General features: G+C 38.5%; 35 protein-coding genes. 20 read left to right on the top strand and 15 right to left on the bottom strand.

Going from position 1 to position 48,610, the window contains the following annotated elements:
• The coding region (locus E1140_RS17705) for an FtsX-like permease family protein (RefSeq protein WP_155187101.1) at positions 1-2,306 on the top strand (2,306 nt) is incomplete at its 5' end.
• A 33-nt stretch (positions 2,307-2,339) separates the two neighbouring features.
• On the opposite strand, the gene E1140_RS17700 is transcribed toward E1140_RS17705, so the two are convergent.
• Positions 2,340-3,722, bottom strand: a complete 1,383-nt coding sequence (locus E1140_RS17700) for an LA_2272 family surface repeat-containing protein (RefSeq protein WP_155187098.1) — start codon at positions 3,720-3,722, stop codon at positions 2,340-2,342.
• Between the two features lie 258 nt (positions 3,723-3,980).
• Here E1140_RS17700 and E1140_RS17695 point away from each other — a divergent pair, with 258 nt between their 5' ends.
• The 6 genes from E1140_RS17695 to E1140_RS17670 all read left to right on the top strand — a co-directional run bounded on the left by E1140_RS17695 (position 3,981) and on the right by E1140_RS17670 (position 15,162).
• Positions 3,981-4,322, top strand: a complete 342-nt coding sequence (locus tag E1140_RS17695) for a PadR family transcriptional regulator (protein ID WP_155187095.1) — start codon at positions 3,981-3,983, stop codon at positions 4,320-4,322.
• Positions 4,322-6,949 carry an ABC transporter permease gene (locus tag E1140_RS17690; protein ID WP_155187092.1) on the top strand — a complete coding sequence of 876 codons (2,628 nt, stop codon included), beginning with the start codon at positions 4,322-4,324 and terminating at the stop codon, positions 6,947-6,949. Before E1140_RS17695 ends, E1140_RS17690 begins: the two co-directional genes overlap by 1 nt.
• Positions 6,942-9,545: an ABC transporter permease gene (locus tag E1140_RS17685; protein ID WP_155187089.1), complete on the top strand. Its 2,604-nt coding sequence runs from the start codon at positions 6,942-6,944 to the stop codon at positions 9,543-9,545. Before E1140_RS17690 ends, E1140_RS17685 begins: the two co-directional genes overlap by 8 nt.
• Position 9,546: 1 nt before the next feature.
• The gene (locus tag E1140_RS17680) at positions 9,547-12,159 is read left to right on the top strand and encodes an FtsX-like permease family protein (RefSeq protein WP_155187086.1); all 2,613 of its coding nucleotides are present in this window, start codon (positions 9,547-9,549) and stop codon (positions 12,157-12,159) included.
• A gap of 112 nt (positions 12,160-12,271) precedes the next feature.
• A complete protein-coding gene (locus E1140_RS17675) occupies positions 12,272-12,598 on the top strand; it encodes a PadR family transcriptional regulator (RefSeq protein ID WP_155187083.1) in 327 nt (108 codons plus the stop codon).
• Positions 12,595-15,162, top strand: coding sequence for an ABC transporter permease (locus tag E1140_RS17670; RefSeq protein ID WP_155187080.1), 2,568 nt, complete (start codon positions 12,595-12,597; stop codon positions 15,160-15,162). The genes E1140_RS17675 and E1140_RS17670 overlap by 4 nt, the downstream gene beginning before the upstream one ends.
• Positions 15,163-15,167: 5 nt before the next feature.
• On the opposite strand, the gene E1140_RS17665 is transcribed toward E1140_RS17670, so the two are convergent.
• Positions 15,168-15,686 (bottom strand): hypothetical protein, encoded by a 519-nt coding sequence (locus E1140_RS17665; protein ID WP_155187077.1) that lies wholly within the window; start codon positions 15,684-15,686, stop codon positions 15,168-15,170.
• Positions 15,687-15,828: 142 nt separating this feature from the next.
• On the opposite strand from E1140_RS17665, the gene E1140_RS17660 reads away from it, so the two are divergent.
• Positions 15,829-16,572 (top strand): ZIP family metal transporter, encoded by a 744-nt coding sequence (locus E1140_RS17660; RefSeq protein WP_155187074.1) that lies wholly within the window; start codon positions 15,829-15,831, stop codon positions 16,570-16,572.
• A 550-nt stretch (positions 16,573-17,122) separates the two neighbouring features.
• A complete protein-coding gene (locus tag E1140_RS17655; protein WP_155187071.1) occupies positions 17,123-18,832 on the top strand; it encodes a phytochrome family protein in 1,710 nt (569 codons plus the stop codon).
• A gap of 88 nt (positions 18,833-18,920) precedes the next feature.
• Here E1140_RS17655 and E1140_RS17650 read toward each other — a convergent pair whose 3' ends face one another.
• Complete coding sequence (locus E1140_RS17650) at positions 18,921-19,670, bottom strand: NUDIX hydrolase (protein WP_155187068.1); 750 nt, start codon at positions 19,668-19,670, stop codon at positions 18,921-18,923.
• Positions 19,671-19,745: 75 nt separating this feature from the next.
• Here E1140_RS17650 and E1140_RS17645 point away from each other — a divergent pair, with 75 nt between their 5' ends.
• On the top strand, positions 19,746-22,130 hold the full coding sequence (locus E1140_RS17645) for a beta-glucosidase family protein (RefSeq protein WP_246203009.1): 2,385 nt from the start codon (positions 19,746-19,748) through the stop codon (positions 22,128-22,130).
• A gap of 497 nt (positions 22,131-22,627) precedes the next feature.
• Here the strand turns inward: E1140_RS17645 and E1140_RS17640 are convergent, their stop codons facing one another.
• From E1140_RS17640 to E1140_RS17630, 3 genes are all read right to left on the bottom strand, one after another.
• The gene (locus E1140_RS17640; RefSeq protein WP_155187065.1) at positions 22,628-26,236 is read right to left on the bottom strand and encodes an ABC transporter permease/M1 family aminopeptidase; all 3,609 of its coding nucleotides are present in this window, start codon (positions 26,234-26,236) and stop codon (positions 22,628-22,630) included.
• Complete coding sequence (locus E1140_RS17635; RefSeq protein WP_155187062.1) at positions 26,226-27,122, bottom strand: ABC transporter ATP-binding protein; 897 nt, start codon at positions 27,120-27,122, stop codon at positions 26,226-26,228. Before E1140_RS17635 ends, E1140_RS17640 begins: the two co-directional genes overlap by 11 nt.
• Before the next feature lie 164 nt (positions 27,123-27,286).
• Positions 27,287-28,246, bottom strand: coding sequence for a c-type cytochrome (locus E1140_RS17630; protein WP_155187059.1), 960 nt, complete (start codon positions 28,244-28,246; stop codon positions 27,287-27,289).
• 186 nt (positions 28,247-28,432) lie between these two features.
• Between E1140_RS17630 and acs the strand changes: the two genes are divergently transcribed.
• A complete protein-coding gene (acs, locus tag E1140_RS17625) occupies positions 28,433-30,331 on the top strand; it encodes an acetate--CoA ligase (RefSeq protein ID WP_155187057.1) in 1,899 nt (632 codons plus the stop codon).
• Between the two features lie 109 nt (positions 30,332-30,440).
• Here acs and E1140_RS17620 read toward each other — a convergent pair whose 3' ends face one another.
• Entirely contained in the window at positions 30,441-30,908 is a 468-nt protein-coding gene (locus tag E1140_RS17620) for a hypothetical protein (protein ID WP_155187054.1), read from the bottom strand.
• Between the two features lie 120 nt (positions 30,909-31,028).
• Positions 31,029-31,487, bottom strand: a complete 459-nt coding sequence (locus tag E1140_RS17615) for a hypothetical protein (RefSeq protein WP_221412717.1) — start codon at positions 31,485-31,487, stop codon at positions 31,029-31,031.
• Positions 31,488-31,596: 109 nt separating this feature from the next.
• Here E1140_RS17615 and E1140_RS17610 point away from each other — a divergent pair, with 109 nt between their 5' ends.
• On the top strand, positions 31,597-34,797 hold the full coding sequence (locus E1140_RS17610) for a ligand-binding sensor domain-containing protein (protein ID WP_155187051.1): 3,201 nt from the start codon (positions 31,597-31,599) through the stop codon (positions 34,795-34,797).
• Here the strand turns inward: E1140_RS17610 and E1140_RS17605 are convergent, their stop codons facing one another.
• Both E1140_RS17605 and E1140_RS17600 read right to left on the bottom strand, forming a co-directional pair.
• On the bottom strand, positions 34,798-35,919 hold the full coding sequence (locus E1140_RS17605) for an Lcl domain-containing protein (protein ID WP_185153658.1): 1,122 nt from the start codon (positions 35,917-35,919) through the stop codon (positions 34,798-34,800). It lies immediately after the preceding gene.
• Positions 35,912-36,415: a T9SS type A sorting domain-containing protein gene (locus tag E1140_RS17600; protein ID WP_155187045.1), complete on the bottom strand. Its 504-nt coding sequence runs from the start codon at positions 36,413-36,415 to the stop codon at positions 35,912-35,914. The genes E1140_RS17605 and E1140_RS17600 overlap by 8 nt, the downstream gene beginning before the upstream one ends.
• 191 nt (positions 36,416-36,606) lie before the next feature.
• On the opposite strand from E1140_RS17600, the gene E1140_RS17595 reads away from it, so the two are divergent.
• Positions 36,607-38,217, top strand: a complete 1,611-nt coding sequence (locus E1140_RS17595; protein WP_155187042.1) for a tetratricopeptide repeat protein — start codon at positions 36,607-36,609, stop codon at positions 38,215-38,217.
• A gap of 77 nt (positions 38,218-38,294) precedes the next feature.
• Here E1140_RS17595 and E1140_RS17590 read toward each other — a convergent pair whose 3' ends face one another.
• Positions 38,295-40,523: an NADP-dependent isocitrate dehydrogenase gene (locus E1140_RS17590; RefSeq protein ID WP_343034267.1), complete on the bottom strand. Its 2,229-nt coding sequence runs from the start codon at positions 40,521-40,523 to the stop codon at positions 38,295-38,297.
• A 192-nt stretch (positions 40,524-40,715) separates the two neighbouring features.
• Here E1140_RS17590 and E1140_RS17585 point away from each other — a divergent pair, with 192 nt between their 5' ends.
• The 7 genes from E1140_RS17585 to E1140_RS17555 all read left to right on the top strand — a co-directional run bounded on the left by E1140_RS17585 (position 40,716) and on the right by E1140_RS17555 (position 45,289).
• Positions 40,716-41,285 (top strand): CAP domain-containing protein, encoded by a 570-nt coding sequence (locus E1140_RS17585; RefSeq protein ID WP_155187036.1) that lies wholly within the window; start codon positions 40,716-40,718, stop codon positions 41,283-41,285.
• 216 nt (positions 41,286-41,501) lie between these two features.
• The gene (locus E1140_RS17580; protein ID WP_155187033.1) at positions 41,502-41,867 is read left to right on the top strand and encodes a response regulator; all 366 of its coding nucleotides are present in this window, start codon (positions 41,502-41,504) and stop codon (positions 41,865-41,867) included.
• Between the two features lie 16 nt (positions 41,868-41,883).
• Positions 41,884-42,753 carry a sensor histidine kinase gene (locus E1140_RS17575; RefSeq protein WP_155187030.1) on the top strand — a complete coding sequence of 290 codons (870 nt, stop codon included), beginning with the start codon at positions 41,884-41,886 and terminating at the stop codon, positions 42,751-42,753.
• Between the two features lie 139 nt (positions 42,754-42,892).
• Complete coding sequence (locus E1140_RS17570) at positions 42,893-43,243, top strand: chemotaxis protein CheD (RefSeq protein WP_221412716.1); 351 nt, start codon at positions 42,893-42,895, stop codon at positions 43,241-43,243.
• Positions 43,244-43,273: 30 nt separating this feature from the next.
• Complete coding sequence (locus E1140_RS17565) at positions 43,274-43,846, top strand: hypothetical protein (RefSeq protein ID WP_155187024.1); 573 nt, start codon at positions 43,274-43,276, stop codon at positions 43,844-43,846.
• A 53-nt stretch (positions 43,847-43,899) separates the two neighbouring features.
• A complete protein-coding gene (locus tag E1140_RS22110) occupies positions 43,900-44,049 on the top strand; it encodes a PspC domain-containing protein (RefSeq protein ID WP_155187021.1) in 150 nt (49 codons plus the stop codon).
• Between the two features lie 502 nt (positions 44,050-44,551).
• A complete protein-coding gene (locus E1140_RS17555) occupies positions 44,552-45,289 on the top strand; it encodes a hypothetical protein (protein ID WP_155187018.1) in 738 nt (245 codons plus the stop codon).
• A 13-nt stretch (positions 45,290-45,302) separates the two neighbouring features.
• Here the strand turns inward: E1140_RS17555 and panB are convergent, their stop codons facing one another.
• The 4 genes from panB to E1140_RS17535 form a co-directional block, all read right to left on the bottom strand.
• Entirely contained in the window at positions 45,303-46,121 is an 819-nt protein-coding gene (panB, locus tag E1140_RS17550) for a 3-methyl-2-oxobutanoate hydroxymethyltransferase (protein WP_155187015.1), read from the bottom strand.
• Positions 46,122-46,123: 2 nt separating this feature from the next.
• On the bottom strand, positions 46,124-47,650 hold the full coding sequence (locus E1140_RS17545) for a PAS domain-containing sensor histidine kinase (RefSeq protein WP_155187012.1): 1,527 nt from the start codon (positions 47,648-47,650) through the stop codon (positions 46,124-46,126).
• A 62-nt stretch (positions 47,651-47,712) separates the two neighbouring features.
• The gene (locus tag E1140_RS17540) at positions 47,713-48,216 is read right to left on the bottom strand and encodes a phosphoribosyltransferase family protein (protein ID WP_155187009.1); all 504 of its coding nucleotides are present in this window, start codon (positions 48,214-48,216) and stop codon (positions 47,713-47,715) included.
• Between the two features lie 2 nt (positions 48,217-48,218).
• Positions 48,219-48,610, bottom strand: a 392-nt coding sequence (locus tag E1140_RS17535) for an Lrp/AsnC family transcriptional regulator (RefSeq protein ID WP_155187006.1), incomplete at its 5' end; no start/stop codon positions are given.

Genomic DNA, 48,610 nt, shown 5'->3' with positions numbered 1-48,610 from the left:
CATTTTTAGTATGCCTGTTCTCCTTCCAATACATAAGTTTCGAGCTTAGTTATGACGCCTATCATAAAAATACGGATGCTATCTACAGATTAGTGACCGATGTAAAAACCTCAACAGGCACAAAGCTAGAAAGCTCAGCCATACCTGCTGCTCCAGAATTAGCCAAGCAGTTCCCTGAAATTCAGAATTACACACGTGTATTTTTAGATTACCTGTTGGTGCAGAGTAGTGTTGATAATTATCAAGAAGAAAATATAGCCTATGTCGAACAAAGCGTCTTTGATGTATTTTCATTTCCTCTTATTGAAGGTAATCCAGAGACCGTTTTTAAGGCCCCTTTTAATGCAGTTCTTTCAGAAACTGCAGCACTGAAATATTTCGGCACTTTAGATTGTATTGGAAAGGAATTAAAACTTGATGGAACCACCTCATCTTTTGTAACAGGTATAATGAAGGACATCCCAGAGAATTCGCATTTTAAGGTGGATATCTTCTTATCGTTATCTTCTCTTATTGAAGTTTGGAACCCAGGCAGAGCCACTAACTGGACTGCCTTTGGGTGCTACTCCTACTTACTAGTTAATGAAAACAGTGATGTAGCGGCATTAAATAAAAAAATCGGCCAATTTATTGACCAGAAAATCCAGCGCGGAGAGGCGTCTTACTCTACGGAATTAGAGCCCCTCGCAGACCTTTATCTATTTGCGAATGCCAGAGGAAGCAGAACAGGATCATCATTACATGGCAATGTTGACAACATCTATATTTTTGGCATTATCGCACTACTAGTTCTATTTATTGCAGTATTTAATTTCATTAATATTTCTAATGCCCTTTACATTAAGCGTGCTAAAGAAATAAGCATGAAAAAGATCTTGGGCGTAAGCCAAACACAGCAGAAATTTCAATACCTGCTTGACTCAACTTCATTCTCTTTGTTCGCATGTCTTATCGCCATTTCATTCTTTATTCTTTTTACTCCCACCATCAATCAGCTGGCAAACAAACCAATTATTGGTAATCCATTTGACCATTACAGTTTATATATGCTTGTATTTGGTTTAGCATTCTTCGTTGGAATATTAAGTGGCGTTTTCCCAGCATTTGAACTTACCAATTTAAAATACGATCGTCTACTAAAAGGAAATATAAAACTCGGTTCAAAGGGTTTGATCTTGAAAAATGGGTTAGTTGTAGTTCAGTTTGCAATATCAATTATCATGATTATTTCTGCCATCGTGGTCACCAAACAATTGAACTATCTACAGACAAAAGAATTGGGCTATAGCAAAAGCCAAAAGCTGATTATTGACTTCCATTTTGATGAATCAATAAAAAGAAATGAAAAGACCATTAAAGAGAAATTAAAGTCACTTCCCGGCATTATGAGTGCCAGCATTTCTTCAAGCGTTCCTGGAAGATCGGGCAGAAAATCAATGACAGAATTGCCCACAAAAAATAGGCAGGTGGAAGAACTTTACACTGATTCCTATTATGTTGATTATGATTTTATCAATCAATATGACATTAAGATAATAGCTGGCCGTGGGTTTGAAGAAGATCGGCCTTCCGACTACAGGCAAAGTATGATCCTTAATGAATCAGCAGTAAAAACCCTTGGTTATAGTAATCCAGAAGAAGTCATTGGCCTTCCTTTTCTGCAAGCTGGCAGATGGAAGGGTGAAGTGATTGGGGTGGTAAAAGATTTTCATTTCAATTCATTGCATGAAAAAATAACGCCTTTAACCATGAGTATTGCACGAGGGTACTTCACCTTTTTAATTCTGGAAGTCAACACTGACAATATCCAAAATACCATTGCTCAAATAGAAGATATGTGGAAGGAGATTCTTCCTGAACTGCCAATGAGCTACACTTTTGAAGATCAAACTTATGAGGAGCTGTACCGCTCTGAAAAGCAGTTAGGAGACTTAACATTCTATTTTGCTCTAATTGCCATTTCATTATCTCTAATCGGTCTTTTAGGACTAGCTACGCTTACCAGCAAGGATAGAATTAAAGAAATGGGAATCAGGAAAGTTTTAGGGGCCTCTCCACTTCAATTGATGATCTTGCTTTCAAGAAAGCTAATGTCTTTATCATTAATTGGGCTGATTATTGGGCTCCCAATAGCTATAATATCTTCGAACAAATGGCTTTCTAATTTTGCCTACAGGTTTGAATTTAGCTGGTGGATGATTGCTCCTGTTATAATGATAGTCTTAGTTCTCACTATTTTAACCATTGGCAGCCAGGTTTATAAGGCATCGACTGTAAACCCTACAGAATCACTCAAAAGTGAATGAATCAATCATCAAGCTGACATTGATTATTGACTATCATACCTGAATACCAATGGTATAACCAAGCCAGCTCATATATTTCAAATTGCTGCTGTCATTTTCATATAAAACCATTATTGGGGAGAGCTTATATGTGGTATCCTTATAAAAATAGGTATTGATTCTAGCAGTAACATATAAGTAAAATGAAGCTAAAAATTTGACTCTTCTACCATATGTAGCTTGCAGTGAAGTTAATTCACTCAAATTAGTATCAATCTGATCTGTCCAGTTGATATGTTGATTACCCATTCCCCAGGCAAGGAAATAAGCTCCATTTTGCGGGCCACTTTTCATCGGAACGGGGGTATAATTTCTATACAATAGTTTTTCAAACCTCCAGCCCATTGCCCAATAACCATGTTCTTTTTGTCGCTCTGTTGGGTTGTAGCTTACAATTAAACTATTTTGATTGAACCTTTGGAAATCATCATTTAAAGGCAGTTGGTATTGGGTGTCTGAGCAATTGGCACAATTACCGGTAGACCTTTCCAGATTATACTGAAACTGGTCATTGTAGCTAAATCTGGTAAATGATCCTGTTGATCCAAAATTAAGTATGCCTATAGGCGTTCCACTTTTCGAAGCTCGTTTTGCTGGTCTGGTACTGAAAAAATTGATCAAGCCAATTTGTGTACCAGACATTTCTTTTGCTTTATTGATCAACCCTATTTGTGTTCCTGCCATGGTTCTGGAACTATTAAATAGCCCTATCTGCATAGATCTGGCACTGGTTTTTGGGTTGGTATTTTTACCCATCATCCTCCTGCTGGAATTGAACATGCCCAACTGAATACCAGTCATCGGCCCTCTGGTAATATTGCCAAGTAACGACAATTGAATACCTGCCACTGACCGACTGGCCACATTATAAATACCTGCAAGCTGAACACCTCTAAAATCCTCATTAACAACATTACCAAATCCTGCCCACTGAGTTCCGTACATGGCACCATAGGCTATATTCAGTCCTCCTGAGATTTGAGCACCAAATACATTGCCCCTAACCAAATTAATAAGTCCTGAAAGCTGTATGCCATGCATCAAGGGTTCATTCAACTCCTCCTTCATGACCTCTCGTTCATCTGATATTTTAAGATTAACAAATGTATTGGTTCCAACAACATTGGCAATGCCTGCAATCTGAATACCCGTACTGAAGGATAATGTAGCACTCGAAATACCAGATATCTCAAAATGCTTCACTCCGGCCGATGTCCCTGAAAAAATATTGAAGGAAAATTTATTGAAATACCATGCGGGATGGATACCGTTGGTACTTACACCAGAGACTAAAGAAAGCTGAAGGGCACTTTTCCGATAGCGTTTTCTAACCTGACCGTGAGATACGGTTGCTATCGTAATAAATAAAACAAACAAAATGAGAAGTTTGGGAAGGCTGATTGATTGCAAAGACCTGACGTTATATAGTTTTAAGATGTAATAGCGCCAACTACTGCCAGTGAACGACTAAAGCTAATCAATTGGTATATTTTTTCTTAAACATTTTTTCAAAACCCTCTGAATAATAGTGGCTTACAATTTATTTAAGGCCCAACCGTTTTAATTTGTTACTAATAAGTAGAACAAATAAATACTTGTTCCGTACATTAGTTATACAATTTAGAAACTAATATCATGATTGAGACAAAACTTGGTGATTTCGAAGAAGTTATTTTACTATTGGTAGGCATATTAGGCACAGAAGCCTATGCCTTTAAAATAGCAGAAGAGTTCGAAACTCAAACAGAAAGATCGGTATCCATAGGCGCAGTACATTCCACCCTTACCAGGCTTGGTGACAAAGGCTTCTTGGAATCTAAAATGGGGGATGCCAGTGCTGAGCGTGGTGGCCGCAGAAAAAGAATCTATGAGATAACGGCCTCAGGGAAACGAGCCTTAGAAAACTCCCGTGATTTTAAGGTTTCATTATGGAACCAGTTCCCAGCTTTTGCTAATAAACTCAACTTTAATATTTAATGCACTCACCACCATCATTCGCTCAAAAACTACTGGAGTGGCTCATTAAAGATGAGCTAGCTGAAGAGGTATTGGGTGATCTGGATGAAAAGTATTACTACTCATTAAAAAATAAATCAGCCACGCGAGCGAAACTCAATTATTGGCATCAGGTCTTCAACTACCTAAGGCCTTTCGCTCTTAAAAACTATAGGTCAAACTCAAAATCTACAACGATGTACAAGCACAATCTCAAAATTGCCTACCGCCATCTATTAAAAAACAGAGGCTACTCATTTATCAATATTTTCAGCCTCACGGTTGGCATAGCAGCATGCATGGCTATCTATCTTTTTATAATGGATGAAACCAGTTTCGATAGCATGCATTCTAAAAAAGACCACATTTACCGACTGGATGAAATACAAAATTTCACTGGTACAAAAGAGCAAAAGGTAGCACTGTCAATGCCTGGCATGGGGCCAAATATGCTTTCAGATTTTCCTGAAGTAATCAATTATACACGCTTTCATCAAAGGGGTAAGAGACTATTATCTAATGACGAAATCAGCCATACAGTTGAGAAAACTTTCAATGTGGATTCTACATTTCTCAAAATATTTGACTTCCCTTTAGTTTCAGGAGACAGAGAAACTGCACTTAACGAGCCAAACACAGTTTTGCTTACAGAAGAAACTGCTTTAAAATTCTTTGATAACCTCGAGGAAGCTCAGGGCAGCTCTATTAAGATGGGCGATAACCTCTTAAAAATTACCGGCATACTTGAAGATGTACCAGAGACTTCGCACATGCAGTTTAATGTACTCTTTTCTATGACAACTGTTACCAGTGAGAATCCTGATTTTAATGATCAATGGGGTAGTAACTTCTTGAATACCTATTTGCTTCTTGAAGATAATGTGAATGCTGATGCATTAGAAGCAAAGTTAGACGACTTTCTTGTCCGCCATATGGGAGAGAATAGTGAAGACCGTGAAGTTCTAGACTATTATCAGCTTTTTCTACAGCCCTTAGCAGAGGTTCATCTCAACTCATCAGACATAGAGCATGATTACAATAACTACAGAAAATTCAATGGCCAGTATATAGATACTTTTGCCATGGTTGGAATATTTATTCTAATAATAGCGAGTATCAATTTCATGAATCTTTCTACTGCCCGGGCCTCCCAAAGATGGAAAGAAGTCGGGGTTAGAAAAGCTGTGGGTGCTCAAAAAATTCAATTGTTCAATCAGTTCATCTTAGAATCAATCTTGCTAGCACTACTAGCTTTAGTATTAGCCTTTGCCATTAATATTCTGGCTATTCCTTGGCTAAATGACGCCATCAACAGAAAACTGACTATGTGGTTTTTCATAGATCAGCCTCAATATTTGGCTATTATCTTCAGCATTACACTTGGTGTTGGCTTATTAACTGGACTTTACCCCTCATTGTATTTAACTGCCTTCAAAGCCATCAATATTTTGAAAGGAAACAAGCAAAGCGGTAACAAATCCGTTTTTAGAAGTGCCCTTGTAGTGTTACAATTTGGTCTAGCCTTAGCCATGATAGTGAGTACATTGATTGTGCTCAATCAGCTAAATTATATGAAAAATAAGGATGTTGGTTTCGACAAGGATCAGATTGTACTCATAGGTATGAATGGGGAAGTCAATGAAAAATTTGAACTGATAAAAAGTGAGCTTCTTGACCTGACTTCAATAGCAGGGGTAACAGCTTCAGGCCAACGATTGGGTAATAATTTTCATCAGTGGGGATTTAAGGTAAAGACCGATACCGGGGTTTTTCAAATGACACCTTCCAATGTTTTTGTAGAATATGACTACCTGGATGTTTATAATATTAAAGTAAAAGAGGGTCGTTCCTTTTCAAAGGAGTATTCTACTGATGAAGGAATGGCATACATTATCAATGAAAAATTGGTAAAGGAACTTGGCCTTAAAGATCCTATCGGCACTCCTGCCGGACATGGATGGTATCCTGATGACTCATTAGGATCTATTATAGGTGTTACTGAAGATTTCAACTTCAATTCACTCCATCATAAAGTGAACACCTTGTCAATGGTAGTTCATTCTGACTGGGGCTTTGATGAGATGTCTGTAAAAATTAAGGGTGATGACCCTCAAGCTGCCATTGCTCAAATAGAAAATGTTTGGGACAGACATATTAAAGATTGGCCTTTTGATTATATGTTTTTAGATGAGCATTTCGCTACACTCTACCAATCTGATAACCAGATGAGTGCAGTAGTTAGCATTATGACAGTTTTGGCCATCCTTATTGCATGCATGGGATTATTTGGCTTATCGTCTATCATGGTGATGCAAAAAATTAAAGAAGTAGGGATTAGAAAAGTATTAGGTGCCAATGCCTTTCAGATTACCTTTCTGCTTTCAAGAAATTTCCTGCTTTTAGTGGTTTTGGCCTTCATCATTGCTAGCCCTATAACCTATTATTTGCTAAATGATTGGCTTCAAAATTTTGCCTTTCATGTTGATATCAACTTTGTAATATTTATAGTAGGAGCCTTAATATCTCTGGCCATTGCATTGGTCACCATTGGCTATCACACCATTAAAGCTTCTTACAGAAATCCTGTAGAAGCCCTGAGGTATGAATAATAATAAGAAATCCATACCTCCACGACTAGCTCAAAGACTTTTAGAGTGGTTCATTAAAGATGAGCTGGCAGAGGAAGTATTAGGTGACTTGGATGAAAAGTATTTCTACTCAATTAAAAATAAATCAACAACAAGAGCAAAGCTCAATTATTGGTATCAGGTATTTAATTATCTGAGGCCCTTTGCGCTCAAAAACTATAGGTCAAACTCAAACAATCTCAGCATGTTCAACAACTATTTTAAAATCAGTTATCGGAACCTGTTAAAATATCGCAGCTTTTCGGCTATTAACATTCTTGGTTTGTCACTAGGTTTTACCTGCAGCCTATTGATCTTTGTGTGGGTTCAAGATGAGGTAGCTATGGATAAATTTCATAATAACCTTGATCGCATTTATAGCATAACAAGCCGCGAATACACTGGGCATGAACTTACCTATACTGGATATGACACTCCGGGACTATTAGGGGAAGAACTGAAAAAAGTATTTCCTGAAGTAGAACATGCTTCAAACATTAGCTGGAAAGAATGGCACAATTTCTCCGCTAGGAATAATGAAAAAATAATAGTAGGTGGCTTTTATGCTGCTGAAGACTTCTTCAAAATTTTCTCCTACCCTCTTATTCTAGGCTCCAGGGAAAACATACTAAATGAGCCTGAAAGTATAGTTATCTCCAGAAAAATGGCAGATGCTCTATTTGGAGGACCCGAACATGCCATTGGTGAGCTAATTAAACTTGAAAATTATGATGAGCTAAAAGTCACTGGTGTTTTTGAAGATCATCAATCAGATGTATCAGAAAAATTTGACTATATCATCAATTGGAGGTTTTTTACCCAACGCAATGAATGGATAGAAGATTGGCACAACAGCGGCCCGAACACTTATATCATGTTGGCCGAAAATACCGTTGCCGAAGAACTCAGACCAAAAATAAAGGAGTTTATAGCCAAGTATGACGCTAAGTATACTGAGGCCAATCACATGGAACTCGATCTGCAACCCTATGCCAACAGGTACCTTTATTCAAAGTTTGAGAATGGTAAAGTAGCGGGAGGTAGAATAGAATTAGTCTCTCTTTTTGGGCTAGTGGCTTTATTCATTTTGGTTATTGCAAGTATAAATTTCATGAACCTGAGCACTGCCCGATCTATGCGCAGAGCTAAAGAAATTGGAGTAAGAAAAGTAAATGGTGCCAAAAGGATTTCACTCATCTACCAGTTTTTATTTGAGGCATGCATCATTTCCAGCATAGCAGCTATAATCTCTTTATTACTAATAGGGCTGCTCCTTCCTTATTTTAATCTATTAACTGGTAAACAGCTTGATTTACCTATAAACTCATGGAGTTTCTGGATGATGATAATTGCCTCAAACCTGATTGTTGGATTGCTGGCTGGTAGTTATCCAGCATTTCTGTTGTCATCTTTCAAACCCATCAGCATCTTAAGGCAGACTGTAAAGAACAGCACCTATTCTGTTGTGCTTAGAAAAGGCCTTGTAGTCTTCCAGTTTGGGCTGTCTACCGTATTTATTGCTGGCATGTTTACGATATCTGAACAGATGAAATTTGTTCAAAGTAAGGACCTGGGTTATCAAAAAGACCACCTCCTTTATATTCCTTTAAATGGAGCCGTAGCCAAAAACTTTGAGACTTTTAAAAACAAGTCTATGGAGCTGCCAGGGGTTGAAAGCATGAGTCAAACCAGTAGTCACTTAATTCATTTAGAAAATACCACGAGTAATGTAAAATGGGCCGGCAAAGATCCAGATGCAAAGCCAGTATTTGTAGTAAGCTCAATTGGTTATGAATTTTCTGAGACCTTAAGAACCAACATTGTGATGGGAAGGGATTTTTCCAGAGACTTTAATGACTCAACGAATTATATAATTAATGAATCTGCTCTTAAGGTTTTTGGCTTCAAAGACCCAATAGGTAAATCAATCAACATGTGGGGAAGAGAAGGCCAAATTGTCGGGGTTGTTAAAGACTTCCATTACAATTCGCTTCACGTGCCTATAGAACCCATTATTTTATCATTCAAAAGAGGGAATAGAGGTGGCTGGGGCATCGTGCGCGTAGATCCTAATCAGACCATTGCTGCTGTCAATAATCTTGAAAAAGTTTATAAGGAAATGAATCCTGAATTTACTTTCAACTATCATTTTTATGAGGATGAAATTGGACTGCTTTATAGTGGTGAAGAAGTTGTAAAAAAGCTGGCAGGATATTTTGCCTTTCTTGCCATATTCATCTCATGTCTGGGCCTATTGGGGCTGGTCATGTTCACAATAGAGCAGCGCACTAAGGAAGTAGGCATCAGAAAAGTGCTGGGAGCCAGAGTTTCTCAAATAGCCACACTACTTACGAAAGACTTTGTAAAGCTGGTATTCCTATCCATATTGATCTCATTCCCTATTGCTTATCTGCTATCTGAAAATTGGCTACAGGGCTTTGAATATCACATAGAGCTTAAATGGTGGTTTTTTGCGATTTCAGGAGCTGCGTCATTGGTCATAGCTATAGCAACAGTAAGTATTCAAGCCATTAGGGCATCATTTATTAACCCTGCAGATACCATCAGATCAGAATAATATGCTGTCTTCAAACCCTCCAAAAATTGCCCAAAAATTACTCGAGTGGTTCATCAAAGATGAGCTGGTTGAAGAAGTATTGGGCGATCTGGATGAAAAGTATTACAGCTCCATTAAAAATAAATCAACAACAAGAGCAAAACTTAATTATTGGTATCAGGTACTCCATTACCTAAGGCCATTTGCTATTAAAAATTATTGGTCAAACTCAAATTTCAACAACATGCATTTACATCATTTCAAAATCGGATTTAGAAGTTTAAATAAAAACAAGGGCTACTCATTCCTCAATATACTTGGTCTAACACTGGGCATGACCATAGCATTATTTATTGGTCTATGGGTTCATGATGAGCTCTCTTTTAACAAGTCTTTCAATAATTATGAAAACATAGCCAAGGTTATGAGAGTGCAACATAATGATGGACAAGAAGTTGAAGTAGGTAGTGTAATGCCTCCGGGACTGGGCACGCATCTACGCGAAAATTTCTCAAGTCAATTTGAGCATGTTGTAATTGCCCGATCAAGACCAGAGGAAGTTATCTTAAGCAACGAAGGAGATAATTTTACTGAAACGGGATTGTTCCTGCAGAAGGATGGCCCCGAGCTATTTAGTGTCAATATGCTGTCAGGATCAAGAGCTGGCCTAACAGACATTAACTCAATTTTAATTTCTCATAAGTTGGCACAAAAGCTTTTTGATGATGAAGATCCGGTAGGCAAAACAATAAAATATAACGGTAGCCAGGAGCTGGCTGTCAATGGGGTATATGAAGATTTCCCTACCAATTCAGCACTTAAAGGCTATGACTTTTTAGCTCCATTTGAACTCTATATTGATGGATGGTCAGATGTGACTGTTTGGGACAATTATTTCACTCAAATATTTGTGCTATTACCCGATAATGCTAATCTGGCAAACACAAATGAATTGATAAAGGACTTATTACAACCTCATGTAAGCGGGCCAGGGGAGCGATTATTATTTGTAGAACCAATGAAAAATTGGCATCTATTTTCTGAATATGAGAATGGTGAGAAGGTATTAAGTCAGCGCCTAAAATTTGTTTGGATTATAGGATTAGTAGGTGTTTTTGTACTGGCACTTGCCTGCATTAACTTTATCAATCTTAGTACAGCAAGATCAGAGAAAAGGGCACTTGAAATAGGAGTGCGTAAAAGTGTGGGATCAAGAAAAGGTCAGTTAATTCACCAGTTCTTGATAGAATCACTCATTATAGCTTTCATATCCTTCGGTATAACTATTATTCTTTCCATAGTGCTTTTGCCAGCATTTAATGGTCTTGCAGGGAAGAATATCCAATTACCATTTTATGAACCACTTTTTTGGCTAATAAGTCTCGGCACCACAATGCTAACAGGAATAATAGCCGGAGCCTACCCTGCATTTTATCTTTCTTCCATTAGCCCAATTAAATCGTTAAAAGGAGACTATAAAACCAGCCGCTCTGCATCACTTCCGCGAAAAATTTTAGTAATCTTTCAATTCACCATTTCTATCACACTTATATGTGGAACCCTTGTTATCTATAATCAAATCCAGTTTGTAAAATCTAGGCCCGTAGGGTACGGAAAAACCAATTTGGTAACACTACAGAAGAGAACCAGTGAGCTTTATGGTAAATATGATGTGCTACAGGCGGAGTTTGAAAAGTCCGGGGCTGTTGAAAGCATTGGAGAGGCAAGTTATCCTTTGACAAATACACTGGGCAATAACGATGGCTTTGACTGGGAGGGTAAGGACCCTTCATTTGACCCCTCTTTTAATACTGTTAAGGTCAATTATGACTACGGAAAAGTTGTGCAATGGGAAATAATAGAAGGTCGAGATTTTTCCAGAGATATCAGAGGCGATGTCCGCAAGTCAGTAATTATTACAGAGGCGGCCAAAGAAATAATGGGGTTTGATGAAGCCGTGGGCAAGCAGCTTAAATTTAACAATGACTTCTACAGTGATCCGGAAATCACAATAGTTGGAGTAGTGAAAGATATGGTAAAGGGAAACCCATTCGAAAAAGCAAAACCGGCCATTATGTTTTTGACTGAAAGGCCACTTTACTGGATGTTTCTAAGACTGAACTCTGATTTAAGTACAGCAGAAGCAATAACTAGAGTAGAAAACGTAATAAGAGAAGTTGCTCCAAACGCGCCATTTGATTACAGTTTTGTAGATGAAGAGTATGATCAAAAATTTCGCAGTGAAGAGCGAGTGGGAAGCCTAATCACAATGTTCTCTATTTTAGCGATTGTTATTAGTTGCCTTGGTCTGTTTGGCTTGGCAAGCTTTGTTGCAGAAAAGCGTACCAAAGAGATAGGTATACGCAAAACACTGGGCGCCAGCACCTCCAGCCTTTGGGGGCTTCTGTCAAAAGATTTTGTTTCACCTGTACTTATCGCTAGCATTCTATCAATACCATTTGCCTATTATCTGCTAGATATATGGTTGACAAAGTTTGAATATGCTATACATATAAGTTGGTGGTATTTTGTCATCACTTCAGGGGTAGCATTATTGGTAGCAATAATCACAGTGAGTTATCAGGCGCTTAAAGCAGCACTGCTAAACCCAGTCAACTCGCTGAAGTCAGAATAGAGCTTTAAAGCCCAATCATCATTTGATTGGGCTTTAACATTTTTATTTACTTAACAATTATGAAACTAATATATTATATTCACGTTTGTTAAGTAAATAAAATATCAGGTCTATGAAACCACCATCATTAGGGGAATTTGAAGAACTTGTCCTGCTTATGGTTGCCGCTCTACATGACGAAGCATATGGAGTAGCCATCCTCGAAAGCCTCGAAACCAAACTGGATAAAAAAGTAAATATCAGTGCCATCCATGTGGCTCTTAAACGCATGGAAGAAAAAGGCTTTGTCAAATCGCGCTTTGGAGGCATCACCTCTGATCGTGGTGGGCGAAGAAAAAAATTCTATGTGATCACAGCATTTGGCAAACAAGCCCTTGATCAGCAATACTCCATCAGAACTGAAATTTATCAGCAAATACCTGAAATCTCATTTAATTGAGACCAGATCCCCCACATAGAGCCATAAAATTTCTACGTTGGTTTTGCAGAGAAGATTTCATTGAAGAAGTGGAAGGCGACCTTGTTGAAATCTTCGAGATGCAGTATGAAGTGTCTCCTCAAAAAGCCAGAAGAAAATTCTATTGGAGTGTCCTGAAATATTTCAGGCCCGAATTTTTAAAAATGTTCTCAAGTCAAAACTCAAACTTTTTAACCATGCAACGACACAATTTAAAACTCACGATCAGAAGCTTTCTGAAATACCGATCACAATTTCTGATCAACCTCATCGGTTTGTCAACCGCCATAGCTGCTGTGCTATTCATCTACCTTTGGGTAAATGATGAGCTTGAGATGGATAAATTCCATCAAAAAGACGAACAGCTATTTCAAATCTATTCTAACCATTCAGATGCCAGCGGGATCTCTACATGGCGAGGCGTGCCCGGCTTACTGAAAGATGAATTAGTGACAGTGTCGGAAATAGAAACCTCCACCGTTTTCACCGATACACATGAGTTTACACTCTCCAGCAACGATTCTTACTTCAGAGCAGAAGGCAAATTTGCTGATTCATCATTCTTTGATATTTTTTCCTACGAGCTATTTCCGAGTGGTGATAAGAATCCACTGAAAGATGAATCTGGTATTGTTATATCAGAAGCATTGGCGCTAAAGCTCTTCGGCTCTACTGACGTTATCGGCAAAAATATCACATGGCATTTCTGGGAAAAGCAGAAGGAGGTTTTTGTAAGAGGAGTAATGAAAGATACACCCAATGCTTCTTCAGATCAATTCGATTTTATCATGTCATGGGAGTTTTACCATAATATGATTGAGTACAAGCAGTGGGGTAATTATTATGCCAGAATAGTAGTGGCTTTGAACGACCCTAAAAACCAGCAGAACGCGGCCACTCAGATAGATAAAATCCTGAAGAAAAATCTGGAAAGTGATCGGGTGACGCTTTTTCTAAAAAAATACTCAGATCAATACCTTTACAACAATTATGAAAACGGAAAAGAAGCTGGCGGAAGAATAGAGTATGTGCGCTTGTTTTCAATTGTGGCATTTTTCATTCTATTTATAGCCTGCATCAATTTTATCAACCTTTCTACCGCAAAGGCCACTCAGAGAACCAAGGAGATCAGCGTAAAGAAAACATTAGGCGCCTCCCGACCTTCATTGATCAACCAGCACCTTACAGAGTCTGTCCTTATCAGTGTGGCGTCCATGTTTTTGGCACTTTGTTTAGTTTGGGTTTTTCTGCCACAGTTTAACCTGGTTTCTGGCAAGACACTAAGCTTTGACTTTACATGGGAGTTTGGTTTGGCTGCCTCTTCAGTTATTGTATTTGTAGGCTTAATAGCTGGCAGCTACCCCGCACTCTACTTATCTTCTTTTAACCCAATTGCGCTACTAAAAGGTAAGCTGTCCAAAGGTAAAGGTGAAGTTAGAGGAAGACAGGTATTGGTCGTTATTCAGTTTGCTTTATCCATCATTCTCATAGTTGCAGTTATTGTAGTTCAAGGACAGATGAGTTTTCTTCAAAACAAGAATTTAGGCTACGACCGTGATAACATTATATACTTTGAACGTGAAGGTAAAATACTTGAAAATTCAGAGACTGTAATAAACGAACTTAAACAAGTGAATGGTGTGGAAGGTGCGGCCCTTTCAGGATTTATAATAGGTGGCGGCAACTCTACCGGAGGTGTAGATTGGGAAGGCAAAACCGAAGAGGATCAGATACAATTTTGGGAAATAAAAGCCGGAATGGGCATGCTAGAGTTGATGGGAATGGAAATGGCTGCCGGCCGTGAGTTTACCGAAGAGTTCAGTGTTGATTCTGCGAGCGTGATAATTAATGAAACCGCTTTAGAAGCGATGGGCATGGAAGACCCTATCGGTAAAACCATAACCCATTATACAGGTGACAAAAAAATTGTTGGTGTAGTCAAGGACTTTAATCTAATATCACTTCACACCAAGATAGAGCCCATGATCATTCTTTATAATCCCAAGGAGACACATTTTGTGATTGCCAAACTGGAAAAAGGCAATGAGGCAAAGGCGATAGCTGGTATTGAAGAGGTTTACAAAGAAATCAACCCAGGATATGTGTTTAAGCCACAATTTCTGGATCAGGATTATGAGGCCTTGTACAAAGCAGAGCAGCGGGTGAGCAGTCTGGCCAAATATTTTTCAGGATTAGCCATTCTTATCTCCTGTCTTGGCTTGTTTGGATTGTCGGCATTTACGCTGGAGCGCAGAACCAAGGAAATCGGCATTAGAAAAGTACTGGGAGCCGGACAGTTTAGTATTTTGTACCTGCTTTCAGGTGATTTTACCAAAATGATATTGATAGGTATTATTATTTCCCTTCCTGTTAGCTATTACTTGGCAGATCAATGGCTCGCTAATTTTGCTTTCCATATACCGCTAAGCTGGTGGATATTTGTTGTTGCCGGATTAAGCGCCTTGTTTGTAGCCTGGCTAACGGTCAGTATTCAGACCATCAAAGCTGCTAATACTAATCCGGTGAATAGTTTGAAGGATGAATAACTGAATTAGCTCAACTGATAATAAACATAAAACAGAAGTATACCAGTTGCCGCTCCGGTGATGGCATATTTCTGTTTCTTTTTAGCAAATGAAGCACTTGCCTCAGCATGTGCAGATATCACGGAAATCAACAGTAGCAACTCCAGAAAACTATTAAACAAGTAAAGACCATACTCCCATGAGGTTGGATAATACTTCATTCCGGGTACGGTATAAAATAAGGAATAAAATAATAGCGATAACATCAAAGCGAATATCAGCAACTCGAATCTTCTTGATTTTGCTTCCCGCTGCTCCTGAGCCGCTTTCCGCATTTTAGATGACAATTTCGCAATCCTCACAAAGTGATAAATGCAGTATAAAAGAAATAGCCCTATTATTATCTGATACCACAAATGAACTTTAGTAGACCTAAACAACAAGTTGTACCTCGAAGAATGATCATAAAACATGAATATTGAAGTAATCAGAGAGCCGACTAGTCCGGCAGCAAGTAGATAGGAAAGTATTATTTTATTTTTCAAGATCAGATTACAGGCTAATAGTTACTCCAAAGTTGTCATTTTTAAATCAATAAAAATGTAAAATATCCTGCAACAATCGAATCTTGATAATGCTTAAATGCAACACTGTTGTATATTTGCCACTTCAAATTTCAGAGCCTACATGTTTTTCAGCATCAGCGTATTATTTTTATGTGCCATATTATCAGGTCTGTTGGTTTTTATTATTCCAGACCTTGACAAGAAAAACTATAAGCTTGCATTAGTCTTTGCAGGTTCATATCTATTTTCTATTACCATTATCCATATCATGCCTGAGCTGTTTTCTCAGGCTGAAAACCCCACAAGCATTGGGTTATATGTGCTGCTTGGTTTCTTCCTACAGCAAATTCTTGAGTATTTTACTTCGGGTGCTGAGCACGGCCATGTACACAAACATGAAGGCGATCATCGGCATGGTATTACAGCATCCATTATGGTATTAGGCGCCATGATTATTCATGCATTACTGGAGGGCAGCCTGCTGGCACACCCTAGTGTCATTCATGCACATCACGATGCGAACAGCCTTTTGGTTGGCATTGTATTACACAAAGCTCCAGCTGCTTTCGCTTTGATGTCAATTATCGTATGCCAGTTGAAAAACAACAAACTTGCCATAGTTTATCTTCTGCTTTTTGCTCTGGCTTCACCTGTTGGAATGCTAATAGGTGATTTTTATGTAGAAAACAGTGCTTTACCTGATGAGGTGTTTACCATCTTATTCGCCATTGTAAGTGGTAATTTTTTACACATCTCAACAACCATAGTTTTCGAAACCAGTGAAAACCATCATTTCAATGCCAGAAAACTTATTGTAGCTGTATTTGGTGCTTTGATTGCCGTTGGTGCCGAATATTGGATGTAGCAAAGGCTATCAGTTTTGAATTGAAAGCACCTTGAACTCCACTCTTCTGTTTTTTTCTCCATTTGTATCAGAGCTGTTTTCCACCATCGGTGTCGTTTCACAATAACCACTGCGTTTTTTATTTCCTCAAATGCATCATCAACATGTCTTAGGGAGAAGATGCAGAAACTAATGCTAAGTCAATGACATAGAGGACTTAAGAAGTATCATTCAAAAAAATAATATATTTACTGAGAGATATATCCAACCAAGTATGACAATGTGTAAAATAACCTGGAAAAGGAAATAGAGGCTTTGCTAGTTATTATGGAGCAGGAAATATTATTGCTCAAACTTGTGGATTATCATTATTGAATGTAAGGCTAAATAAAATTATTAAAGTTAAAAAAGCAATGAGTTGGAGTATGGGATTTGGGAAATTGGAAACTGGTAAAATTTCCTATCCCATTGGCTATGCGAACCAACAAAAAACAGATATAACTGGATCGGCTGCCAATTTCAGTCACACTAAATTACGAACCTCACAAAGATCGCTATGACTCCTTACGCCATGAAAGGCACGTTAATACTATTGGCTATTACAATTTGCGAGTCAATCGCACAAATTAAGCCTGCTCAACCTGGAGATTTTATAAACAGAATTGACACAATAATTAATTATATAGAATCGAACAAAATTAGTGAGGAAGTATTAAATACGATTTTGAGCGAAAACAATCTGAAAAGTACTGGTTATGACCATCTCATTACTGGCTCATTTCTAACAGCGAGTGGTGATTCAGACGGTCTGTCTCATTTGGAAACAGCTGAAGACATGGCGCGGGCTAAATCAGACAGTCTTCTACTCATTAAAACTTTGATACAGAAAGGGGTTCTATACAGTAAACCCTTTTATCGCAATAATGATTCTTCACGAAGTTACTTTAACAAAGCACTAGACTTGTCAATTGACTTTCAGTACGACAAAGGGATAACCGATAGCTATGAATTTCTTGCTTTTCTGGCAATGAGAGAGGGAGCATTTTTTATTGCTCTTGAGTATTTACATTCATTGCAGCGTTATATTGATGATAGCGATAATGTTAGTTATGACAGGGGTGCACTATTGAATAACACAGGCCATGTTTATATGAAGCTAAATCTTCCTAATGAAGCCCTTAAGTTATTTATAGAAGACTATCAGTTATCAAAAGTCGCTGGTGAAGTTGATGACCAGATAATAAGCCTTATCAATCAAGCAGATGCTAACTTGCAGCTGGAGAATAATACATTATCCCTTGAATTATTGAAACAAGCTGAAAACCTGTTTCCATTAATTGCTGATGCTCCTAAACAACTTACAAGCATCGAGATTCCCTACTACGAAATTCTTGGAAGATCTAAAGCCGCAAACCACAATTACACTGAAGCGATTGCTGATTTCAACACTTCATTGGAAAAAAGTGATTTCAAGAACCCTAAAGGAAATATTGGAAATCGAATAAGATGTTTTATCGGGATATCAGAAGCCTATCTGCAAATGCAGGATACACTGAAAGCGCATCAAGTATTATTGAGAGGGGAAAAACTGGACAAGGAGTTGAAGGTGGCCTTACTCACCAAAGCTGTTCTATACAAGCATTTAGCACAATCATACAATCGCATAAATGATTACCATAATGCAACTATATTTTACGAGAATTACTTGAGCTTGCACAAACAAATATATGATCAACAATTGACTGTAGACTATGTATTTAGGGATATAAACCAACGGCTTAGTCAAACTCAGATGGAAAAAAAATTAGCTTTGGAGGAGGCCAAGATTGAAAAACAACAAAAATTTATTTGGGTTCTAATAGGGCTATTTTCAATTATTGTTACGATTCTAATGCTCATTCAGTATAAAAAAACGAAAATCTACTCACAAGAAATATCAAACAAAAATCAGCTATTACAAACGCAATATGAGTTACTGGAAAAGAATGCAAATGTGCTAGCTGAAACAAATAGAAAAATAACCTTGCTAAATAAAGATTTGGAGTTAAAAGCAGAGCAAGATTCGCTGACCATAAAAGATAAAAATGAAGTGATAGATACATATGCTTTTATGAATGCCCACAAATTGCGGTCACCTGTCGCATCAATTAAGGGAATTGTCAATATCTATTCTCATGTACCAGAACAAGAGCAAAAGGAACTCATAAACTATCTGGAAAAAGAAATTGACAGGCTGGATGATGTCGTTAGAGGAATTCAGACATACCTTAATAATAATTAAAATATCTTAAAAAAGTCTAATTTTTACAACATAGACTGAAGCCATATTTGAGGGTTTGATTCTCATAATTGCATAGTATTGGATGTAATTACCAGCTCTGAGATAGCCCTCCTTGTATGGCTTTCTGGTATTTCTTAACATCAAATTTATAGAGGTTGGGTGATTTATGCGCAACTCCGGTTCTCCTTTTATCGGTATTGATCAGAATTTCATAACCAAGCATTTTTCGCCTAAAATTTCTCCGATCTAAGGGCTTCTCAAGTATGGTCTCGTACAAAGCCTGTAGCTCAGGCATAGTAAATTCTTGAGGGAGGAGGTTTATACCAATAGGCTGATAATTCAACTCCTTTTTAAGCGTTTCATGAGCCTTTTTCAAAATATCCAGATGGTCATGCATCATCTCCGGAAGTTCGTTAATAGAACACCAATCGCACCGCTCCGAAATATCATCAACTGTTGGCTGCTTAACTTTTGAATATTCGACAAGTGCATAATAGCCCACAGTAATAAATCGCTTCCTGAACCAAGAAACATTATCTGATGATATAAGGCCCTGTGCCTCCAAAGAGTCAAGGTGTTCTGTAGATGTTCTACCCACATTACCGAATAAATAAAACTGACGCAAAAAAATATCGGTTAACCCTGTCCGTGACTCAAGCACTCGATTTGCCTCCTCATCCACTCCATGATCTTTACCAACAAACCCTCCAGGCAAAGCCCAAAAATCGAGGTTCTTCATTTTGAGTAGCAGCACCTTTAGCTCATTATTATGAAACCCGAAAATCACACAATCAACTGATAAGCCTGGCTGAAAACTGTCTGTTTTAAAATCGATCATCACCACTAATTAATAACAAAGTTGTTAAAAAAAATAAATTATTTATCTTAGTGTCATTAAGACACATTGAAAATTATGAAAACTAAAAACTATCTGGGTCTAAGCTTGCTCATTTTGGCAGCCTGCACTAAGAGTGAATCGCCTGTTGCCTTCAAAGATTTGAATGGCAACGGAACAATGGAAATTTATGAGGACAGCAACGCCTCTTTAGGTGAGCGACTGGATGACTTAATGCCCCGCCTTACCCTTGAAGACAAGGTAAACCTTGTTGTGGGCACAGGAATGGCCATACCTGGAATGACAGAGGCTGAGGTTGCTCCTAAAGTACCTGGACAAGCTGGAAGCACTTACCCTTTAGATTCGCTGGGAATCCCTGGAATAGTATTGGCCGATGGACCTGCAGGTTTGAGAATCCAGCCTACTCGAGATTCTACAGATACAAATACTTACTACTGCACGGCTTTTCCTATTGCCACCGTGTTGGCCTCAAGCTGGGATGTTAATCTGGCTGAAAAAGTTGGAAAGGCTATGGGCCATGAGGTCAAAGAATATGGTGTAGATGTGCTATTGGCACCGGCTATGAACATCCACCGAAACCCTTTGGCTGGCAGAAATTTCGAATACTATTCTGAAGATCCATTGTTAAGTGGGTACATGGCCGCTGCTGTGGTTAATGGCATTGAGTCTAATGGAGTTGGAACCTCAATCAAGCATTTTGTAGCCAACAATTCAGAAACGAGCCGAATGTCACTAAACACAATTGTTAGTGAAAGAGCCCTTAGAGAAATTTACCTAAGAGGTTTTGAAATAGCGATCAAGTCCTCTGACCCATGGACAGTAATGAGTTCCTACAATTCTATCAACGGCACTACAGCTTCAGAAAATAAGGACTTGTTAACAACAGTGCTTAGAGATGAGTGGGGGTTTAAAGGTTTTGTAATGACCGACTGGTTTGCAGGGTTAAATCCGGTTGCACAGATGCAAGCTGGTAATGACGTAATTATGCCTGGTGCTCCGCAGCAAAAAGAGATCTTAATTAATGCCGTAAAAAGTGGCGCTCTAGATGAAAAAGTTCTTGACACTAACGCCAGAAGGATTTTATCCATAGTATTTCAATCGCCTTCCTTTGAAGGGTACGAATATTCTGACAAGCCAGACCTTAAAGGCAATGCTGCTGTAGCCCGACAAGCTGCTTCTGAAGGTATAATTCTTCTTAAAAATGATGGTGCGCTGCCATTAGCTTCAGAAGCTAAGAAAATTGCTGCCTTTGGTAATGGTTCCTATGAGTTTATAGCTGGAGGCACCGGTAGTGGAGATGTTAATGAGGCTTACACAGTATCATTAGTAGAAGGATTAGCCAATACTAACCTTCCTGTTGCAGCTGATTTAAAAGAGACTTACGAAACTTATATGGCAACAGAAAAAGCCAAACAACCAGAAAAGAAATTCTTTTTTGAACTGCTCCCTCCGATTGCCGAGAGGCCTGTTGATGCGGCTGAGGCTAAAGCACAAGCCAAAGCCACAGACATTGCTTTTATAACAATTGGAAGAAACTCAGGAGAATTTCAAGACCGCAAGACTGAAGGTGATTTTTACCTGTCTGCTGCCGAAAAGAAAATGATCAATACTGTAGCCGATGCTTATCATGCGGAAGGTAAAAAAGTAGTAATGATTTTGAACATTGGTAATGTGATAGAAACGGCCAGCTGGAGAGATAAAGTTGACGCCATTGTATTGGCATGGCAAGGTGGGCAGGAAGCGGGTAATGCACTTGCCGATGTATTGGTTGGAAAAGTTACTCCTTCAGGCAAACTGGCAACTACATTCACAATGAATTATGATGATGTGCCTAGCGCCAAAACTTTCCCAGGAGAAGTTATTCCTGATGCAGAAGAGGTCAAAATGGGAGGCTTTTCAAGAGGTAAGCCAATGAAGATATCATATGAAGATGGCATTTATGTTGGTTACAGATACTACAACACCTTTGACAAAACAGTAGCATATCCGTTTGGTTATGGATTGTCATACACAACATTCGGTTATGATGGTTTAAGCTTAAGCAGTGATAAATTTGATAATGAACTTACTGCCAAAGTTAATATTACCAATACAGGCAGCTCTGCCGGCAAAGAAGTGGTTCAGCTTTATGTATCTGCTCCAGGAGAGACTTTAGACAAGCCACAATTAGAATTAAAAGGTTTTGCTAAAACGGGGTTACTTGAAGCTGGCACCAGTGAAAAAATTTCTATCACTTTTGACGCTAAGTCAATTGCATCATTTGATACTGACAGATCTGTTTGGGTAGTTGAGCCCGGTACTTATACGGTGAAAATTGGTGCCTCAAGTAGCGATATTAAAGGAGAGGCTTCTTTCACTGTTGACACTGAAATTATAGTTGAAAAAGTGAATAAAGTTTTATCGCCAGCAGAACCAATTGAAGAATTAACATCAGTCAAATAATATGGCTGGTGCAAAGATTACACTTAACTATCTATCTTATAGTTGTTTCGATTGTGCCTGTTTGGGCACAGTCGGAAAACTATATTTTGGCAAACAAGACATAAACCTTTTTTGATGAGGTTTTAAGACTACCATTTGGTTTTGGTTTACAGCGAAAAGGCGGGTTCGGTTATGGCCCGCTTTTTTAATTTTGCTTGAATAAAATTTGGCTAATTAGAAATGAGTTCACTACATTTACAACTAGTTGGCTATTAGGAAGTAATGTAAATATTAAACCGCAAATCACTGTGAAAACAGTTTGCCAACACCAAAAAAATCTATCTGCCCTGAGCTCTACTTTACCAGGGATTTCAACAAGTTTCAGAAATATTAAATCGCATATATGGCTCAGTGCCATTTGCGGAAATTCAGCATAATAAAGCTGCAAGAATGTAGGTTGGCTTTTAAAATGTCATTCGGGAATCAATACTGATAACCGAATGACATTATTTTTTATATCAGGATGATTCTTTTTCAGTTACCTTCTTAATATTATCCTCAGGATTTCTATCAATCAGTTTATTGATTGGATCAATACCAGCTTTAGTTGGCTTTTCATCCACCTCAATTTTGAAGGTCATATCTTCCTCGTCAATCAAATGCTTTTTCAAATAAAGAAGCTTGTCTTTACCATCTTCATCTTCTCCATAAACACCTATATCTATCCAGTAATTATTAGGTACTGCCGTCTCAGAACCCAGGCTATCAGCCTCTAATTTTTTGGAATTAATGGCCAGCTCCACTTCCCATTTATTATCCCCGACTGATGCATAAGTTGAAGTTTCAACCTTATTCTCGAACAGGATGATTTTATCAAACAAATCAGTCACCAGATATTGCATGCTATCAGGTGTTACTGCTCTCAAATAACCCATTAAATCTATAGTTGTAGGATATCTCTCTTTCTCAACAAAGATATTCCAGTCTCTTACAAACCTCTTCAGTGCCATATTAACACTGTCTTCTCCAATATAATCCTGAAGGGCAAACATGTTAACGGCACCTTTGCCATAGTGAATATAGTTTTGAGATTCTACCAAAGTCACAGGCATTTCTTTTTTCTGCTCATTGGCTCTTCCTGAGAGGTAGCGATTCATTTCCTCTTTCAAAAATTCCTGCATGTTTTCCATAGAGTATTCATTCTTCATCACCATCAGTGCAGAATACTGAGAAAGTGTCTCAGAAAGCATAGCTGCACCGCGCACATTAGCTGGTATTAGCTGATGACCCCACCACTGGTGAGCCAGCTCATGGGACGTAACGTAGTAGGCTATATCCACATCATCCTCATCTTTGATCTCAACCACAAAGCCTATTCCTTCTGAGAAAGGCACCGTATTAGCAAATGATTGAGCGAAAGATGAATATCTCGGGAATTCCAAAATTCTCATTTGAGAAAACTGATAGGGAGAAAACTCTTTGGAGAAATAAGTGAATGAGTTTTTCATTGATCTCATCATGCGTTCCAGATTGTACTCATGTCCTTTGTTATAATAAATTTCCAGGGCAACATCTTTGGAGGTACTATCCATATTGATGGTCATCTTATCACGAACAACTTCATACTCTGCAGAAATAACACTGTAGAAATTGGCCATTTTCTGATCCATCTTATAATGGAAATATTTACGGCCATTTTCTTCCCACTCTTTTTGAAGATACCCAGGAGCAACTGCAATCTGCTCTGGATCAGTACTAATAACTATTTCAAATTGGATGCCATCAGAATCATCACCAAAAAAGTCATTAGCTAACCCTCTTGGGTCATCTCTTTCCATTGACCGCTCCTTTGGTTTCAAGTCATGATCTTTACGGTCATCATCTGTAAAGAGTTCAAAACCCTCATTGTAACCCAAACTTGGAAATTGCTGACTGTTAAAAAAGGTACCGTTGTAAACTACACTATTATTTTGATTGCTTGTTACAAAGCCCTTGGTTACAAAACGAGTCTTAAAATGCATTTTAAGTTGCTCGCCTGGGTTGAGTGGCTCTTCCAGTTTATAAATAGTGTATTTGAATTTTTCAAAATCTTCCTCTATGCCAGCAGATACAGAAAAATACAAGCTGTCTAATGTAATCTGACTACTAGGGTTTTGCTGTACATGGATTTTATCAATAGGCTCATCACTATCATTTCTTAATATATAAGTCCCTGAGGCATTATAATCTCGCTTTTTCGGATACAAATCAACCTTTAGGTTAACGTCAATAATCTTTGGCTGTGTGATAAATTCATACTGCTTCAGTGTCTTCTCATATTCGGCCTGATCATCTTCATTTTCATCAGAATTTTGATACGTATTCAACACATTGGTGTTATAATAAACAAAGCCCCCTGAGAATATAAAGACTATAACTGCCATTAATAGAAATGTTACCAATGGCTTAGTCAACCTGAGCTTGCCCACCTTAAATCTAATTTTCATAAGAGCTTCAGATCCTCTAACTGAGAACATAGTAGCCAATACAAAGAGTATCATAGCTAGTCCAAGCCAATAGACATTTAACCAACTAAAGCTCGTTACATAGTGTCCGTAGCCATTCATGTCAGAGTAAGGCCCAAGGTCAGTTTCTGCAAACTGAAACAAGCTGTGTTCTACTCCTAAAGTTGAAAGTACCGCAGAGGCAATGAAAAATAATATGATCACGGCATACCCAAGAAACTTGTTATTAACAATCACCTGAATGAAGAAGCACAGCAGTGTGTAAAGTATTAAGAAAAACAGTGTTTCTGTAAACAAGGTCTTAAAATAGACTGCAATATTATAATCGTAATATCCCTTAAAAGTCTGGATGAGCACCCCTGTAACTAAAAGTACCAGGAGCATGAAAATGAAAAGCATGATCATCCCGAAAAATTTGCCCAGCAGATTAACAAAATCCTTAACGGGCATGGCATCATAAATAAGATTAATCTTCACATCACGTTCTTTCCAGATAAGCTCACCAGAAAAAGACACCAATATGATAAGGAAGAATAAATTAAAGCCGCCTATCAGCTGTAAAATCTGATAGGTAGTTGGGTAAGTATTCATGCCAAAAACTCTACCCATGTAGAATGAATTGAGCACTAAAATAAAAATTCCAAAAAAGGTAATGGCTTTGAAAACAACACTGTTCAGTATGTCTTTACAATAAAACCATGAATTCTTCCATAGTTGCTGAAGCGTAACACTCATTGTAAATGATTGACTTACTTTAGGAATATCAACATCTGGAAACTTCTCTGTTTTCTGAACCTTTTGCTTAGGCTTAAACCAACTTGATTTAACCACATTGAAGCTAAAGGTGAAGTAGCCAATAATCAAAGTAATAAAACCAACGCTAACCCAGATTAATCGATTAATAAGCACCTTCCCCGAAAGAGGTATAACATTGGTATTTTGCTCTACTACAGTCCAGTATTGCGTTACATTGTTCATCGTACTTAAAGCAAAAGGATCTAAAATGGCCGCTAACGTACGATTATCAATTTCACTTGTAATAATTAAGGTGACTTGATACACAATGAACAAGGCTATCCATTGAAGGTAAACCACCACCATTTTTCGGCTTAAAGCCCCTGCTACAAAAAATAATGCCCCAGTAAAAAATAAGTTAGGAACGATAAAAGTCAGAAATGGCTGAATATAGTTCCAGGCATTAAAAGGAAGTAGTTTTTCTGCATCTCTCCAGGGCATAATCTCACCTAACATAAAGCCCAGCACTATACCGCTAAATACTAAAAGTAAAATGATAAATGAACCTATAAACCTACCCAGCAAATAATCGAGCTTTTTAATCGGGTTGGTAAAAATGATCGACTCCATTTTATGGTCAAAATCTCTTAATACCGCCACTCCCATAATAGCAGAAGAAATCATAACAAAAACCGCTGACAGGATACCCATCATTGAAGCAATAGTAACTGGTGCATTTTCCTTTACAAGTCCTGCTCCACCGCCAATACGCACTACATCTGTAGACATGGCCAAAAATGACATCAGAAACAGAATGCCAAAATAGATGTACGTGGCCGGTCGATTGGCCCTATACTTTAACTCAAACTTTAATATCTTAAACCACATCCGCTGCCTCCTCTTTTACTGCTGCATTAATTTGCGTAAAATAAACATCCTCCAAATGAGATTCTACATTGTCAAAAGAAGGGTCAGGTTGACCATCACTGAATACTCTTATTTCTGGCTTACCCGCAAACATTTTATCAGAAATAACGGTATACTGCTTTTTATAATCCTCCAACTCTCCTTTCTCTATTCTTTTACGCCAAATTTTCCCTTTTATAGCTTCTATTGACTGCTCTGGGTGACCTGTAAGAAGCACATTGCCTTGGTTGATGATAGCCATCTGAGTGCAAAGCTCCTTTACATCATCAACAATATGAGTAGACAAGATAACCACAGTATTCTCCCCGATTTCTGCTAATAAATTATGGAATCTATTCCTTTCAGCAGGGTCTAGTCCGGCAGTAGGCTCATCTACAATTATCAATTTAGGATCTGCCAATAGTGCCTGCGCAATACCAAACCGTTGCTTCATTCCACCAGAGAAGCCTCCTAGATTCTTTGTCCTGAATTTATAAAGATTAGTTTTTTGAAGTAATGCTTTCACAATCTCCTTACGCTCCTTTGCATTGGCAATACCCTTCAAAACGGCTAGATGATCCAATAAAGTTTCGGCATCAATCTTTGGATATACACCAAACTCCTGTGGGAGATAGCCTAAAACTTTTCGCACCTCATCTTTCTCGGTAAGTACATCTAAATCACCGAGTGTTATAGTTCCAGAATCAGGTTCTTGCAACGTAGCGATAGTTCGCATTAGACTTGACTTACCCGCTCCATTTGGGCCTAGCAAGCCAAACATCCCCTTGGGTATTGTAAGGTTGACATCGTTTAGTGCCTTTACTCCATTGGAATAGGTTTTAGAAAGGTTGGTTATTGTTAGTTCCATATTATTGATTGATTTTAAGCTGTTGAATTTTGACAAAATAACGATCAAACCAAAGGAATGTAGTGCCAAACGGTTTTTGTCAGGTAATAAGCGGGGTATTTACGTTAAAAAAAAGGGCTACTGATTAATCAATAGCCCTTAAAAAATATTAATAATTAACACTTTCAATCATAAACCACCCGCTCCACTTTGTTTTTAATGGGAGGAATAGTTTGCAGGTAGTCGTAAATAGCACCAGCCTCAGCATCGGTAAGCATAGTATATGGCATCATTGGATACGCTAGTGCAGACTCGCCTTCTTTAATACCAGAACGAACTGCTTTCACAAATTTCTCTTTTGTCCACAAGCCTATGCCCGTCTCCTGATCAGGGGTAAGATTAGGGGTGAGCATTACTTGACCTGCTCTGTTTAGAGGTTTATTACCTCCACCAAAATAACCAGGACTTTTCTCTGGATCCATGAAATCATTGGTTTTAAAATCAGCAGAATGGCAGGAGAAACACTCTAAGTTTATAGCCAAATATTTGCCCAACTCCACAGTATTGGAAGTATCAGGCATGTTGATCGTTGCTGTTGGGTAAGGCATCGGTTTAAAGGCAATATTACAAAGCAGCTTAGTAAGGAATGACGGCTCTACAGGCTTGTCAGGTGTTGGGTCTGCGACCACCATTCTGTCATCAGATTTGAGAAATGATATAATGGCATTAATATCTTCATCGGCCATTTTAGGAAGTTTGGCCATGTAGGGAGGAGCATATTGCCCATCTCTCTTTATTCCTGTGCGTAACAAATAGGCAATTTCGCTTGGTGTCCAGTCTCCAATACCATAAGTTTTATCCTGTGTAATATTGGCGGAATAAATTGTTCCAAACTCTGGTGGTGCCTCCATCATTTGCTGCCCCGTTAATTTTCCTGTTTCCTGATTTGCATGACAATTTGCGCAAATTACTGAGGCTAGTTTTCGGCCTCTCTCCACGGATTCAGGGGTACTCTTGAGCTCAAATGAAATCTGCTCTACTGGATAGGTGGGTATTCCCCTTACACTTATTATCGTTACACCTATTAAAATGATTATGATAACGACAGCTACTATCGCACCAGCAATTTTTAGTACTTTTTTCATAGTTAAACTTTGAATAAAAACAATATAGAAATAATTTTTAAAACTATCTATTGATTGTCAGGTACTTATGAAATTTATTGTTCGTCTATCAAAAAATAGACGCATCCAATACTTTGTTTATGGCTCATTGCTTAAATTAGACCGCAAACGATTTATATGTGTCAATTAGAGTTATTTAAATAAGCTATGAGCGATAAAATACAAACCCTTACAGGATACTTTCATGAATACGGAAAAAGCGTAACCAACCCTGAGGAGTTTTGGGCGAAGATTGCAGACTCCTTTCACTGGCAAAAACGCTGGGACAAGGTTGTGGAGTGGGATTTCAAAGGTCCGAATGTTAAATGGTTTGTTAATGCAAAACTCAATATCACTGAGAACATTTTTGAAAGAAATATGTACACACTAGGTGATAAACCTGCTATTATTTGGGAGCCTAATGACCCAAAGGAGCAAAATCAAATTATTACCTATAAGGAGCTTTTTCATAGAGTAAATCAGTTTGCAAATGCCATGAAAGCCCAGGGTGTTGGCAAAGGTGATAGGGTTATAATCTATATGCCGATGATACCTGAGGCTGCTGTGGCCATGTTGGCTTGTGCCAGAATTGGGGCCATCCACTCGGTGGTATTTGCAGGATTCTCATCAAGTGCTTTGGCAGACAGAATCAATGACTGCTCGGCCAAAATGGTACTGACCTCGGATGGCAACTTCCGAGGTGCCAAATCCATACCGGTAAAACCTGTGGTGGATGAAGCTTTGGAAAAAACCTCTACCGTTGAGAAAGTGATTGTCTATCAAAGAACGCATGAAAATGTGTCTATGAAGGGTGGCAGAGATATATGGTGGCATGATGCCATAGATGAAGTGCCTGATGTGTGTAAAGCAGAAGAGATGGATTCAGAAGACATGCTTTTTATACTTTACACTTCTGGTTCAACAGGCAAGCCTAAAGGTGTTGTCCATACTTGTGGTGGATACATGGTCTATACTAATTACTCCTTTGAAAATGTCTTTCAGTACAGCAAAGGTGATGTTTACTGGTGTACCGCAGATGTAGGTTGGATAACAGGCCACTCCTATATCGTTTATGGACCGTTACTGGCAGGAGCTACCACTGTAATGTTTGAAGGTGTACCTACTTTCCCTGATGCTGGCCGCTTCTGGAAAATTGTAGATAAATATAAGGTAAATCAGTTCTATACCGCGCCTACAGCCATAAGAGCTTTACAAGCATTTGGTACTGATCCAGTTTCACCATATAAATTAGATTCATTAAAAGTTATTGGTTCGGTAGGTGAGCCTATCAACGAAGAGGCATGGCACTGGTATCACTCGCATATTGGTAAGGGAAAATGCCCATTGGTTGACACCTGGTGGCAGACAGAAACTGGTGGTATTATGATATCTCCAATTGCCGGTATTACACCTACCAAACCTTCTTATGCTACCCTTCCGTTACCTGGTATTCAGCTGGTAATTGTTGATGGAGATGGTAAAGAGCTTCAAGGCAATAGTGTGGAAGGAAACCTGTGTATTAAATATCCATGGCCATCAATGCTCCGTACCACTTATGGTGACCATGAGCGCTGCAAACAGACTTATTTCTCTACTTTCAAAAATCTGTACTTTACCGGAGATGGTGTTAAACGCGATGAGGATGGCTACTATAGAATATTAGGAAGGGTTGATGATGTGATCAATGTTTCCGGACACAGAATGGGAACTGCCGAAGTAGAAAATGCTATCAACGAGCATCCTAAAGTGGTTGAGTCTGCCGTGGTAGGCTTCCCTCATGATATTAAAGGACAAGGCATTTATGCTTTTGTAATTTGCGATATGGAAGGTCGATCTGAAGAAAACCTTATAGCGGAAATAAAAGAAACAGTGAACAAGATCATTGGGCCAATTGCCCGTCCGGATCATATTCAGATAGTACCAGGGCTACCAAAAACAAGGTCTGGTAAAATCATGCGTAGAATATTGAGAAAGATAGCCTCTAAAGACACTGATAATATGGGTGATATCTCAACACTACTCAACCCTGAAGTGGTGGAAGCAATAAAAGAAGGAGCTAAGTTGTAAGGCTAGACTGGCATTAATATTTTACACAAAACTGGTTCAAGTGCCTCACTTGGACCTTTTTGTTTAATGTGCTTTTGAGCGATAGTATTGTGAGACTTAGTAGCACTCGTTATAAACAAGCGCTAGCTGAGTTATCTTCCGTATTCTTCCAGAGTTTTTTAAACCTTCTTTTATCAATCTCAATCAGGATAGCTCCATTTTTAGCTCTCACACCATAAATTTCATATGCTTCATCACTGGTGTGAAATTTAATCTCTTTAACATCTATCAAATAAAGTTTGACAGTTAGTTTATCCTTTTCTAACGGATGGTTATTGATCACAATAAGTGGATTCGAGCTAATTGAATGATCTCTAATAATAACCTGTGTATTTGTAGAATTATGATCATTTTTAACTTGGTGTTCCTCTAAAGAAGAAACTTTTGATTCATAACCTAATACTCCGTACAAATGCGTATTAATATAGGTACTGAGTAAAGTAGAGTCTGGTTTTTTGCTCCAGTTGTCATCACTGATTTGAGCAAAAAGCTTTGACGAGCTGGGCAACAATGTTAGAATTAGAATAATTATCCTCACTTTAAAATATAAATAAGTGGTTCCTTCTCCAAGGTCTGTGGTACACAGACCTCATCACATAACTTTGTTTTTACTAATTTAACTAAATGAACCTGTTAGACAAACCAAGGTATTCAAAGGCTAAAAAGCACACCCTGCAGGTAATGGCTCCACCTTTTCAACCCCCTCTGCAAAAGCATCCGGCCAGGGAGTAATTTGGAAGCCCGCATCAACAGAACCTTTCATTACTAATCCGCCATAACCTGTGTTGTTCATATGCGCCCGCACCCATACCTGTTGATTTTTGGCAATATTAACCGACCCTCCTGATCGGCTAAATGGCTGCTCATCTACATGACTGTGTGCCAGTATTCTCCTATAAATTAGCTCGCCATCTGAAGAAATAACTTCCCACCAATCCGCATATTGATCACACCCAGTGTCTGGACTTTTTAAGGTAACAGAAAATTGATATGCATTCTCATCTCCTCTCACTTCTACCTTTTTTACATCGGCAAATTCAGGCTCCTGAACTTCATCATTTATTGAAGAACAGCTACATATAATAATTAATAATATCTGAAAAATCATATACTTCATTTTTTGCTTTTAAAACGATTGCTAGTCATCTCAAGTTAATAATTCCCCTTTTTACTAAAAACTAAAATTCTAAATAGATTGCGCTCAAAATTTAATTATATTAGAATGTATGACTAGATCATTTTTAACCATTTTGCTGCTTTCATCACTTACCTCCTTCAGTCAGGTTAGAGATTTGAAATTCGATCATCTTGATAATATCAGGGCACTAAACTACCGCTCCATCACTGCTATTACCCAAGACGCTCAGGGCTTTATATGGTTTGGCTCTCAGGATGGGCTGTTACGTTATGATGGTTATGATGTAAAAATTTTTAAAAATGAAATAGGTAATCCGAATTCACTATCAGACAACAATATCCGTGCGCTTGAAGCAGACACTTTGGGCAATATCTGGATAGCCACACAAGGTGGTGGGCTTAGCTGCTATATCACTAAGGAAGAACGATTTGTGAACTATAAGAACAATCCTGAAAATAAAAACTCGATTAGCGGCAATGCAGTGTGGTCGGTCATGCTGGATAGCAAAGGCATCCTTTGGGTAGGCACCTGGTCAAATGGACTCAACAGGTTTGATCCAGAGACCAATAATTTTGAAAAAATAGCGAACAGCACTGACCCAATTTTAGCACTTCATGAAGATGAGGATGGGTTGATCTGGTATTCATCAAACGGACTAAGTTTTTACAATCCGGAAACCAAAACTCGTGGTGGATATTCAGCCAGTGCCTCTGACAGCCTTGGGCTAAAGTCTAATAGTATAAGAAGTATTAACAGTACGGGTGATGGAAAAATATGGGTAGGCACGGACAATGGTGGTCTAAATGTTCTCAATAAAAATGAAAAGCGCTTTACCTATTACATTAATGATAGCAGTAATAATTCTCTTGGAGGCACTGGCGTTTATGACATTCATTTTGATGATAATCTGGTATGGCTCGCTACCAATGGCGGGTTAGATATTTTGGATTTGGAGACTTTCGAGTTTAGTCATTATAAAAATGACCCCTCAGACCCTGCTAGTTTAAGCAACAATCAGCCAAGAGCAATTTTTCAGGATAAAACAGGCGGACTGTGGATCGGTAATGAAGGTGATAAAATCAACAAGTTGCTAGAGCGAAAAAGCTTTAATACTTACAGAAACATTCCTGGAAATTCTAATTCACTATCAAACAATCTGATAAGAAGTCTTTATGAAGATGAAACGGGGCTAATATGGGTAGGCACACAAGGTGGTGGTCTTAACCTCCTGGATAGAACCACTGGTTATGTCCGCATGTTTGAGCAAAATAACCTTTTAGTAAATCAGGAAATATCGGCTTTCTATAAAGATGAAGAAGGCAAAATGTGGATTGGAACCTGGGGTGGCGGCATCAATATTTATGATCCATTAACCGGAACTATGGATACCATTCAGAGCAAGCCGGGAGTTTCCAATTCACTTCCAGATAACCGTATTCAGGTATTTCACAAAGATCAGTTTGGCGTTTTTTGGGTAGGCACAGAAAATGGGCTGGCAACTTACGATGCTCTTTCAAATCAATGGAAAAAGACAAAGTATGATCAGCTAAAAAGCACCATTCAGGGAAAGGCCTTTCTGGAAGATGATGATGGCTCTTTGTACATTGGCACCTGGACTGGGCTCAATAAATTATCTCCTGACAGAACCTCGATTACTACCTATGGGCTGCAGACAGAAAATCGTGCAGGCCTAAGCAGCGACCATGTGATAAGCTTGCATATGGATGCAAATAAACAATTATGGATAGGCACCTTTGGTGGCGGTCTTAATGTACTGGATACCAGGTCTGGCAGCCTAAAATCTTTCACCGAAAAAGATGGATTGGCTAACAATGTAGTCTTCGGCATATTGGAGGATGAAGAAAATAACATCTGGGCATCAACTAACAATGGCCTATCAAAATTCAATAAAACCACACAGCAGTTCAGAAGTTACGATGCCAGCGAAGGGCTTCAAAGCAATGAATTTTACTGGGGAGCCTCCTACAAAAACCGTGATGGCAGTATGATGTTCGGTGGTGTTAATGGGCTTAATATTTTCTATCCTAATGAAATCAAGAATAACACAAATGTGCCGCCTGTAGTCATAAGCGATTTCCAAATATTTAACAGACCTGTTGGCATTGGTCAAGACTCACTTTTAAATCAAAGTATATCATTCACCAAGGAGTTAGACTTGGACTATTCGCATACTGTATTAAGCTTCAGCTTTGCGGCTCTTAATTTCAATTCTCCTGAAAAAAATCAATATGCCTACATGCTCGAAGGTTTTGATGAAGACTGGAATTATGTCGGAAATAAACGCACAGCCACCTATACAAATCTGAATGCTGGTGATTATGTCTTTAAGGTAAAAGGATCTAACAATGATAATGTATGGAATGAGGAAGGTGTACAGCTAAACATTAATATCTCTCCACCCTTCTGGAACACCTGGTGGTTTTACCTTTTAGTTGGGGGTGCCTTATTCGGAGTTGTCAGAATATTTATTAACTACAGAGAGCGTAGCCTTAACCATGACAAAGCCATTTTGGAAGGTAAAATAAAAGAGGCACAAGACGAAGTAGAAAAACAAAAACAAGCCATTGCTGAACAGCGAGAGTTAGAAAAAGATAGAATCTGGAAAGACCAAAGCATTGTGAAACTTGGGGAGGTCTTGAGCCGCAGCAAGGATAATATAAAAGAGTTGACGCAAGATGTTCTTAAAAATGTTGTCGAACTGCTTGAGGTGCCTATTGCTGCACTTTACATCGCCCAGGAAAATGAAGAAGGAGAGACATTATTAAATATGGTGGCTAACTATGGTTATCCTGGAGCCAAATCATTTGACACTGGTACCGGACTTGTTGGTGAGTGCTATAACGAAAGAGTAGTAAAATACATTGAGGGCCTTCCTTCAGATTACCTTAAGATTGAAAGTGGACTAGGTCAGTCTACGCCTGCTGCATTGTTGCTCATGCCTTTAAAGTATGAAGATGTAATTGTAGGGGTTATGGAGCTGGCATCATTTAACCCCATACCTGAATATAGAAGGGAGTTTCTCGAACAGTTCAGCGAGAGACTAACAACTACAATCAATACCACTTTACTTAGCGAGCAAACCAAAAAACTGCTTGAAGAATCTAAAATCAAGGAAGAAGAGCTGAAAGTGCGAGAAGAAGAGCTTCAGCAGAACCTTGAGGAAATGCAGGCTATTAATGAAGATCGTGATCGTAGAACGGAAGAACTGGAATCAGAAATCAACAAGCTAAAACAGCAAATAGCTGACCTTAAAGGCAAAAAAAAGTAGTTACTTTCTTACACACCGGCATCTTCTGGTTAGATTTTTACTGTCATCTGCAGTACCTCCAGTTAGAAAATCAATGGCCCATCCTTTGTTCACTGCAGTTTCGGTAGAAGACCAATACCCTTCTAATCCATAATCCGCCAAAAGGTAATTTTGCTTGTAAATAGCATCTAGCTCAGCACGAGAAGGCAAATACCAATCATCAAAACCAAATGCCTCAAGGTCTGCGCAAACCTGAGCTGCGTATACACCAGCACCAAGTGCTGAAGTAATATTTACAGTATTAGCCGCACCATCTCCATCAGCAGTGGCACCAACATCGGAAATTGTCCCAAAAACTATACTTTCAGCATTATCTGTCGGATGTACATAAATCAATCCTCCTCTATATGCCATTGGCACAGGCTGATCAGGATTTGGACTTACCACATTATTTCCGTCCGTTGGCAATATTATTGAGTTACCACCCGAAATTGAAAGTTCATTGCCATTAATAGATAGCGTTTGACTGTCTGTCACTGTTGGAAGTGTAACTTGATTACCCTCTGAAATGCTTAACACATCTCCATCAAGCGTTAAGGTCTGTAATTCATTCTGGGTATCACCATCTATTTCTTCATAAACTGGTAGGTCAATAGAGTTACCAGAGCTTATTGATATTGTTTGACCCTCTATACTTAGTTCTTGAATTTCATTATTTGGGTTAGCATCTGCATCATCTACGTTGCCAGCTCTTTCAGCATAAAGTGCATAAGGAACACTTAACAATTGCACCTCACTTAATGATTTAAAATTGGCCTGGCCATTCTCATCAAGTTCAACTTTCAAAAAATGTGCACCCATTGACCAGTCAATACCTGCAATACTTCCAGAAATTACATTACCTGTCCCTATCTCGATATTTACCATACCAAAATCATCTGTAGTTACAGATTGAAATTCTGAATATACTCTTGTTTTTTCTATGGCCCCTCTAAGAATATTTATTCTAAAAGTAAGTTGTTGATTAGCCATTGGTTCACCACTATTACTCTGAATAGCCGCTTGATACCTAAAAGTATTAGGAGCCTGAGCTTGCGAACACACTGCCAAGAACATCAAAGTAATAGTCAATAATTTATTCATGATTAATCCCTTTAAGTAATTTAAGTTTAACAGGCTTGTAAGCACCCTTCTGCTGAATGATGAGCAAATAAAGGCCATTATTTAACCCTGACATGTCTATTTGATCGGTGTAATTCTGCCTTAAATTTGATACTGATTTGACTTCCTGACCTGACAAGTCCAATAGCTTAAAGGAATAAAACACATTGTCGCTCCTTTTCCATCGAATATTTACCACATCAACTACAGGGTTAGGGTATATTGTAAACTGACTTTCTAAAAGGTCGGTATCTCCAGTAACCTGAAGTACAATATTGCCTCTTACATACCCCTGTGAGATGGTAAAATTTGTGGTAGTTGCAGTGCCCTTGGTGACTTCACCAATATTCCAAAATCCCTGAACAGCAGCATTTTTGAAGGTGCTTCCCGCAGGGGTAAAGGAAAAATGAGAAACCCTTTGAGCCAACAAAGGTTCTATTAATACTGTAAGTAATAATAATAAAATAAGCCTAGCCATAGACAGAGTAATCAAAAAAGCCAAAAGTTTAATTTTCAGCTGTGATTTAATCTCCCTACATAACCATAAGTAACTGATTAACCGGCAAAAGATTGATAATAATTATTTTACTTGCCGATATCTATAATTTATCAAAGACATAGTTTAAGAGAAATTTGATTAACTTGTAACAAATCAAAGTTCCATTCAGAATGCATAAGTTATCAACCATCCCATTTATTAGTCTTATTATTCTTTTTGGCTGCGGCCAACCGAAAGAAACTGCTACTGAAGACAACTATACTCTAGGTGAAATTAAGTACAAATTCCCTGTTTCTCCAGAAGCATCAGAGGGATTCGACAAAGGCCTTTTACTACTTCACAGTTTTGAATATGACGATGCGAGAGATGCATTTTTAGAAGCGCAGGCCGCTGACAAAAATGAGGTGATGGCCTATTGGGGAGAAGCCATGTGTAGCTATAAGGCCCTTTGGGGACTCCAAAATGTTGAAGAGGGCAGAGAGGTAATGGCCAAATTAGGATCAAATAAAGAGGAAAGACTAGGCAAAGCTGAAGAAGGATTAGAGAGAGAGTTTTGGGAAGGAATAGAGTTTTTGTACGGTGAAGGTGAGCTTAACGAAAGGAATAAAGAGTTTGCAAAACACATGGAGGAACTTTATGAGAAGTACCCAAAAGATTTGGAAGTAGCTGCTTTCTATTCTCTGTCATTAATGTGGGCTGATTATGACAATCAGGAAAATCTTAATAAGGCCGCTGAAGTAGCTGCTGGCGTTATGAAAGAAAATCCTACCCACCCGGGAGCACTTCACTACATGATCCATTCTAACGATGATCCTGAATATGCCAAGTTAGCAGTGAATGCTGCTAATGAATACGCTAAAGTAGCCCCAGATGCCGCTCACGCTTTGCACATGCCCTCTCATATCTATGTTGCCTTAGGCATGTGGAATGAGGTTGTAAATTCTAATATTGACTCTTATCAGGCGAGCTTGAATAGAATTGAGAGAAAAGATTTGACTGGTAACGCCCGAGGATACCATTCTATGGCCTGGTTACACTACGGCTACTTGCAGCAAGGAAATTATGATAAAGCAGAACAGCTTTTAAGAGAAATGATTAGCTATTATAAAGACTCTACCGCCTCTGATAGTTACACCATTACAATGCAAAATGAACAGCTAGTGGAAAGCGGTAAATGGCCAGAAGGTTTAGAGCCAGTTGATGTTGATTATAGCAAACTGGGATTACCTGCTAAATCTCAAAAACATTTTTTTAGAAGCCTTTTGGCCTTTAATAATAAAGATGCAGAGCAAATTGCTTTGGAAGTTGACACACTACAACTTCATGTTGAAGCTGCCAAACTTGTGGTAGGTGATGATGGTATTGCCATGTGCAGTGCTGGACCAACACGTTATGCACCCACTAAAGAGGGTATTACCAAAACCAAAGTAACTATCCATCAGATGGAAGCATTAATAGCCATGCTTGAAAATGATGATGAAAAGGTAGAGCAACATTTAAAAGAAGCCACCAAACTTGAGGTAAGTAGTGTCTATGATTCAGGGCCTCCTTTTATAGCCTACCCTTCTTTTGAGCAATATGGAGACTGGTTACTAACGAAGGACAGAGCGGAAGATGCCTTAGAACAATTCAATCAAAGCCTTGAAAACAGAACTAATAGAGCAAAAGCGCTGAGAGGCAAGATGAAGGCTTTAACCATGCTAGGCCGTACAGATGAGGCCGAAGAAGTTCAGAAAATATTAGATGTGTTTTGGAAAAAGGAAATGATTGCGATGAATTAAGTATTCAAAGCACCCTTCCAAAAATAAAAAAGGCCTGTCTCATAACTGAAACAGGCCTTTTCATATATACCTATTGATTAAATAGATCCAAGAATCTCGTTAAATGTAGCACTTGGTCTCATTGCGTTACTTGTCTTTGTTTCATCTGGGTAATAATAACCACCAATATCTACAGGACTTCCCTGAGCAGCATTTAGCTCATCCACTATCTTGGTTTCATTAGCCGCCAACTTCTCGGCTACCCCGCCAAACAAAGATTTCAATTCTGCATCCTTATCTTGTGCGGCCAAAGCCTGCGCCCAGTACATGGCCAAATAGAAATGGCTGCCTCTGTTGTCCAACTCATTCACCACTCTTGATGGCGACTTATCATTATCTAAAAACTTACCAGTGGCTTCATCTAAAGTATCAGCCAACACTTGCGCCCTGTTGTTTCCAGAGGCGTTTGCTAAATGCTCTAAGGAGGGTGCCAATGCCAAAAACTCACCCAAAGAATCCCATCTCAAATGACCCTCTTCAACAAATTGCTGAACATGCTTAGGTGCAGAACCTCCGGCACCTGTTTCAAATAATCCTCCTCCATTCATCAATGGAACAATGGATAACATTTTAGCTGAAGTACCCAACTCCAAAATCGGAAAAAGATCAGTTAGGTAATCTCTCAACACATTACCCGTTACAGAGATAGTGTCTTTACCATCTTTAATACGCTCTAAAGTATATTGAGTAGCCTCCTCAGGTGCCATGATTTTTATCTCCAAACCTGCTGTATCATGATCTTTAAGATACTTATTTACCTTCTCAATCAATTGTGCATCATGCGCTCTGTTCTTATCTAACCAGAATATAGCCGGTGTTTGAGTCGCTTTAGCTCTTGTTACAGCTAATTTCACCCAATCCTGAATTGGAGCATCCTTAGCCTGACACATTCTCCAGATATCACCTGTTTCCACTTTATGTTCAATCAAAACAGATCCATCCTGATCAATAACTTTTACAGTTCCATCTGCAGGAATTTCAAATGTCTTATCATGAGAACCATATTCTTCAGCTTTCTGCGCCATCAAACCAACGTTAGGCACAGTACCCATTGTCTTAGGATCAAATGCTCCATGTTTCTTACAAAAATCAATAGTCACCTGATAGATTCCGGCATAGCTGTTATCTGGAATTACTGCTTTTGTGTCTTGTGTTTTGCCTTCCGTGTTCCACATTTTGCCAGACTCACGGATCATCGCAGGCATTGAAGCATCAATAATCACATCACTAGGCACATGCAGGTTTGTAATTCCTTTATCAGAATTTACCATTGCCAAAGCCGGGCCATTAGCAAAACAAGCCTCTATCTCGGCTTCTACAGCTGCCTTCTTATCAGCTGGCAATTCACCAATTTTAGCCAAAACATCGCCAAAGCCATTCTTAACATCAACTCCTACAGATTCTAGATCTGCACCGAATTTGTCAAATAGGCTTTTGAAATAAGTTTTAACAGCATGCCCAAAAATGATTGGGTCAGAAACTTTCATCATTGTGGCTTTCATATGCAACGAAAGTAAAACACCCTGCTGCTTAGCTTCAGCTATCTGCTTTTCAAGAAAAGTCACCAAAGCCTTTTTACTCATTACAGAAGCATCAATTACCTCACCTTCTTTAAGAGCTACTTTATCTTTAAGGACGGTTGCATTACCTGCATTGTCAACCAATTCGATTTTTACACTACCCGCTTTGCTTACAGTGACGGACTTTTCATTGGAGTAAAAGTCTCCTCCGTCCATATGTGAGACATGAGTTTTAGAATCAGCAGACCAAGCCCCCATTCTATGTGGGTTTTTCTGAGCATATTGTTTTACAGCTCTTGGCGCTCTTCTGTCAGAGTTTCCTTCACGTAAAACAGGATTTACAGCACTACCCTTTACCTTGTCGTATCTTGATCTAATCTCTTTCTCCTCATCAGTCTTGGGTTCATCAGGATAGTTAGGCACTTTATAGCCCTTAGACTGCAACTCCTTTATAGCTGCACCCAACTGTGGGATGGAAGCACTAATATTTGGTAGCTTGATAATATTTGCTTCTGGAGTTTTAGCCAAATCTCCAAGCTCAGTTAGGGCGTCACCGATTTTTTGGTCATTAGCAAGGTACTCAGGAAAAACCGCCAAAATACGTCCTGCCAATGAAATATCTCTAGTTTCAACTTCTACCTCCGCAGGCTTTGTAAACGCCTTAATTATCGGTAAAAATGAATGTGTAGCAAGGGCAGGTGCCTCATCTGTAATCGTGTAAATAATCTTTGAAGTCTTTGTCATTATTTTACGTTTTAGAACAGCCAGGAAAACAAGGCTGTTTTTGAAAATATTGTGATGTTTAAACAGTCAAGTTGAAAGACTGCGAAATTAACAAAAAGCTGATCGTATATAAAGCCAGTCATCACATAAATTGAGGTATAAAGTAACAGATTGGCAACATAGCCGTTAAAATAGAACGCAAAAGATTCCACCACTATGATCCAGATTCTATATTTAGTCATTTTAACAAATTGGTTTTCTCCTGCCATTCCCATAGAAGTTGACGTTTGCCTCAATGCAGAAGAGAAAAAACTCTATGAAATGATGAATGATTACCGTAAAAAGAAACGACTGAAACCAATTCCTTATTCGGCCAAGTTATCGATGGTGGCTCAAATGCATGCTAAAGATTTAGCGGATCATTTTGATTTTTCTAAAGTCAATGAATGCAATCCCCACAGCTGGTCAGAAAATGGAAATTGGAGCTCTTGCTGCTACACCAATGACCACAAGGCCGCACAGTGCATGTGGGATAAGCCACGGGAAATAGCAGGATACTCTGGTGATGGTTATGAAATAGCCTACTATAGTTCGGCAGGTGCTACAGCAGAGCAAGGACTGGAAGGCTGGAAGAAAAGCCCTTCACACAATCCATTGATAGTCAATTTAGGGATGTGGAAAGATATAGAGTGGAAAGGTGTGGGCATCGGGTTTTACAAAGAATATGGTGTAGTCTGGTTTGGTCGCGAAGCAGATGAGCAAAATAAGATTGTGAGTTGTGAGTGATTTTCAATTCTGCTCTACTTAAATTTTGAAATCCCTACATTAATACCGAACTAAGACATCAATGGCATTATATTGCTGAGCTGTAGTTATACCTTTTCCCGCCTACTCTGGCTTTCACCCATCTGCTAGACAATCGTGCCCACCCAATAGGTTGAGAGTGTTTGCTGCTATCTAATTTATAATTTTTGTAACTTGATGATGAGCAATATTAAAAGCATGTCAAAAAAAATTTTTGTTATAGACGACTCCAGAAGCATCCGTGAATTAATTGCGTTATTTCTAGAAGAATCCGGTTACCGGGTTGATAAAGCAGTTGATGGAGTTGATGGATTAAAGCTTTTTGATGGACGACCTGTCGATGCCGTTATTACAGACTTAAACATGCCAGAAATGGATGGCATTTCGCTGGTTCGAGAAGTTAGAAAAATTGAAATGTACCAATATGTACCAATAATAGTACTAACCACGGACTCGCAAACCTCTCTAAAAGAAGAGGCCAAAGCAGCAGGTGCTACAGGCTGGTTTACAAAGCCTTTTACGAAGGAAAAATTATTGGACCTAACAAACAAGTTGACCAGATAATTTAAATAATATACAAATGAATGACCTTCCCTACTCAAACGAAGAATTAATCGCTGAACTTCAAAGGCGTGTGAACCTATCTGGAGAATGTTTGCGATTGGAAGAAGAAGTTAGAAATTTAAGTGAACAACTTAGAAAGTCAGAAAAAGGCAAGTCTCGCTTTTTATCAAATGTTAGAAATGAGATAGTTAATCCACTCACTTCAATTCTCGGCCTTGCATCATTCATTGAAAATAACAGCACCGGTGAGAAGATTAAGAACATGAGCTCTTTAATCTATGATCAGGCCTTTACGCTGGATTTTCAGTTGCGCAACATCATAATTGCAGCAGAAATTGAGATGGGTGAGGTTAAACCAATGGGTACGAAAGTGGATGTTAATGCACTTGTCAAGGATCAGGTAAATTATCATAAGTCCTCTAGAGAACAAACTAATTTTAATTTTAAACTTGATACGCCTGAATCACTTACATTTAGTACTGACCCATATATACTGCAAACTATACTAACAAACTTACTGGCCAACGCTATTGAGTACAGCGGAGAGAATAGTCAAATAGTTTTAGAAGGAGCTGATGTAGATGGGGTGCTTTCAATAACTATCAAGGACTTTGGGGCGGGTATCACGCAAGAAGAACAAAAGGTTATTTTTGACCGTTTTGAACAAGCCGAATCTGGCTTAACAAAATCTCATAAAGGTCATGGGCTCGGGCTCTCCATAGTTAATGAATTGCTTAATATTCTAAATGGAAGTATTCAACTATGGTCAACACCACATGAAGGCACTACGGTAAAAATTAAAATTCCATCACTTCCTTCTGACGTATCATCGGTAATGGCTAGTACGGGAAATGACATATTCTTTACAGACGAACAAGAATTTTAATATGCAAACTGTCGGCCTACACGAACACTTCCTCCTTCAATCGACAATATTTGCCGAGCCAAAACCCAGTAAAATTGTCACCATACTGGGGTCTTGTGTGTCTGTATGCATATATGATAAGATTCTCAAAATTGGGGGTATGAACCATTACATGTTACCATGGTGGGACGGTAAAGGCTTAGCCTCTCCAAAGTATGGTAACATTGCCATTGAGCAATTAATTGAAAGAATGATGGCGCATGGATCAAGAAAAGAGCACATGGTTGCTAAAATATTTGGTGGCGCTCAACAGCACTTTATAGGACTTAAAGATTTTAATGTAGGTGCAAAAAATATCATCACAGCAGAAAAGCTATTAGCTCAAAACAAAATAAGCATTATAGGTCGCCATACCGGAGGCAATCGGGGAAGACGCATAGCTTTTAATACCCATACTAATCAGGTATTCATGAAGATGATTGAAACTCAAAAGCTTAGAAAGGCAATCTAATATCAATTAACTCATCTCTATTTTTTTTAAATGCGTATTACTGATAAAACAGAAAATACCATGCGCATTCTTACTACTTTTATTGCCTTATCTATTTGTACCCATCTATTTGCTCAATCAAAATCTGAATACGGCTTTGCAGATAAATCAATCCCAGAGCTGGCCCAATTTGAATACTATTTGGGAGAATGGACTTCGGAAATGGAGATGAAACAGGAAGATGGTACTTTTAAAAAATTGGATATTACAGCCACCATTAAAGGCAAATTCCTTGATGATCATCGCACCTACCAGTCTCAGTTTACCACACCAACGGGGTTCTTTTCGACTGATATCAGAAGCTTCAACATAACTACCAAGGAGTGGGATGCTCTTTTTCTGAATGCACAGGCACAACGGTGGCACAAATTCAGTTCTAAAATGGTAGATGGAAAAATGACCACCATCGTAAAAGGTGGCTATAGCGGCAAAGAAGATTTTGACCTTAAAGTGGTAGATACCGTTGTATCAGACTCTCATTATCTAAAAAATGTATACAACTCTGCAGATGGTATGAAAACATGGGAGTTGGTTTATAAGATTGATGTAAAGAAAGTTAAGTAATAAAGATAAAATTTATTACATTGAAATTAGTCACAATTTAAACTTCATCACCCATGATATTAGGAGTAGCTCAATGGCTTAGTTTAAAACTTGGATGGGACGTTGCATTCATCAGAATTGCCTTCGTGGTTTCGGTTCTATTCTTTGGTTTTGGTATAGGCTTATATTTAATACTTTGGCTTGTTAAAATATTCTCAAAGTAGCTGATTGAATAGTGTATAGTTAAAACACACTAGGTTTTATAAATATGTATTTCCATCAATCTACAACTATCCTACTAGTATGCGCATCTAGGCACATCTAAAGGTAAAAGATTAGCCATGGAGCCTTTTCAGTGAAACATTGAAGGGCAAAGGTCATGAGGTGATTTAGCAATTTCCTGAACAGTTCCGAACTCTTGATAAAGGGTAAGGCTTAAGAAATTATTGGATGCTTAGTTAACAAAATCCCGAAGAGAAACTACTTATAGCGTAAGTAACAATAATACTTTACTCCTTACTAAAACCAAAACTGTTAGAAGTTTATTGATTCTTCTATTTTTACTCAACTGTTCATCAACCAGTTTCCCGTAGAAATATGTCAATAAAACACTGTTTGCTATATACTATTCTCCTATTGACAGGTCAGTCGTGCACAAATGAAAAGTAAATACCACATGGGTCACATATAATTTTTAGGTTAAATACTTAATTTGAATTGACAACAATGAATAAATCCTTCCACAATTTCCTTAAAATAAGCGCTATATGCTCGGTTCTAGGTGCTATTACTACCGCACTATTGATTTTTCTTCCAAATCCTGAAGCCTCAGACTTTGAATCACGTGTTCTGCTATATCAGAACACTTTATACCTCAGCAAATTATGGATTTTGTTTATCCACCCGCAGGTGAATTTTATTGCCAGTTTAGGAATAGCCTTTATCCTGTTTAAAAAATATCCATCAAGAATAGTTTTAGGAACATTGTTCTTGTTTATATGGGCACTTTCTGAAATGAGTCAACAAGCCTTACTTATCGATGCCCTTAATCAAATGTGGCGACCGGGATATATAGCAGCTGAGGACGATATTTCTAAGAATATGTTCACAACTTTAATGACAGCAGCGGGAGGTATATCTGATAGCAAATATTTTTTAGTCATCTATGGTTTTGGATTAGGCAGCTTACTCTATGGCCTGGCGTTACAAAACATTGCCGGGTATGCCAAATGGATAGGTTACTCTCTGATCTTCATCGGAATCCTAAGTTTGAGCTCATTTGGAAGATATTACCTCGGGCTATCTTTTCTCAACGGTTTTGCCGATTTTTCATATACTTATATCTACCCTTACCTACAGCCTCTAGTAAGGGTTGCGATAGGTGCTTGGATATTTAATGAAATCAAAAAGAGTACTGAAGCAACTGCAAATGATGCTATCACTTCTACTATCCAGGAATCATAAATGCTAAAAATGGCTAGTACTTCTCCTCTTCGTTGGGGAAATCCTTGGCCTTTACATCTTCAATGTAATGACTAACGGCATCTGTAACTGATGTATACAGGTCGGCATATCTTCTGAGAAAGCGTGGTTTGAATTCCTTGGTGATACCAAGCATATCTTGCATTACCAATACTTGCCCATCAACATCAGGCCCAGCGCCTATTCCAATAATAGGGATAGATACAGCCTCCGCTACTTTCTTAGCTAAATGAGCCGGTATTTTTTCCAAAACAATGGAAAAACATCCACATTCTTCCAGAAGTTTAGCATCTTCCAAAAGTTTGTTAGCTTCCTCCTCTTCTTTAGCACGAACGGTATACGTCCCGAATTTGAAAATCGACTGAGGGGTTAGTCCCAAATGTCCCATTACCGGAACGCCAGCACTTAATATCCGTGTTACAGACTCTTTAATTTCACTGCCACCTTCCATCTTCACAGCATGGGCGCCAGATTCTTTCATTATCCGGATTGCCGATCTTAATGCTTCAGAAGAATTCCCCTGATAAGACCCAAAAGGAATATCTACTATAACAAATGCGCGCTCGACTGCCTTTACAACCGAAGTAGCATGATAGATCATTTGATCCAAGGTAATAGGCAGGGTAGTTTCATTACCAGCCATCACATTTGAGGCTGAATCCCCTACAAGTAACACATCTATTCCAGCTGCATCTAATATTTTGGCCATGGAAAAATCGTAGGCCGTGAGCATAGCTATTTTCTCACCACGATTTTTCATCTCCTGAAGCTGATGTGTAGTGATTTTTTTAATATCCTTCTTATGTACTGACATGATTATTCTTCGATATGCAAAGAATTTGGAATGGTAATCTTAAATGTAGTTCCTTCCCACTCTTCGCTTGTTACATCAATTATTGCATTTAATTTATCAGCAACTTTTTTTACAATGTAAAGTCCAAGTCCTGAACCTACACTCTTCTCAGTAGCACGATAAAACATGTCAAAGATATGAGGCAATTTTGATTCTTCTATACCTTCTCCATTATCTTCTATAGATATAACAGCCTCTTTATCATTTACATGCACCTCAATGTCAATTAAAGAGTTCTCTTTATGGAAACTTCTATACTTAATAGCATTAGAAATTATGTTATTAAGTATAATTCTTACACGCGTAGCATCAGTTTTTAGAACAACCGGCTGATAAATTTTGGCCCTAATTTCAAGGTTATCAGTATTAGTGGCATTGTAATAACTTGAGATGCTGTTATTTACTTCCACCATCATATTAACCTCTACATGAGGGTCATTGATCCTATCATTTCTGGAAATACTTAGTAATTCCATAACAAGATCATCCAGTCTTTTAACACTCCCTTCAATACGCTCTATGCACTGCTCACGAACCTGAGGAGTATCTTCTAAACGATATAAATCAATAAGTCCCAATATAGATCTGAGCGGTGATCTTAAGTCATGAGAAGCATGATAAACAAAGCTATCAAGCTCGAAATTGACTTTCTGAAGTTCAAGAAGGTTGTTCTTTGTTTCAGTGATATCAAGGATAATAGTCTCCAAAATACCTTCATCTTTATAATGTTTTATGCTGAAATTGACCCAAATCAACTCACCATCAGCTCTTTTAATTTCAAGTTCTACATTTTCGGCCTTTCCATTATCTCTTACCAATCCAACAACGAAATCACGATCTTTCGGGGACTTGTAAAAGTCCATGGTAGAATAACCATCCGCCTTATCAACACCTACAATTTGCCAGAACTTCTCGTTACTTTCTATTATCTCACCAGTCTTAAAATTGGTTCTGAACATCCCTACAAGGGAGTTTTCGAAGATAGAACGGTACTTTTCTTCACTAAATTTGAGAGCATTCGCAGAAAGTTTCCTATCAGTTATGTCAGTATGCGAGCCCGATATTCTTATGGCTTTTCCATCTTGATCTCTAACGGCTTTCGCTTTAGACAAAATCCACCTGTAGGACCCATCTGCATGCTTCATCCGAAACTCTTGGCGGTAGTCATTAAGATCACCTTCAATAAAACTGTGAAATGCTTCAGTAGCTTCCTTATGATCTTCAGGGTGCAACAACGACTCCCAAAGACCATTCATATCCACTTCTGCATCCTCGGCAATGCCGAGCATGGCCTTCCAGGGTCTCGAAACGAATGGCCGGTTATGTTCAAAATCCCAATCCCAGAGACCATCATTAGCCCCGTCAGCTGCGGTTTCATAGATGTTCAGCCTTTGACTGAGCTCAGCATTCTCCTTACGCAGAGCTTCTATCTCGGTAGCCATCCTTTGACTTTCCTCCATTAACTCAAGCTTATTTTCCAGTAGAGACATTTCACCATATTAAAATCAGGTGAAAGATAAATGTAAGGGGCTACTATTACAACTCAATTTTATCAGATAAGGTACACGGCCTTACTTTCACTATTTAATTGAGCGGTTACATGATCTTTGATGGTAGTTGCCAATTCAAAACCGCTATATTTCACAGCAATGGGAAACTGTGTATGGCTCCGATTAACCAAAACTGCCGTCTCTATTTTTTTAACTTTTATCTTTAGAAAAGGTTTCAAACTGTAGGCCATGGTCTTACCTGTATTTGATACATCATCTATCAAGATGATGGTTTTATTTTTCAGCTCAGCATCGGAACATTCAAGAGAAATTTCACTTTGAGTAGGAGCCGCCTTGTCAAGTTTTAGCCCAACAAGTTTTGTCTCAAATGGCGCAATATTTTTCAGCTCTGTTTTGAGCATTTCAGCAAAATTATAACCCTCATCGTGGATACCAACAAGAATAACTTCCTTTTCCAGAAAGTTATGCTCATATATTTCAAAGGCAATCCTTCGGGTTTTTTGAATTATTTGCTCATGGGTTAAGATCAAACTTTTATCACTCATCACTATGGAATTGGCATTACTTTACTGTTCTTAAATGTAGATAATATTACCATTGACTGCATGTTATCTACCACATCAATATTACTCACTTTTTCGAGCATCAGCCTTTGATAAGATGAAATATCGCTTGATATAATTTTAAGAATAAAGTCGCCAGAGCCAGTGATGTGATGACATTCAATAATTTCTTCAATTTCTTCAATGCTTTGAATAAACTTATCGATGTTGTCTTTATTGTGCCCTTTTAAGGAAACCATGACAAAGGTACTCACTCCAAGGCCTACTGTATCGGTATCAAGCATGGCATGATAGCTCTTAATTACTCCTGAATTCTCAAGTTTCTTAACACGTTCTAAAGTTGGAGCAGGAGATAGACCAATTTTTGTAGCCAAAT

Source organism: Fulvivirga lutimaris, assembly GCF_009711525.1.
Taxonomy (GTDB): Bacteria; Bacteroidota; Bacteroidia; order Cytophagales; family Cyclobacteriaceae; genus Fulvivirga; species Fulvivirga lutimaris.
This window is presented reverse-complemented; position numbering and strand designations above follow the sequence as displayed.

Bases quoted from the DNA above. Each gene is read 5' to 3' on its own strand.
- E1140_RS17695 (WP_155187095.1), top strand. From the start codon at position 3,981: ATGATTGAGACAAAACTTGGTGATTTCGAAGAAGTTATTTTACTATTG.
- E1140_RS17690 (WP_155187092.1), top strand. From the start codon at position 4,322: ATGCACTCACCACCATCATTCGCTCAAAAACTACTGGAGTGGCTCATT.
- E1140_RS17685 (WP_155187089.1), top strand. From the start codon at position 6,942: ATGAATAATAATAAGAAATCCATACCTCCACGACTAGCTCAAAGACTT.
- E1140_RS17680 (WP_155187086.1), top strand. From the start codon at position 9,547: ATGCTGTCTTCAAACCCTCCAAAAATTGCCCAAAAATTACTCGAGTGG.
- E1140_RS17675 (WP_155187083.1), top strand. From the start codon at position 12,272: ATGAAACCACCATCATTAGGGGAATTTGAAGAACTTGTCCTGCTTATG.
- E1140_RS17660 (WP_155187074.1), top strand. From the start codon at position 15,829: ATGTTTTTCAGCATCAGCGTATTATTTTTATGTGCCATATTATCAGGT.
- E1140_RS17655 (WP_155187071.1), top strand. From the start codon at position 17,123: ATGAAAGGCACGTTAATACTATTGGCTATTACAATTTGCGAGTCAATC.
- E1140_RS17650 (WP_155187068.1), bottom strand. From the start codon at position 19,670: ATGATCGATTTTAAAACAGACAGTTTTCAGCCAGGCTTATCAGTTGAT.
- E1140_RS17645 (WP_246203009.1), top strand. From the start codon at position 19,746: ATGAAAACTAAAAACTATCTGGGTCTAAGCTTGCTCATTTTGGCAGCC.
- E1140_RS17640 (WP_155187065.1), bottom strand. From the start codon at position 26,236: ATGTGGTTTAAGATATTAAAGTTTGAGTTAAAGTATAGGGCCAATCGA.
- E1140_RS17635 (WP_155187062.1), bottom strand. From the start codon at position 27,122: ATGGAACTAACAATAACCAACCTTTCTAAAACCTATTCCAATGGAGTA.
- E1140_RS17630 (WP_155187059.1), bottom strand. From the start codon at position 28,246: ATGAAAAAAGTACTAAAAATTGCTGGTGCGATAGTAGCTGTCGTTATC.
- acs (WP_155187057.1), top strand. From the start codon at position 28,433: ATGAGCGATAAAATACAAACCCTTACAGGATACTTTCATGAATACGGA.
- E1140_RS17615 (WP_221412717.1), bottom strand. From the start codon at position 31,487: ATGAAGTATATGATTTTTCAGATATTATTAATTATTATATGTAGCTGT.
- E1140_RS17610 (WP_155187051.1), top strand. From the start codon at position 31,597: ATGACTAGATCATTTTTAACCATTTTGCTGCTTTCATCACTTACCTCC.
- E1140_RS17605 (WP_185153658.1), bottom strand. From the start codon at position 35,919: ATGAATAAATTATTGACTATTACTTTGATGTTCTTGGCAGTGTGTTCG.
- E1140_RS17600 (WP_155187045.1), bottom strand. From the start codon at position 36,415: ATGGCTAGGCTTATTTTATTATTATTACTTACAGTATTAATAGAACCT.
- E1140_RS17595 (WP_155187042.1), top strand. From the start codon at position 36,607: ATGCATAAGTTATCAACCATCCCATTTATTAGTCTTATTATTCTTTTT.
- E1140_RS17585 (WP_155187036.1), top strand. From the start codon at position 40,716: ATGATCCAGATTCTATATTTAGTCATTTTAACAAATTGGTTTTCTCCT.
- E1140_RS17580 (WP_155187033.1), top strand. From the start codon at position 41,502: ATGTCAAAAAAAATTTTTGTTATAGACGACTCCAGAAGCATCCGTGAA.
- E1140_RS17575 (WP_155187030.1), top strand. From the start codon at position 41,884: ATGAATGACCTTCCCTACTCAAACGAAGAATTAATCGCTGAACTTCAA.
- E1140_RS17570 (WP_221412716.1), top strand. From the start codon at position 42,893: ATGAACCATTACATGTTACCATGGTGGGACGGTAAAGGCTTAGCCTCT.
- E1140_RS17565 (WP_155187024.1), top strand. From the start codon at position 43,274: ATGCGTATTACTGATAAAACAGAAAATACCATGCGCATTCTTACTACT.
- E1140_RS22110 (WP_155187021.1), top strand. From the start codon at position 43,900: ATGATATTAGGAGTAGCTCAATGGCTTAGTTTAAAACTTGGATGGGAC.
- E1140_RS17555 (WP_155187018.1), top strand. From the start codon at position 44,552: ATGAATAAATCCTTCCACAATTTCCTTAAAATAAGCGCTATATGCTCG.
- panB (WP_155187015.1), bottom strand. From the start codon at position 46,121: ATGTCAGTACATAAGAAGGATATTAAAAAAATCACTACACATCAGCTT.
- E1140_RS17545 (WP_155187012.1), bottom strand. From the start codon at position 47,650: ATGTCTCTACTGGAAAATAAGCTTGAGTTAATGGAGGAAAGTCAAAGG.
- E1140_RS17540 (WP_155187009.1), bottom strand. From the start codon at position 48,216: ATGAGTGATAAAAGTTTGATCTTAACCCATGAGCAAATAATTCAAAAA.